This is a genomic window from Actinomadura sp. 1N219 (assembly GCF_044326405.1).
Taxonomy (GTDB): domain Bacteria; phylum Actinomycetota; class Actinomycetes; order Streptosporangiales; family Streptosporangiaceae; genus Spirillospora.
On record NZ_JBIRAY010000020.1, the window covers coordinates 1 to 57671 of the forward strand.

49 protein-coding genes and 1 pseudogene (1 of these 50 running past the window's edge) are annotated in these 57671 nt (G+C 71.9%); 36 read left to right on the plus strand and 14 right to left on the minus strand.

The window, feature by feature from the left end; translation table 11 throughout:
- The first annotated feature begins 303 nt into the window (after positions 1-303).
- From ACH35V_RS38015 to ACH35V_RS38105, 19 genes are all read left to right on the plus strand, one after another.
- Positions 304-1782, plus strand: a complete 1479-nt coding sequence (locus ACH35V_RS38015; protein ID WP_395979725.1) for a cobyrinate a,c-diamide synthase — start codon at positions 304-306, stop codon at positions 1780-1782.
- Complete coding sequence (locus ACH35V_RS38020; protein ID WP_395979726.1) at positions 1779-2438, plus strand: GNAT family N-acetyltransferase; 660 nt, start codon at positions 1779-1781, stop codon at positions 2436-2438. Before ACH35V_RS38015 ends, ACH35V_RS38020 begins: the two co-directional genes overlap by 4 nt.
- Complete coding sequence (locus ACH35V_RS38025) at positions 2435-2983, plus strand: hypothetical protein (RefSeq protein WP_395979727.1); 549 nt, start codon at positions 2435-2437, stop codon at positions 2981-2983. Before ACH35V_RS38020 ends, ACH35V_RS38025 begins: the two co-directional genes overlap by 4 nt.
- A 19-nt stretch (positions 2984-3002) precedes the next feature.
- A complete protein-coding gene (locus tag ACH35V_RS38030; protein WP_395979728.1) occupies positions 3003-4283 on the plus strand; it encodes a precorrin-6Y C5,15-methyltransferase (decarboxylating) subunit CbiT in 1281 nt (426 codons plus the stop codon).
- An 87-nt stretch (positions 4284-4370) separates the two neighbouring features.
- Positions 4371-4637, plus strand: a complete 267-nt coding sequence (locus tag ACH35V_RS38035; protein ID WP_395979729.1) for a precorrin-8X methylmutase — start codon at positions 4371-4373, stop codon at positions 4635-4637.
- Positions 4634-5737, plus strand: coding sequence for an Rv2231c family pyridoxal phosphate-dependent protein CobC (gene cobC, locus ACH35V_RS38040; RefSeq protein ID WP_395979730.1), 1104 nt, complete (start codon positions 4634-4636; stop codon positions 5735-5737). Before ACH35V_RS38035 ends, cobC begins: the two co-directional genes overlap by 4 nt.
- Before the next feature lie 62 nt (positions 5738-5799).
- Positions 5800-6879 carry a nicotinate-nucleotide--dimethylbenzimidazole phosphoribosyltransferase gene (gene cobT / locus ACH35V_RS38045; protein ID WP_395979731.1) on the plus strand — a complete coding sequence of 360 codons (1080 nt, stop codon included), beginning with the start codon at positions 5800-5802 and terminating at the stop codon, positions 6877-6879.
- Positions 6880-7030: 151 nt separating this feature from the next.
- Positions 7031-8269, plus strand: a complete 1239-nt coding sequence (gene cobA, locus ACH35V_RS38050; protein WP_395979732.1) for a uroporphyrinogen-III C-methyltransferase — start codon at positions 7031-7033, stop codon at positions 8267-8269.
- Positions 8266-10686, plus strand: coding sequence for an AAA family ATPase (locus tag ACH35V_RS38055; RefSeq protein WP_395979733.1), 2421 nt, complete (start codon positions 8266-8268; stop codon positions 10684-10686). The genes cobA and ACH35V_RS38055 overlap by 4 nt, the downstream gene beginning before the upstream one ends.
- Positions 10683-12389, plus strand: coding sequence for a GTPase family protein (locus ACH35V_RS38060; protein WP_395979734.1), 1707 nt, complete (start codon positions 10683-10685; stop codon positions 12387-12389). The genes ACH35V_RS38055 and ACH35V_RS38060 overlap by 4 nt, the downstream gene beginning before the upstream one ends.
- An 84-nt stretch (positions 12390-12473) precedes the next feature.
- Positions 12474-12935: a single-stranded DNA-binding protein gene (locus ACH35V_RS38065; RefSeq protein WP_395979735.1), complete on the plus strand. Its 462-nt coding sequence runs from the start codon at positions 12474-12476 to the stop codon at positions 12933-12935.
- 800 nt (positions 12936-13735) lie between these two features.
- Complete coding sequence (locus tag ACH35V_RS38070; protein ID WP_395979736.1) at positions 13736-15025, plus strand: GGDEF domain-containing protein; 1290 nt, start codon at positions 13736-13738, stop codon at positions 15023-15025.
- A gap of 456 nt (positions 15026-15481) precedes the next feature.
- Positions 15482-17146 (plus strand): energy-dependent translational throttle protein EttA, encoded by a 1665-nt coding sequence (gene ettA / locus ACH35V_RS38075; RefSeq protein ID WP_395979737.1) that lies wholly within the window; start codon positions 15482-15484, stop codon positions 17144-17146.
- Positions 17147-17777: 631 nt separating this feature from the next.
- Positions 17778-18350: an RNA polymerase sigma factor gene (locus ACH35V_RS38080; protein ID WP_395979738.1), complete on the plus strand. Its 573-nt coding sequence runs from the start codon at positions 17778-17780 to the stop codon at positions 18348-18350.
- Positions 18347-19039, plus strand: coding sequence for a hypothetical protein (locus tag ACH35V_RS38085; protein WP_395979739.1), 693 nt, complete (start codon positions 18347-18349; stop codon positions 19037-19039). Before ACH35V_RS38080 ends, ACH35V_RS38085 begins: the two co-directional genes overlap by 4 nt.
- A 90-nt stretch (positions 19040-19129) precedes the next feature.
- The gene (locus ACH35V_RS38090) at positions 19130-19567 is read left to right on the plus strand and encodes an acyl-CoA thioesterase (RefSeq protein ID WP_395979740.1); all 438 of its coding nucleotides are present in this window, start codon (positions 19130-19132) and stop codon (positions 19565-19567) included.
- Positions 19564-20160, plus strand: coding sequence for a GNAT family N-acetyltransferase (locus ACH35V_RS38095; RefSeq protein WP_395979741.1), 597 nt, complete (start codon positions 19564-19566; stop codon positions 20158-20160). The genes ACH35V_RS38090 and ACH35V_RS38095 overlap by 4 nt, the downstream gene beginning before the upstream one ends.
- A gap of 116 nt (positions 20161-20276) precedes the next feature.
- Positions 20277-20498 carry a hypothetical protein gene (locus ACH35V_RS38100; RefSeq protein WP_395979742.1) on the plus strand — a complete coding sequence of 74 codons (222 nt, stop codon included), beginning with the start codon at positions 20277-20279 and terminating at the stop codon, positions 20496-20498.
- 162 nt (positions 20499-20660) lie between these two features.
- Positions 20661-22067, plus strand: coding sequence for a S28 family serine protease (locus ACH35V_RS38105; RefSeq protein ID WP_395979743.1), 1407 nt, complete (start codon positions 20661-20663; stop codon positions 22065-22067).
- A gap of 105 nt (positions 22068-22172) precedes the next feature.
- Here ACH35V_RS38105 and ACH35V_RS38110 read toward each other — a convergent pair whose 3' ends face one another.
- The 4 genes and pseudogenes from ACH35V_RS38110 to ACH35V_RS38125 all read right to left on the minus strand — a co-directional run bounded on the left by ACH35V_RS38110 (position 22173) and on the right by ACH35V_RS38125 (position 25833).
- Positions 22173-23732, minus strand: a complete 1560-nt coding sequence (locus tag ACH35V_RS38110) for a glycoside hydrolase family 13 protein (protein WP_395979744.1) — start codon at positions 23730-23732, stop codon at positions 22173-22175.
- A 68-nt stretch (positions 23733-23800) separates the two neighbouring features.
- Positions 23801-24166 (minus strand): annotated as a pseudogene (locus tag ACH35V_RS38115) (globin); the annotation flags it as partial.
- A 76-nt stretch (positions 24167-24242) separates the two neighbouring features.
- A complete protein-coding gene (locus ACH35V_RS38120; protein ID WP_395979745.1) occupies positions 24243-25244 on the minus strand; it encodes a mechanosensitive ion channel family protein in 1002 nt (333 codons plus the stop codon).
- 307 nt (positions 25245-25551) lie between these two features.
- Positions 25552-25833 (minus strand): hypothetical protein, encoded by a 282-nt coding sequence (locus ACH35V_RS38125; protein WP_395979746.1) that lies wholly within the window; start codon positions 25831-25833, stop codon positions 25552-25554.
- Positions 25834-26206: 373 nt separating this feature from the next.
- On the opposite strand from ACH35V_RS38125, the gene ACH35V_RS38130 reads away from it, so the two are divergent.
- Positions 26207-27853, plus strand: a complete 1647-nt coding sequence (locus tag ACH35V_RS38130; RefSeq protein ID WP_395979747.1) for an XRE family transcriptional regulator — start codon at positions 26207-26209, stop codon at positions 27851-27853.
- Between the two features lie 5 nt (positions 27854-27858).
- Positions 27859-28470, plus strand: a complete 612-nt coding sequence (locus tag ACH35V_RS38135; protein WP_395979748.1) for a GNAT family N-acetyltransferase — start codon at positions 27859-27861, stop codon at positions 28468-28470.
- 313 nt (positions 28471-28783) lie between these two features.
- Here ACH35V_RS38135 and ACH35V_RS38140 read toward each other — a convergent pair whose 3' ends face one another.
- Both ACH35V_RS38140 and ACH35V_RS38145 read right to left on the minus strand, forming a co-directional pair.
- A complete protein-coding gene (locus tag ACH35V_RS38140; RefSeq protein WP_395979749.1) occupies positions 28784-29575 on the minus strand; it encodes a class I SAM-dependent methyltransferase in 792 nt (263 codons plus the stop codon).
- A complete protein-coding gene (locus ACH35V_RS38145) occupies positions 29572-31671 on the minus strand; it encodes a prolyl oligopeptidase family protein (protein ID WP_395979750.1) in 2100 nt (699 codons plus the stop codon). Before ACH35V_RS38145 ends, ACH35V_RS38140 begins: the two co-directional genes overlap by 4 nt.
- Before the next feature lie 275 nt (positions 31672-31946).
- Here ACH35V_RS38145 and ACH35V_RS38150 point away from each other — a divergent pair, with 275 nt between their 5' ends.
- Entirely contained in the window at positions 31947-32456 is a 510-nt protein-coding gene (locus tag ACH35V_RS38150; protein ID WP_131967410.1) for an HNH endonuclease, read from the plus strand.
- A gap of 273 nt (positions 32457-32729) precedes the next feature.
- Entirely contained in the window at positions 32730-32948 is a 219-nt protein-coding gene (locus ACH35V_RS38155) for a zinc ribbon domain-containing protein (RefSeq protein ID WP_395979751.1), read from the plus strand.
- Here the strand turns inward: ACH35V_RS38155 and ACH35V_RS38160 are convergent.
- The 3 genes from ACH35V_RS38160 to ACH35V_RS38170 all read right to left on the minus strand — a co-directional run bounded on the left by ACH35V_RS38160 (position 32945) and on the right by ACH35V_RS38170 (position 36357).
- Entirely contained in the window at positions 32945-33295 is a 351-nt protein-coding gene (locus tag ACH35V_RS38160; protein WP_395979752.1) for a DUF1330 domain-containing protein, read from the minus strand. The two genes, ACH35V_RS38155 and ACH35V_RS38160, sit on opposite strands and share 4 nt — an antisense overlap.
- Positions 33296-33377: 82 nt before the next feature.
- Positions 33378-35240, minus strand: coding sequence for a dihydroxy-acid dehydratase (gene ilvD / locus ACH35V_RS38165; protein ID WP_395979753.1), 1863 nt, complete (start codon positions 35238-35240; stop codon positions 33378-33380).
- Between the two features lie 388 nt (positions 35241-35628).
- The gene (locus ACH35V_RS38170) at positions 35629-36357 is read right to left on the minus strand and encodes a nuclease-related domain-containing protein (protein WP_395979754.1); all 729 of its coding nucleotides are present in this window, start codon (positions 36355-36357) and stop codon (positions 35629-35631) included.
- A gap of 362 nt (positions 36358-36719) precedes the next feature.
- On the opposite strand from ACH35V_RS38170, the gene ACH35V_RS38175 reads away from it, so the two are divergent.
- Complete coding sequence (locus ACH35V_RS38175) at positions 36720-38144, plus strand: amidase (RefSeq protein WP_395979755.1); 1425 nt, start codon at positions 36720-36722, stop codon at positions 38142-38144.
- A gap of 28 nt (positions 38145-38172) precedes the next feature.
- Positions 38173-40341, plus strand: coding sequence for a 4-alpha-glucanotransferase (gene malQ / locus ACH35V_RS38180; protein WP_395979756.1), 2169 nt, complete (start codon positions 38173-38175; stop codon positions 40339-40341).
- Here malQ and ACH35V_RS38185 read toward each other — a convergent pair.
- Together ACH35V_RS38185 and pepN are read right to left on the minus strand one after the other, a co-directional pair.
- Entirely contained in the window at positions 40322-41320 is a 999-nt protein-coding gene (locus ACH35V_RS38185; protein WP_395979757.1) for a hypothetical protein, read from the minus strand. The genes malQ and ACH35V_RS38185 overlap by 20 nt on opposite strands.
- A 101-nt stretch (positions 41321-41421) precedes the next feature.
- Positions 41422-44001: an aminopeptidase N gene (pepN, locus tag ACH35V_RS38190; RefSeq protein ID WP_395979758.1), complete on the minus strand. Its 2580-nt coding sequence runs from the start codon at positions 43999-44001 to the stop codon at positions 41422-41424.
- A gap of 169 nt (positions 44002-44170) precedes the next feature.
- Here pepN and ACH35V_RS38195 point away from each other — a divergent pair, with 169 nt between their 5' ends.
- The 8 genes from ACH35V_RS38195 to ACH35V_RS38230 all read left to right on the plus strand — a co-directional run bounded on the left by ACH35V_RS38195 (position 44171) and on the right by ACH35V_RS38230 (position 50360).
- The gene (locus ACH35V_RS38195; RefSeq protein WP_395979759.1) at positions 44171-44785 is read left to right on the plus strand and encodes a DsbA family protein; all 615 of its coding nucleotides are present in this window, start codon (positions 44171-44173) and stop codon (positions 44783-44785) included.
- 96 nt (positions 44786-44881) lie between these two features.
- Entirely contained in the window at positions 44882-45613 is a 732-nt protein-coding gene (locus tag ACH35V_RS38200) for an energy-coupling factor ABC transporter permease (protein ID WP_395979760.1), read from the plus strand.
- A 10-nt stretch (positions 45614-45623) separates the two neighbouring features.
- The gene (locus ACH35V_RS38205; protein WP_395979761.1) at positions 45624-45965 is read left to right on the plus strand and encodes a PDGLE domain-containing protein; all 342 of its coding nucleotides are present in this window, start codon (positions 45624-45626) and stop codon (positions 45963-45965) included.
- The gene (gene cbiQ, locus ACH35V_RS38210; RefSeq protein ID WP_395979762.1) at positions 45965-46741 is read left to right on the plus strand and encodes a cobalt ECF transporter T component CbiQ; all 777 of its coding nucleotides are present in this window, start codon (positions 45965-45967) and stop codon (positions 46739-46741) included. The genes ACH35V_RS38205 and cbiQ overlap by 1 nt, the downstream gene beginning before the upstream one ends.
- The gene (locus ACH35V_RS38215; protein WP_395979763.1) at positions 46738-47508 is read left to right on the plus strand and encodes an energy-coupling factor ABC transporter ATP-binding protein; all 771 of its coding nucleotides are present in this window, start codon (positions 46738-46740) and stop codon (positions 47506-47508) included. The genes cbiQ and ACH35V_RS38215 overlap by 4 nt, the downstream gene beginning before the upstream one ends.
- A gap of 263 nt (positions 47509-47771) precedes the next feature.
- Positions 47772-48743, plus strand: coding sequence for an ATP-binding protein (locus ACH35V_RS38220; protein WP_395979764.1), 972 nt, complete (start codon positions 47772-47774; stop codon positions 48741-48743).
- A gap of 43 nt (positions 48744-48786) precedes the next feature.
- Positions 48787-49845 carry a hypothetical protein gene (locus tag ACH35V_RS38225; RefSeq protein WP_395979765.1) on the plus strand — a complete coding sequence of 353 codons (1059 nt, stop codon included), beginning with the start codon at positions 48787-48789 and terminating at the stop codon, positions 49843-49845.
- Between the two features lie 47 nt (positions 49846-49892).
- Positions 49893-50360 carry a ribose-5-phosphate isomerase gene (locus ACH35V_RS38230; RefSeq protein ID WP_395979766.1) on the plus strand — a complete coding sequence of 156 codons (468 nt, stop codon included), beginning with the start codon at positions 49893-49895 and terminating at the stop codon, positions 50358-50360.
- Between the two features lie 33 nt (positions 50361-50393).
- Here ACH35V_RS38230 and ACH35V_RS38235 read toward each other — a convergent pair whose 3' ends face one another.
- Complete coding sequence (locus ACH35V_RS38235) at positions 50394-50657, minus strand: hypothetical protein (RefSeq protein WP_395979767.1); 264 nt, start codon at positions 50655-50657, stop codon at positions 50394-50396.
- A gap of 122 nt (positions 50658-50779) precedes the next feature.
- Between ACH35V_RS38235 and ACH35V_RS38240 the strand changes: the two genes are divergently transcribed.
- Positions 50780-51898, plus strand: coding sequence for a PP2C family protein-serine/threonine phosphatase (locus ACH35V_RS38240; RefSeq protein WP_395979768.1), 1119 nt, complete (start codon positions 50780-50782; stop codon positions 51896-51898).
- A gap of 25 nt (positions 51899-51923) precedes the next feature.
- Here the strand turns inward: ACH35V_RS38240 and ACH35V_RS38245 are convergent, their stop codons facing one another.
- Entirely contained in the window at positions 51924-53042 is a 1119-nt protein-coding gene (locus ACH35V_RS38245) for a serine/threonine-protein kinase (protein ID WP_395979770.1), read from the minus strand.
- Between the two features lie 466 nt (positions 53043-53508).
- Between ACH35V_RS38245 and ACH35V_RS38250 the strand changes: the two genes are divergently transcribed.
- Complete coding sequence (locus ACH35V_RS38250) at positions 53509-54891, plus strand: sensor histidine kinase (protein ID WP_395979771.1); 1383 nt, start codon at positions 53509-53511, stop codon at positions 54889-54891.
- Between the two features lie 34 nt (positions 54892-54925).
- Here the strand turns inward: ACH35V_RS38250 and ACH35V_RS38255 are convergent, their stop codons facing one another.
- Entirely contained in the window at positions 54926-56341 is a 1416-nt protein-coding gene (locus ACH35V_RS38255; RefSeq protein ID WP_395979772.1) for an amidase, read from the minus strand.
- Positions 56342-56423: 82 nt separating this feature from the next.
- Between ACH35V_RS38255 and ACH35V_RS38260 the strand changes: the two genes are divergently transcribed.
- Positions 56424-57671 carry the 5' portion of a carboxyl transferase domain-containing protein gene (locus ACH35V_RS38260; RefSeq protein WP_395979773.1) on the plus strand. Its footprint extends 228 nt past the window's final position, so only the first 1248 of its 1476 coding nucleotides appear in the window; the start codon lies at positions 56424-56426; its stop codon lies beyond the right edge, outside the window.

Genomic DNA, 57671 nt, shown 5'->3' on the forward strand with positions numbered 1-57671 from the left:
TCGGTCACCGGCAACAACGGTTCAATCGCCGCCCAGGCGGCTTCGGTCAACTCACCACGACGGACCACACACACCATCAAACAAAACACCGCCGCTGTGCGGCGGTGTTTTGTCAGACACGGCCTAGCCCCGCTCCCCTCGCCCGGTCCTTCTCCCCAGGGCCTGCAGCGCGGCCGACGCCGTCAGCCCCTGGACGACCTTGCGGAACAGCTCCCGCTTCGTCCGAAGTAGTAGTGGATCAGCCCGCGCCGGACGCCCGTCTCCCGCGCGATCGCCGCCGTCGACACCGTATGCTCTGCGCACGTGCTCGATGTTCCGCGGCTCGTGGTGGCCGCGCCTTCCACGGGAAGCGGCAAGACGACCGTCGCGACGGGTCTGATGGCCGCGTTCGCGGGCCGCGGCCTGGCGGTCTCCCCGCACAAGGTCGGGCCCGACTACATCGACCCCGGCTACCACGCGCTCGCGACAGGACGCCCCGGACGGAACCTCGACCCTTGGCTGACGTCCGAGGAACTGGTCGTCCCGCTGTTCCTGCATGGCGCGGACGCACTGGACGGAGCGGACGGCGCGGACATCGCCGTCGTCGAAGGCGTCATGGGGTTGTACGACGGCCACGCAGGGTTGGGATCTTCCGATGCGGCCGGCGGCGGTGACTACGCGTCCACCGCGCACGTCGCGACCCTCCTGGACGCGCCCGTCGTCCTGGTGGTGGACGCCTCCGCGGCGGCCGGACGGTCCGTGGCCGCGCTCGTCCACGGCTTCCGTTCCTACGGGACGGTCAGGGTCGGCGGCGTGATCCTCAACCGGCTCGGCTCGGACGGCCACGAACGCATGTGCCGCGACGCCGTCGAAGACCTGGGCCTGCCCGTACTGGGGGCGCTCCGTCACCACGACGAGGCGACGGCGCCGTCCAGGCATCTCGGGCTCGTCCCGGCGGCCGAGCGGCGGGTGGACGCGGTCGGGACCGTGCGGCGGCTCGGCGAGCTGATCGCCGCGTCCTGCGACCTGGACGCGATCCTCGCCCTGGCCCGCGCCGCGTCCCCGCTGACCGCCGCCCCCTGGGACCCGGCCGAGGCGGTCGGGGCGGTGGAAACCGCCCGGAAGCCGGCGCGGCGGCCGCGGATCGCCGTCGCCGGAGGCCCCGCGTTCACCTTCGGGTACGCGGAGAACGAGGAACTGCTGACGGCGGCGGGCGCCGAAGTCGTCCGATTCGATCCGCTGCGGGACGAGAGGCTCCCCGAACGGACGAGCGGCGTCGTCATCGGCGGAGGGTTTCCCGAGATGCACGCAGCGGAGCTTTCGTCCAACGAGCCCTTGCGCGATGAGCTGTCCGCCTTCGGTAAGGCGTCGCGTCCCGTGTACGCCGAATGCGCGGGCCTCCTCTATCTCGCGCAAGAGTTGGACGGCGCCGCCATGTGCGGTGTCTTGGACGAAGTGAAGGCGACCATGGCCTCGCGGCTGACACTGGGCTATCGTGCCGCGGTGGCGGTGGCCGACTCGGTCGTCGCCCGAGCGGGCGAGCGGGTACGCGGCCATGAGTTCCACAGCACGGTCACCGAACCCGTCCACGGGGACACGGCGGCCTGGCAGTGGGCCGCGTCCGGTCCCGTGGGGTTCGTGCAGGGCGGTTGTGTCGCGTCCTACCTTCATGTGCATTGGGCGGGGTCGCCTTGGTTCGCGAGCAGGTTCGTCGACGCCTGCCGGGAAGGCGTCCGCCGGGAAGACGTCCGCCGGGACGACGCCTACCGGGACGACGCCCGTGGGGAAGGGGAGCGCGAGTGAACGGCTTCGAGAAAAGCGTCCGGCTCGAGGGTGAACGCGTCGTCCTGCGGCCGTTCGGCCTCGACGACGCTCCGGGGCTGATCGAGGTGATCCGCGCCGGGGAGGACTTCATGCCGCCCAGCTTCCCTACCGTGCTGGAGGCGGAGCCCATCGCCTGGTTCCTGAGCGAGGGCGTCCACAAGTTCCAGCGCTACGGCCTGGGCATCCACCTCGCGGTCATCGGCCGGGACACCGGCGACCTGCTCGGCACCATCGGGCTGTTCAAGGTGAACTGGGAGCATCTGACCAGCGAGGTCGGGTACGGGGTGCGGCCGGCGGTGCGCGGGCGCGGCTACGCCACCGAGGCCCTCGCGCTCGTCTCCGAATGGGCGCTGCGCGGCTGCGGGCTCTACCGGGTCGAACTGCGCGCCATGGTCACCAACCACGCGTCCATCCGAGTCGCGGAGAAGAGCGGGTACGTGCGCGAGGGCGTCGCGCGGGGCGGGGAACGCGAGGACGGCGCCAACCGGGACATGGTCGTCTTCAGCCGGATCGCGACCGACCCGCCGCCGCCCGGGTCGCGGGTCGAATCCGGGGTCACCGGCGCGCCGCGGCGGCGCTCCGGCGGCGCCTTCGAGAGGCTCGACGCCCAGGACGAGGAGGGACGGCCCGGTTGATCGACGCGGACAGGACGCTCGTGCTCTACGGCGACGGCGCACGCGAGGCGGCCCGCCGGATGCTGCCGGGGCTGCCGGACGCGCGCTTCGTCCCCGCCGGGGCGCCCGGCGAGCCCGGCCCGACGCGGCTGCGCGCGGCGTTCAAGGAGGCGGTCAAGGCGGAGCTCACGCAGGTCGTCCTGGTCGCCGGGATGGACGAGCAGGCCCGCTTCCTCGGCGGCGTGTGGGGCGTCGCGGGCGTGCTGGAGTCGATCACCCGCGACATGGGCGGGGACGCCGCGCTGGCCGCCGCCGTGGCCGAGGCGCCGACGCTGCGGGACGCCTACGACCGGTGGGAGGCCGCGGGCATCCTCGGGCCGTGCGGCCGGGAACTGTGCCGCAGGACCGCCGGTGAACTGGAACGTCTCGCCGCCGAGACCGCCGAGGCCGCTAGCAGCCCGGCCGCCGGCAGCCCGGCCGCCGGCAGCCCGGTCGCCGCGCAGGTGGTCATGGTCGACCCGGAAGGCGAGCGCATGGTCGGCATGTACGGGCGAATGGCCCGGTAGGCAGTTGGCGGGGTAGACGATGCTGACGGTCGTCGGCCGCAACGGATCACCGCTTAGCGAGGCGGCCCGGGCGGCCCTGGAAAGCGCTGCGCTGGTGGTCGGGGAGCCCGGCCGCCTGGAAGATCTGCCCCTGGCGCCCGGGGCCCAGAAGGTCGCGACCGAAGATCTGGCAGAGGCGTTGCGGGGCGTAGATGTCACAGACCAGGACGTCGTGCTCGTCGTGGACGGCGATCCCGGCTACTTCGGAATCCTCCGGATGCTGCTCCAACAGGGGCATGCCCCAGACGTACTGCCGTCCGCGCCCATGGTGGCGCGGGCCTTCGCCCAAGCGGGACTGCCCTGGGAGGACGCACTCGTCGTCTCCGCCCGCGACGGACACCTGAGACAAGCCGTCAACGCCTGCCGAGCCCACCCCAAGGTGGCGGTGCTGACCGGGCCGGGTGCGGGCCCAGCGGAACTGGCGCGCGCGCTGTTCCCCGTGACCCCGCGGTCGTTCGTCGTCTGCGAGGACCTCGACGGGCCTCGGGAGCGGGTCGTGTACGTCCGTCCGGCAGAGGCCACTACTCGTCCATGGAGCGAACCCGATGTGGTGCTCGTCCTGGACAACCGGCACGCGCTAGGCGAGACGACCTGGATTTCAGGGGCCGCGCCAGGGCCCGCCGGATGGGCGCTGCCCGCGGACGCCTTCGGCGGAGAAGGCGGTCCCCGGCCGGACGTCCGCGCCTTCGTCCTGGCCAAGCTCGGCCCGCGGGTCGGCGACATGGTGTGGGACGTGGAGTCCGGCGACGGCTCGGTCGGCATCGAGTGCGCGCGGTTCGGCGCGGCCGTCGTCGCCGTCGACCGCGACTACCCGACCTGCGAGCGGATTCGGGAGAACGTCCGGCTGCACGGGGTGAAGGTCGCGATGGCGTCCGGGGACGTGCGGTCCACGGCCGGTCACCTGCCCGAGCCCGACGCCGTGTTCATCGGACCCGGATTCGCCGGTCCGGCCGGGCTGGAGGCCGTCCGGACGTGCGCCGCGCTCCGGCCGTCCCGGCTCGTCGCCGTCGCGTCCTCCGCGTCGGCGGAGGGCGACGCCGAGGCCGCGGCCGAGATGATGGACACGCTGACCGAGCACGGCTTCACCGCGGAGGCCGTCCAGCTCCGGTCGACCCCATTGGGCGCGGGGCCGGAGGCGTCCGACGCCGCCGTGATCGTCGTGTGGGGTGAACGGGACGTCCAGTCGTGGGGGCGGCGCTCGTCCCAGAGCATCCGCCCGATAGAGACCATCTCCGCCCTGCCCGCCGACCCCGCCGAATAGGACGCCCCAGGCCAGACATCGAGGACGAAACGCCTCGCAAGCCGTGTAACCCTGGTATCCGTCCTGGAAGCGACGCAGGAGGCGCAGTTGACCGTCCGCCAGCCCCATCCGATCGAGATCCGGTCGTACGAGATCCTGCGGTCCCGCGTCGACCTGTCCCCGATGCCGCCGCTGTGGCGGGCCGTCACCGAGCGGATGATCCACGCGACCGCCGACCTGGAGTACGCCGTGGACCTGGTGACCAGCGAGGACTCCCTCGAACGCGGCTGGGACGCGCTGCGCGCCGGGGCGCCGATCGTGGTCGCCGCCGCGGCCGTCAACGCGCTGCTGTACGCCGAGACGGGACGTCCATGATCGGGCCGGCCGACCTCCCGACCGGCCTCCAGCCCGCCCACCGGGACGTCGACCTGCGGCATCACGGGGACGCGGAGGTCGGCGACGGGCTCGCCGACTTCGCCGTCAACGTCCGGACGGGCATGCCCCCGGCGTGGCTGGCCGAGCGGCTCCGCGCGTCCGTCGCGGACCTCGCCGCCTACCCCGACCCGCGTCCGGCCCGCCGCGCGGTCGCGCGCCGGCACGGCAGAGCCGTCGACGAGGTGCTGCTCACGGCCGGTGCGGCGGAGGCGTTCGTCCTGCTGGCGCGGGTCCTCGCGCCGCGCAAGGCGGTCGTCGTGCACCCGCAGTTCACCGAGCCCGAAGCCGCGCTGCGGGCCGCCGGCCACACCGTGGAACGAGTGATCCTCGGCAAGGACTTCACCCTCGACCCCGCGTTCCCGTCTGGGGGGACGACCCCCCAGGCCCCCCGGCAAGGGCCATTGATCCCGGACGACGCCGACCTCGTCGTGATCGGCAACCCGACGAACCCGACGTCCGTGCTGCACCCGTCCGGCGCCATCGCCGCGCTCGCCGCCCCCGGCCGGACGGTCGTCGTCGACGAGGCGTTCATGGACTGCGTCCCCGGCGAGCCCGAGACCCTCGCCAGCAAGCTGCCCGCCGGCGTCGCCGTCATCAGATCCCTCACCAAGACCTGGGGCCTCGCCGGGCTGCGCGCCGGATACGTCCTGGCCGATCCCCACCTGATCGGACGGCTGGCCGAAGCGCAGCCGCTCTGGGCGGTGTCCACGCCCGCGCTCGTCGCCATCGAGGCGTGCTCCGCCCCGGAGGCCGTCGCCGAAGCCGAAGCGTGGGCCGCCGCGCTCGCCGCCGAACGCGACAGGCTGGCCGGGGAACTCACCGCACGCGGGCTCTATGTCGTCCCAGAAGCGCGCGCGTCCTTCCTGTGCCTGCGCGTGCCCGACGCGCTTGGCATCAGAGCATTGCTAAGGCAGCGTGGCTACGCCGTAAGGCGGGGAGACACTTTCCCAGGGCTCGGCACCGACTGGCTGCGTATCGCCGTGCGCGACCGGACGTCCAACGACGCCCTCCTAGACGTGCTCGGCGAACTCGGCATCTAGACGAACCCGGCGTCTAGGCGAACCCGGCGTCTAGGCGACCCCGGCATCTAAGAGAGGACACCGTGAACCTGATCGAGGAGACCGTCGCCGCCATCAGGCCGCTGGACGAGGTCGCCATGCGGGACGCCCGCGACCACCAGGCCCGCCTCACCAAGCCGCCCGGGTCCCTCGGCGTCCTGGAGGAGCTGTCGGTCAAGCTCGCCGGGCTGGCCGGACGGTGCCCGCCGCCGCTGCCCGAGCCCGCCGCCGTCGCCGTGTTCGCCGCCGACCACGGCGTCCACGCGCAGGGCGTCACCCCGTGGCAGCAGGAGGTCACCGCGCAGATGGTGGCCAACTTCCTCGCCGGGGGCGCCGTCGTCAACGCCTTCGCCGCCCAGGTCGGCGCCGAGGTCAGCGTCGTCGACGTCGGCGTGGCCGCCGACCTGGACCCCGCTCCCGGCCTGCTCCAGCGCAAGATCGCGCACGGCACCGCCGACATGACGCTCGGCCCCGCGATGACCATGGACGAGGCCCGCCGCGCCGTCACCGCCGGCATCGACGTCGCCCGCGACCTCGTCACGGGCGGGACGGGCTGCCTGATCACCGGGGACATGGGGATCGCCAACACCACCGCGTCCGCCGCGCTGATCGCCGCGTTCACGGGCCAGCCGCCCGAGCGGGTCACCGGCCGGGGGACCGGCATCGACGACGCCACCCACGCCCGCAAGGTCGAGATCGTCCGGACCGCCCTCGCGCGCCACGGCCTCCCCGACGACGACGCCACGCCGCTGGACGTGCTCGCGGCCGTCGGGGGCTTCGAACATGCCGCGATCGCCGGGTTCGTCCTCGGCGCGGCGGCCCTGCGCGTCCCCGTCGTCCTCGACGGGGTGATCGCCGGAGCCGCCGCCCTCGCGGCCGCCGCCCTCTGCCCCGACGCGGTCGGCGCCTGCGTGGCCGGACACCGCTCGGCCGAGCCGGGCCACGCCGCCGCCATCGACGCGCTGGGCCTGCGCCCCCTCGTCGACCTGGAGCTCAGGCTGGGCGAGGGAACGGGCGCCCTGCTGGCATTGCCGCTGGTCCAGGGCTCGGTGCGGGTCCTGCACGAGGTCGCCACCTTCGACTCCGCCGGCGTCAGCGGCAAGGACGCCGGGACCCGTAACTAAACGATCACGGAATGAGTCACCTTCGGCTATCGACTGGACGGAGGCCCTCTCCATGCACTGCTGAACCCGAGTACCTTTGTTCCACAAAGAGACTTGTCAGTCACCAGGAGTCCGCCAGCTGAACCGCACATCCGATCGAGAGAATCACCACGTGCCCCCGTACCTGCTAGGACTGCGACTCGGCGGCCGGCGCGTCCTCGTCGTCGGCGGGGGCCGGGTCGCCCAGCGCCGCGTGCCCGCGCTGCTGGACGCGGGCGCCGACGTGGTCCTGGTCTCCCCGCAGGTCACCCCCTCCCTGGAGGGCCTCGCGGAGCGCGGGAAGATCACCTGGCATCGGCGGGGCTTCCGGAGCGGCGACTGCGCGGACGCGTGGCTGGTCCAGGCCGTCACCGACGACGCCAAGGTCAACGCGGACGTGGTCGCGGAGGCGGAGGACGCGCGGACCTGGGCCGTCCGGGCCGACGACGCCGAGTCCTCGCCCGCCTGGACGCCCGCGAGCGGCCACGCGGGCGACGCGACCGTCGGCGTCCTGCTCGGCGGCGACCCGCGGCGCGCCGCCGGCATCCGCGACGCCGTGGTGGACGGCCTCCGCGCGGGCGCCCTCGAATCCCGGCACTCCCGGCGCAAGCCCGCCGGCGTCGCCCTCGTCGGCGGCGGTCCCGGCGACCCCGGGCTGATCACCGTCCGCGGCCGGCAGCTCCTCGCGATGGCGGACGTCGTCGTCACCGACCGGCTCGCCCCCGGCGGCCTCCTGGACGAGCTGGCCCCCGACGTCGAGGTGATCGACGCCGCCAAGATCCCCTACGGCCGGACGGTCACGCAGGACCGCATCAACGAGTACCTGGTCGAGCACGCCAAGCAGGGGCGCTTCGTCGTCCGGCTCAAGGGCGGCGACCCGTTCGTGTTCGGCCGCGGCGGCGAGGAGGCGCTCCACTGCGCCCGGCACGGAGTGCCCGTCACGGTCGTGCCCGGCATCACCAGCGCCGTCGCCGTCCCGTCCGCCGCGGGCATCCCGGTCACCCACCGGGGCGTCGCGCAGGAGTTCCACGTCGTCTCCGCGCACGTCCCTCCCGGGCATCCCGACTCGGCCGTCGACTGGGCCGCGCTGGGCCGGGGGAGCGGCACGATCGTCCTGCTCATGGCCGTCGAACGGATGACGCTGATCGCGGCCGCCCTCATGCGCTATGGTCGATCGTCCGACACGCCGGTCGCCGTGATCCAGGACGGCACCCTCCCCGGCCAGCGGTCGCTGACGGCGACCCTGGACACGGTTGCCGAAGCGATGGCCGCCGGCGCGGTCCGGCCCCCGGCGATCGTGGTCGTGGGCGACGTGGTCAACGTGGCACGAGAGATCGACATGATTCGAGCGGACATGGGACGGGATCCGTGACACCCCCGGCAGAGCAGAGCGCGGTCCACGACGAGGAGGCCGGCGCCGGCCCGGGACGCGGGGTCGAGGACTCCGCGGCCCCCGGGAAGGACGCCGCGCCCGCGCCGGACCAGCGCGACGAGCCCGCCCGCCCCGAGGGCCGGGCGGACGGCGAGGACGAGACGGGTCGGCGAACGTCCGGTGAAGATCGTCCTGCCGCGGGAGAGGCCGAAGGCGCCGGAGAGGCCGAGAGCGCCGGGGACGCCGACCACGCGGCGGACGCCGAAACGGCCGAACCCCCGAACGCGCAGCCCCCCAAGGAGACGTCACCTCTCAAGGAGACGTCGCCCCTCAAGGAGACGTCGCCGCCCAGGGATACCAGGCGAGGCCGCTACGCCCGCCGTGGCAAGGACGCCCAAGCGGACGGCGATCCGGGAGCAGAGTCAGGCGAGGAGCCTGCCGAGGACGCGCCGTCCAGCAAACGAGCGCAGGCGGGCAATTCCCGCGCGGGCGCGCGGGCAGCAAGGAGCACGCGCCCAGGCAAGCACGCGAAATCCGACACCGACGCCCCGTCCAACCGGCAAACGGCGCCCGCCAAGGACGACGAGCCCGCCAAACAGCCACAAACGAACAAGGGCGCTGACAAGGACACCGGCAAAGACGCTGACAAGGACGCGCAGCGCGCCAAGGACGACAAGCCCAGGGGCGTCGGACGCCGACGCGCCGCAAGGCCAACCCCCAACACGGTGCGCCAGGGCGAGCTGACCAGAGCCGTCACCGGCCTGCGCGACCAGCTCGGCGCGTTCAACTTCCTGCTGGACGTGCCCGGCGTCCAGGACGCCCGCGAGGCCCGCGACGAACTGCGCGACCAGCTCCAGGACTACGTCCTCCCGCGCATCCAGGCGGCCGGCGCACCCATGCTCGTGGTCCTCGGCGGTTCCACGGGCGCGGGCAAGTCCACGCTGGTCAACACGCTCGTCGGGGCCCGCGTGAGCGCCACCGGCGTGCTGCGCCCGACCACCAGCAGCCCGATCCTCGTCTGCCACCCCGACCACGCGCAGTGGTTCCTGGAGGGCCCGCTGCTGCCGGGCATGGGACGCGTCCGCGGCCCGGCCCCCGACGCCATCGCCGGTGACCAGCTGGTCATCATCACCAGCGACGTCCTCCCGCCCGGCCTCGCCCTCCTCGACAGCCCCGACTTCGACTCCGTCTTCGAGGACCACTACGAGTTCGCCACCAAGCTGATGTCCGCCGCCGACCTCTGGCTGTGCGTCACCACCGCCGCCCGGTACGCCGACGCGCAGGTGTGGCAGATGCTCCAGCGCGCCAAGGAGAACGGCGCCACGATCGGCGTCGTGCTGTCCCGGGTCCCGCAGGGCGCCGGGCCGCAGGGCGCCGAGATCGTCGAGCACTTCGGCGAGATGCTGGACGAGAACGAGGTCGGCGACGCGCGCCGCTTCACCGTCCCCGAGACCCGCGTCGAGGACAGCCGCCTCCCCGAGGAGACCGTCGAGGACCTGCGCGCCTGGCTCACCGGCGTCGCCGAGGACGCCGAGGACCGCGAGATCGTCATCAGCGACACCCTCGCCGCCGTCCTCGACAGCTTCCGCACCCGCGTCCCCGAGCTCGCCCGCCAGGTCGAGGCGCAGGTCGAGCAGCGCACCGAGCTGGCCGCCGAGGTCGGGGCCGGGTACGGCACCGCGCTCGCCGAACTCGACGAGGCCACCCGCAACGGCTCCCTGCTGCGCGGCGAGGTCCTCGCCCGCTGGCAGGACTTCGCCGGCACCGGCGACCTGCTGCGCTCGCTGCACATGCAGCGGTCCCGGCGCGGCCGGTCCGCGCGGCGGCGGGGCCGCAGCCCGGCCCGCGTCCGCGCGCTCAAGGCGGCGCTGCGCAGCGGCCTCGAATCGCTGATCATGGCGTCCGCCGAGCACGGCGCCGAGCAGGTCATCGCCCGCTGGCGCGACCACCCGGCCGGACGGCAGGTCCTCGCCGCGGCGGACGCCGAGCTCGCGCACGTCTCCCCGGAGCTGTCGCGCCGCGTCACCCGGGCCGTCAGCTCCTGGCAGGACCACGTCCAGGAGCTGATCCGCACCGAGGGCGTCACCAAGCGCTCGGTCGCGAAGCTGGTGTCGTTCGACACCGAGGCGGTCTCCCTCGTCCTGATGATCGGCCTGCTCGGGTACGGCACGTCCGACGTGGCCGTCGAGGGCGGCAACAGCGCCGTCCCGCAGCGGCTGCTGAAGGCGCTGTTCGGCGCCGAGTCGCTGCGCGGCATGGGCGCCAAGGCCCGCGCCGACCTGCGCAGCCGCATCGGGATGCTGTTCGACGAGGAGTCCATCCGGTTCGAGCAGGTGCTCGACTCCGCCGGCATCCCGGACGAGACCGTCCCCGTCCAGCTGTACCAGGCCACCTACAACCTCGAGGTCGCCCGATGACCACCTCGGCCATCCCCACGAACTCGCCGCCGGGCGGGCTCCCGCTCCCCGACGCGGCCGCCCCCGGCGCCGCCGCTCCCGCCGGACCGCCCAGCCTGACCGACCGCCTCAACGGCCTCGACCGGCTCGTCCGCGCGGGCGACGGACGGCTCGACCAGCCCGTCCTGACCGAGGCCGGGGCGCTCCTCGACCGGGCCGGGCAGCGGCTCCGGCTGTCCGGCGAGCACACCGTCGTGGCCCTCGCCGGCGGCACGGGCAGCGGCAAGTCGTCCCTGTTCAACGCCATCTGCGGGCTTGAACTCTCGCCGACCGGGATGCGGCGTCCGATGACGTCCCAGGCCCACGCCTGCGTCTGGGGCCTGGACGGCGCCGGCCCCCTCCTCGACTGGCTGGACGTCGACAAGCGCCACCGCTACGCCCGCGCCAGCGCCCTCGACCTGGAACGCGCCGACGCCACGCTGCAGGGGCTCGTCCTGATCGACCTGCCCGACCACGACTCCATCCAGGCGATGCACCGCGCCGAGGTCGACCGGTTCGTCGCCATCGCCGACCTCCTGGTCTGGGTCGTCGACCCGCAGAAGTACGCCGACGCCGCCCTGCACCGCAACTACATCGTCCCGTTCGCGCGGCACGCCGGCGTCACCCTCATCGTCCTCAACCAGGTCGACCGGCTCGCCCCGCACGAGATCGACGACTGCGTCGCCGACCTGCGCCGCCTCCTGGAGGCCGAGGGTCTCGCCGACCCCCGCATCGTGACGACCTCCGCCATCGCCGACGACGGCGTCTACGGCTTCCGGGACATCCTCGTCGACACCGTCGCGGCCCGCCGCGCCCGCACCGAGCGCCTGTCCGCCGACGTCGACCGGGCCGCCGAACGCTTCGTCGGCTACCGCGCCGACACCGAGCCGCCCACCACGGTCGACGACGGCCGCCGCGGCGACCTCGTCCAGGCCCTCACCGACGCCGCGGGCGCGCCCGCCGTCGCCGAGGCCATGGAGAGCGCCTACGAGCTGCGCGCCGCCGACTTCGTCGGCTGGCCCGTCACCGCCATCATCGCCCGCCTCCGCTCAGACCCCCTGCGCCGGATGCGCCTCACCGAACTGCGCGAGGAACTCCGCGGCGCCTTCACCGGCCCGATCGGCGCCCAGCAGGGCGACGTGGACACCGCCCTCCAAGGCGTCACCGAAGGCATCACCCCGGAACTCCCCGCCCACTGGGGACGCTCCGTCCGCGCCGCCGCCCGCTCCCACGCGACCGAGATCCCCGAGGCCCTCGGCGAATCGCTCAAGGACGCCCTGCCCACCTTCAACCAGGTCCCGCGCTGGTGGTGGCTGGTCAAGACGTGGCAGTTCTTCCTGGTGCTGGTCGCCGCCCTCAGCGTCGTGTGGATCGGCCTCCTGGTCGCCTACGGCCTGCTGGACGTCGGCGGCGAAGACCCCGGCGGCCTAGTGGGAGAAGCAGGCCTCATCCCCTACGTCGCCGTCCTGGTCGTATGCACGCTGGGCATGGGCTGGCTCACGTCATCGGCCTGCCGCAACCTGGTCGCCCTCTCGTCCGCCAAACACGGCGACAAGATGGAGCACCACATGCGCCTAGGCATCGAACGCGTCGCGCACGAGAAGGTGATCGTGCCCATCGAGCAGGACCTCCAGCTCTACGCCCGCTTCCGCCAGGACGTGGACATAGCGCTGGGCCGCGGCTGAGTTATCCACAATTCCGCTCCCGCACCTGCTGCCGGCACCCGTTGCGCCACCGTTGACTCATACGCGAGACAACGGAGGACCGCGATGAACGAGGCGCACATCACCATCACCGGCTGGGTCGCAGCAGAGCCCCGCTACGCCGTCACCGCCAACGGCACGCCGTTCCTGTCGCTCAGGGTCGGCTGCACGCCCCGCCGCTACGACCGGCAGACCGGCCAATGGCAGGACATCGAGCCGCTGTTCCTGACCGTCAACTGCTGGCGGAACCTGGCCGACAACGTCAACGCGTCCGAGTTCCAGCGCGGCACCCCGGTACTGGTCACGGGCCGCCTGCGCATCCGCCAGTACGAGCGCGACGGCCAATGGCGCTTCTCCGCCGAGGTCGAGGCCACCACCCTCGGCCCCGACCTGGTCCGCGGCACAGCCGACTTCCGCCCCATCCAGCGCGGCGGCCCCCTCAACGAAGAAGACCTCCAACTGGCCCGCGACACCGCCGACGAATGGGCCCTGACCGCCCCCACAGAAGAAGAACCCAAAGCCGCCTGACCGCGGTGTCTGAGGACGCGCTGTCCAGGAGTGCGGCGTCCAGGGGCGTGGTGTCCCGAGGTGCAGCGCCCGGCGAGGCGATGCCCGGACGCGCGACGTCCGAAATGCGGTGCCCGGAGATGGGCCCAGGATGCGGTGTCCGGGAGGGGCAGTGCTTGGGGATGCGGCGTCCGTTGGTCCGGCGTCTGGCAACGCGCTTCCCCAGGGTGCAGTTTCCAGGAGCGCGGTCCGGTGGGACGCGGTGTCCCTAGGTGCAGCGTCCGGCGAGGCGGTGACCGGACGTGCCTCGTCCAGGATGCGGTGTCCGGAGACGGGCCGGGACGTGGTGACCGGGAGCGCGGTGTCGGGGACGCGCTTTCCAGAGGTTCGGTGTCCAAGGAGTGCAGGTCCTGGGCCGTGGTGTTCCGGGGTAGGGGTGTCGGGGGCCTGGCTTGCGCCTTCGAGGACGCGGTGGTCTGTGCCGCGGCGTCAGCGGCCGGGGGAGCGGGGGCCTCGGGGAGGCTTTCGGGCCTCGGCGGGTGTTCTGGGGGTCCGGGGGGCGGGGGCGTGGGCGACTGATGCAGTCGGCGTCGGTCGGCGCCCCCGCACCCTCGGGTTCCGCGGCCTGGTCAGATCCAGGAAACGCCGCGCATGGTGGTATCCCCCTCAGGATGTGCCTGGGGCCGCGAGTCCGCGGGCCCCGATGCGTGGTGATCCGAACGGTCACCCGCACGTGCGTTCCCGAACGTACCTGTTTCACGCCCCTTCCGCACACGTTGCAACTATCGTGTTACACAACGTGATGCGCGTAAGGGGGAAGGATGACGGCAGTGCAGTCGTCCGCCGAGGACCGTGGTGGGGAGCTGCCTCGCAGGCCCAGGCGCCGAGCGCTACTGGGGCGTCCGTCCCTGCTCGTGATCTATGTGCCGGTGGTGGTGGCCGTCCATCTCGGGCTGACCGCCGCGGGGCTGGCCAGCACGCCGCTCCGAGCCGACGACCTGACGACGTTCGCCGCACTCCTGGCGTGCGGTGCGGTGTGCATCGAGGCGACGCGGCGGCTCGGCATGCCGGCCGGAGTCGCGCGCGACCTGCTGTCGGCGTGGTGGCTGCCGGTCGCGCTGCTACTGCCGCCGGTGTACGTGCTGCTAATCCCGGTCCCGCTGCAGGCGCTGCTGCAGTTCCGGGTGCGCCGGACGCTGATCTACCGGCGGGCACTCGTCGCGGCGGCGCACGGGATCGCCGGGGCGTGCGCGTCCATGGTGTTCCACCTGGTGGTCCCCGAACCGCTGGAGGGGGCGCCGCAATGGCTCGTCGACGCATACCCGGGCATCCCGGCCGCAGTGGGATGCGCGGCGTTGTTCACCGTCGTGAACACGGCGATCGTCGCGGTCGCGGCGCACGCGGCCAACCCCGAGAGCCGCTGGCGGGACGTCTTGTGGACGCGCGAGAGCCTGCTCCTGGACGTGGTGGAACTCTGCGTCGGCATGCTCGTGGCGATCACGAGCGCCCTGTCGCTGGGCCTGCTGATCCTGGCGCTGCCGCCGGTCGTCCTGCTCCAGCGCAGCCTCATGCATCAGCAGCTCCAAGCGGCCGCGCGGACGGACGCCAAGACCGGGCTGCTGAACGCGGCGGCATGGCAGCGGGAGGCCGACACCGAGCTGTCGCGCGCGCAGCGGACCCACGACGCCGTGGCGCTCCTGCTGATCGACATCGACCACTTCAAACGGGTCAACGACACCCACGGGCACCTGATGGGCGACCAGGTACTGGTGGGTGTGGCCAGCACGCTCTGCCACCAGCTGCGCGACTACGACGTCGTGGGCCGCTTCGGCGGTGAGGAATTCGTGGTCTTGTTGCCCGGCGCTGACACCGTCGAAGCGTGCCGCGTCGCCGAACGCCTCCGGGGGCGGGTGCGCCGCCTGGCCGTCCCCGCCGAAGAAGGAACGGTGACGGTCACCGTGTCCGTGGGCGTCGCGCTCTTCCGCACTCACGGCGAGGACCTCCTGGAACTCCTGGCCGCCGCCGACCTGGCCCTGTACCGCGCCAAGTCGTCCGGCCGCGACCGCGTTTGCCTCCCAGCCCTCGAAGGCCCCAGCGCCCCCGCCGCCTAACCCGAACAACCCACCCCCCAATCCCACCAACTCCGCCCACAACCCCGACACGTCCGGCATCCCCGCGCGTTCGGCATCCCCGCGCGTTCGGTACTCCCGGCGTCCGGGACCTCTCACGCGTTCGGTACTCCCGCCGCGGGTACGTCGGTGCGTTCGGCACCCCTCGCGCCCGGCATTCCCGCGCGTCTGGGGCTGACTAGCTCTCGGCGGGCCGGGAGGTTCGTGGCCTAGCGCTCTATGAGCGCTGGGCGTCGGCATGTTGCGGCCGTGCCCTTGTGGAGGTCTGGATGGTTCAAGTGGTGTGGCTTGGGGCTTTGAAGTTCGGGTGTATGTGGTGTGTTCCGCGGGTCTTGGGGCTCTGGCGGGGCGGTGTCCCGTCGGGCCGGTCGGCTGAGGAGACTCGGAGGAGGTGAACACTGCAAGGAACACCTTCCGGGACCCTCTAGGCTTGAGGATATGGCCGAGTACATCTACACGATGCAGCGTGTGCGCAAGGCACATGGCGACAAGGTTGTCCTGGACGACGTCACCCTGCACTTCCTTCCAGGCGCGAAGATCGGTGTCCTGGGACCGAACGGCACCGGTAAGTCGACGCTGCTGCGCATGATGGCCGGTCTGGAACAGCCGTCCAACGGGGACGCGCGCCTCATGCCGGGGTTCACCGTCGGCATGCTGCAGCAGGAGCCGCCGCTGAACGAGGAGAAGACCGTCCTCGGGAACGTGCAGGAGGGCGTCGCCGAGACCAAGGCGATGGTCGACCGGTTCAACGAGATCGCCGAGAAGATGGCGACGGACTACTCCGACGAGCTGATGGAGGAGATGGGCAAGCTCCAGGAGCAGCTCGACCACCGCAACGCGTGGGATCTCGACAGCCAGCTCGAGCAGGCGATGGACGCGCTGCGCTGCCCGCCCGGCGACGCCGAGGTGACGAACCTGTCGGGTGGTGAGCGGCGGCGCGTCGCGCTGTGCAAGCTGCTGCTCGAGGCCCCTGACCTGCTGCTGCTGGACGAGCCCACCAACCATCTCGACGCTGAGAGCGTCCAGTGGCTGGAGCAGTTCCTCGCCAAGTACGAGGGCACCGTCCTGGCCGTCACCCACGACCGGTACTTCCTCGACAACGTCGCCACGTGGATCCTGGAGCTCGACCGGGGCCGCTGCTACCCCTACGAGGGCAACTACTCCGTCTACCTGGAGAAGAAGGCCGATCGGCTGAAGGTCGAGGGCAACAAGGACGCCAAGCGCAAGAAGCGCCTCCAGGACGAGCTGGAGTGGGTCCGGTCGAATCCGAAGGCGCGGCAGACGAAGAGCAAGGCCCGTCTGGAGCGGTACGAGGAGATGGCCGCGGAGGCCGCGAAGACCCGCAAGCTGGACTTCGAGGAGATCCAGATCCCGCCGGGTCCGCGCCTGGGCAACACGGTGATCGTCGCGGACAAGCTGACCAAGGGCTTCGACGACCGGGTCCTGATGGACGACCTGTCGTTCAACCTGCCGCCGAACGGCATCGTCGGCGTCATCGGCCCGAACGGCGTCGGCAAGACCACGCTCTTCCGCATGATCATCGGCGAGGAGCAGCCGGACGGCGGCGAGCTGCGGCTCGGTGAGACCGTCAACGTGTCCTACGTCGACCAGGGGCGCGGCGGCATCGACCCGAAGAAGACGGTGTGGCAGGTCGTCTCGGACGGTCTCGACCACATCAACGTCGGCCAGGTCGAGATGCCGTCCCGCGCCTACGTCGCGGCGTTCGGGTTCAAGGGGCCCGACCAGCAGAAGCCGTCGGGCGTCCTGTCCGGTGGCGAGCGCAACCGCCTGAACCTGGCGCTGACGCTCAAGCTGGGCGGCAACGTCCTGCTCCTGGACGAGCCGACCAACGACCTCGACACCGAGACCCTGTCCAGCCTGGAGAACGCGCTGCTGGAGTTCCCCGGCTGCGCCGTGATCACGTCGCACGACCGGTGGTTCCTGGACCGCATCGCCACGCACATCCTCGCGTGGGAAGAGGGCTCGAACTGGTTCTGGTTCGAGGGCAACTTCGCCGACTACGAGAAGAACAAGATCGAGCGCCTGGGCGCCGACGCCGCCCGCCCGCACCGCGTCACCCACCGCAAGCTCACCCGCGACTGATACCGCGCCGCCTCCCACCCAAGGCCGCCGCTTAACACCCCGAGGCCAGTGAATACTGGCCTTGGGGTGACCTGCGCTATGGGACGCATCCCGCCATGGGGCGCATCCCGCCAGTGGACGCATTCCATCGGTCTGGGCTGCTTCAGGTCGGTGATGCTGAGCGCCGGCCAGCCATGACGCACTGGACTAGAGGGACGGTGCTGCGTAATCGGGCATTTGGGTCGCGCATATAGACCGGTCTTCGGGTTTCTTGAGGTGGTGCGGCCTCGTGATGGCTTTTGGGCGTGCCGGATGGTGGATCATTCTGGTGGGTCCGGAGGTGGAACGAATTTTCCAATTCGGTCGTGTCTCTGACATCGGACATCAATGCAGGTTGGGACGTTCGGAGGCCCGGGTCGGTATGACCTGGCGGTCATTGATGTGCCGATCACGCTCCGATATCGGTGCAGGTGGTGAGGTTATTTGAGATGGATGTCAACGTTTGTGACCTCTGGCGGCAGTTATGTGCGTAACACTGCTGGGGCGGAAGTCGCTCTCAGCATCACGCGGATACCCGAGGAGTCCCCGTGTTCGAGTCGCTGTCGTGGGAGGTCGCCGTGGTCGTCACGTCCACCGGCTGGGGAGCGGCGCGGTGAACGCCGACCCCGCCGACCCCGCTGACCGGGCTGACCGGGCCGACCGCGAGACGCTGTCGTCGTTCCCGGTGTTCTACCGCCACTGGATGCCGCGCATCACCGGCTACCTGCGGTCTCAGACGTCCGACGGCCGCTGGGTCGAGGACATCGCGCAGGAGAGCATGCTCGCCGCGCGGCGCCGATGGGACGAGCTCGTCACCTACGACAAGCCGGGCGCCTGGCTGTTCCGGGTCGCAACGACCATGTTGCGGCGCTGGCAGGCGAAGGCGCGCGAGCAGTGCACGTCCCTCGACGACATGATCACGCGCGGGGGCGCCGGGCCGCCGAGCGCCGGTGCGCGGGGCACGGACGGCCGGCTCGACCTGATGGACGCCGTCCGGAGCCTGCCGCGCCGCCAGCGGGAGGCCGTCGCGCTGCACTGCCTGCTGGAGTTCCCGATGCCGGAGGTCGCCCGGATCCTCGACATCAGCGAGGGCTCGGCGAAGACCCACGTGTACCGGGCGCGCAGGCGGCTGGAGGAGCTGCTGCTCCGCGAGCCGGCGGCGGTCGAGATGGAAGGCCGGAGATGAACCTGGACGCCGTCCTGGACGCCGCCGCGTCCGCCATCGCCCGGATGCCCGAGGCCGAGTTCGCGGTCGGCTTCGCGCGGCTGGAGGAGGAGTTCCGGCGGCAGCGGTTCGACGACATCGCCGGCGCGCGCCACGCGGCGTTCGTCGACTCCCTGGACCTGGACCGGGCCGCCTACGCGCTGGGACGCCGCCACGACGCCGACGGGAACCTGGGCGAGGCGGCCCGCTGGTACCGGGTCGCGGCCCGGAGCGATCACGCGGACGCCGCGCTCCGCCTCGGCCGGACGCTCGACCTGCTCGCCGACCGGTGCGCGGCGACCGGTCCCTACAGCGTCCAGCGGGAGGAGCTGCACCTGATCACCGAGGCCGCGCAGGCGTACGCGGAGGCCTACGCGGCGGGCTACACGGAGGCCGCCGACCGGATCGACGAGATGCTGGCCGCGTTCACGCGCAGGCAGCGGTTCCCGGAGCGCCGGCAGCCGGAGTCCGAGCCCGACGCGGACCGCTGCGCGCGCGTCCGCGACTTCGTCCCGGCGAACGGCGTGCTCACCGACGAGGAGATCCAGGAGCTCAGCCGGCACGCGGCGCAATGCATGTCGTGCCTGGAGGACTTCGTCGACCTGGTCCGCGCGGCGGCGTCCGCGACCCCGTCGGGAGCGCTGGCCGACCCGTTCGCGCCGGTCCAGTGACGGGCGGCCCCTGGGGGAGGGGCCGGGGCCGGGGAACCTACTGCCGGTAACATCGAGCCGGACAGGTTCCCCGTACCCCCAGGCGAGGACATGCAGCAGAACGACCTGCCCGCGGCCGAGTTCCGGCACGTCTACGAGTTCCACATCCGGTTCGGCGACATCGACTCCCAGGGCCATGTGAACAACGTCAAGTTCCTCGGCTACCTGGAGGACGCGCGGCTGGAGATGTTCCACGGCGACCCGGTCCGCAAGGGGGAGAAGCCGGTCCGCGGCATGGTGATCTCGCGGCACGAGATCGACTACCGGCAGCCGCTGCTGCCGACCGTCTACCCGATCCGGGTGGAGACGTGGGTGACCGAGGCCCGCGCCGCGTCGTTCACGCTGGCCTACGAGGTGCGGGACGACGCGAACGTGTACGCCGAGGCCACCTCGACGCTCGTCGCGTTCGACCCGGAGACGCACCGGCTGCGCCGCTTCACAGCGGAGGAACGGGAGTTCATCGGACGCTACACGGCGCCCACGGCATGACTGCCCTCGCCGGCCCCCCGCCCCCGCTGGACGACCGCCTCCAGCCGGGAGTGCGGCTCCGCGTCGTCCAGATGGCGGACGCGGAGGCGCTCGCCGCCCTTTACGAGGCGAACCGCGAATACCTGCGCCCCTGGGAGCCCGCACGCGACGACTCGTACTTCACCGTCGACGGGCAGCGCGACAACCTGCACGCCCTGGTCGAGGCGTACGCGACGGGGGACATGTGGCCGGGCGTCATCCTGCTGGACGGTGCAGTCGCCGGACGGATCACGCTCAACAACGTCCTGCGCGGCCCACTGCAGACCTGCTTCGTGGGGTACTGGGTTGCGCGCGCGCGAGCCGGACGCGGTGTCGCGACCGAGGCGGTCAGGCAGGCGCTGGACGTGGCGTTCGACGGCCTCGGCCTTCATCGCGTCGAGGCGTTCACGAGGGTCGACAACCATGCGTCCCAGCGCGTCCTGGAGCGGAACGGCTTCACGGCAGTGGGGACGGCCCGCCGCCACATCCACGTGGACGGACGCTGGCACGACGAGCGATTCTTCGAGCGCCTGGCCCCCTGGGACGACGGCATCGCCCTGACCCCGCCCACCTGACGCCCGCGTGCACCCCGCGTGCACCCCGTGTGCACCCTGCTTGACGCTGTCTAGCGATCATTCTTACCGGGTATTACCGGAAAGAAGTAGTTCGTCCTCGCCAGAGAAAGCGTCACATGTCCCCCTATCTCGCCGCGTGGATCTTCTGGATCCTGATGTTCTTCGCCATCGAAATGCCCGCCGTGCTCAACCGGCAGCCGGGCGACACGCTCTCCGAGCTCGTCTGGAACGTCTTCGCCATTCGCGGCAAGCCCCTCGGCTGGCAGCTGCGCCGGCTGGCCCTCGTCCTCGGGCTCGGCTGGCTGGTCGCCCACTTCCTCACCGGTGGTGCCATCTGACCGTGTCCTCCCGGACTGACCGGGTGACAACCGAGCCGTCACGGATAGATAACAAGCACTGCAGCAATCCGTTTTCGGCCCACTTCTCGCTCTAGTGTCGCGACGCGAATGTGGAGATCCCACGTGGAAGGGGCACAAATGCGGCGCGTCTCACGAGGAGCGATGGCACTGCTGCTCGCCGCGGGAGTGACCGGAGTCGGCGCCACGACGGCGCAGGCGGTCACGGACCGGGCGGACACTGCCCAGACAGGTACTGCCCAGGCCGGCGACGTCCTTGACCGGCTCAAGGCGATTCCCGGAATGCAGGTGACGGAGAAGACCTCGACGTTGCCCGGCTACCGCTGGTTCTGGCTCGAGTACAAGCAGCCGGTCGACCACCGCAACCCCAGGGGGCAGTGGTTCGAGCAGCGCATCATGCTGCAGCACAAGTCGACGGACCGGCCCATGGTGCTCTACACCAGCGGTTACAACACGCCGGAGGTGATGTTCACGTCCGAGCCGACCGCGCTGGTCGACGGCAACCAGATCTCGCTTGAGTACCGTTACTTCACCCCGTCCCGTCCCGAACCCACGGACTGGACGAAGGACAACATCTGGCAGGCCGCGACCGACGAGCACCGGCTCATCCGTGAACTGAAGAAGATTTACAGCACCAAGTGGATTTCGACGGGCGCGAGCAAGGGCGGCATGACCGCCGTCTACCACAAGCGCTTCTACCCGCATGACGTCGACGGCAGCGTCGTCTACGTGGCCCCCAACGATGTGAACAACGACGACGACCGCGCCTACGACGCGTTCTTCAAGAACGTCGGCGACGACCCCAAGTGCCGCGCTCACATCCAGGCCCTCGCGCGGGAGTTCCTCGAACGCCGTCCCGCCATGCTCAAGCGCTTCAAGGCGGCCGCGGACGAGGGCGGCTGGACGTTCGAGATCCTGCGCACGCAGGACCGCGCGTTCGAGAACTCGGTGATGGACTACGAGTGGGCGTTCTGGCAGTACAGCCTGCAGTCCGACTGCGCCGCGCTGCCTTCGCTGGACGCCTCCGACGACGACCTCTACAAGTCGCTGGACACCATCGCCGGTCTCTCGTTCTACAGCGACCAGGGCCTCGCCCCGTACGTCCCGTACTACTACCAGGCGGGCACCGAGCTCGGCTGGCCCTCGCCGAAGTTCAAGCACCTGCGCCCGCTGCTGCGGTACGAGAGCAGCTACCAGCCGCGCACCTACGTCCCGAGCGACATCCGGATGCGTTTCGACCACGGCCGCGCCATGCGCGACATCGACGGCTGGGTGCAACGGAACGCGAACCACATGCTGTTCCTGTACGGCTCCAACGACCCGTGGGGCTCTGAGCCGTTCCGCCTCGGGCGCGGCAGCCGCGACTCGGCCGTGTACACCGCGCAGGGCCTGAACCACAGCGCACGCCTCATCGACAAGCTGTCCGCCGACGAGAAGGCAAAGTCGATCGCGTTCGTCAAGCGCTGGGCGGGCGTCGAGTCCGGCGTGCAGACGCTCAAGACCGGCCCGTTCGCCGACGACCCCCTCCAGCTCCAGCGCCCGCCGCTGTAGCGAACCTGCTGCAGCGACGCGTTGAAGCGACCCGTTGTAGCGGAACTTGCGGTGTGCCGTGCCGTGCGCTGACCCCTGGCACGGCCGGCACACCGCATCCTGCTTTCAGTCAGTGGTGAGCCAGGCGGCGGCGTTGCCGGGCAGTAGGTCGTCGTCCAGGGGAGCGCTGGTCAGCAGCGGACGGCCAGGCGGGAGGCGCAGCGGGTTCTCGCCGCAGTTGAGCGCGCACGTGAGCGGGCCGCGCCTGAAGAACACGGCCGTGTCGGGGGAGTCGAGCCACTCCATGTCCTCGGGCAGAGCGTCCCGGAGGTGGCGGCGCAGGGCCAGCGCCTCGCGGTAGAACGCCAGCATGGAGGACGGGTCGGACGACTGCGCCTCGGCGGTCATGGACGCCCACCCGTCCGGCATCGGCAGCCATGGACGGACGCCGTCAGGCGAGAACCCGTAAGGCTCCGCAGTGCCCGCCCAGGGGAGCGGGACCCGGCAGCCGTCCCGTCCTACCCGTTGCCCGTTCGTGCGTTTCCAGATCGGATCCTGTCGCGCCTCATCGGGAAGGTGGGTCACCTCTGGCAGGCCCAGTTCCTCGCCCTGGTACAGGTACGCCGACCCGGGGAGCGCCAAGAGCATCAGCAGCGCCGCCCTAGCCCGTGCCTGCCCGATGCCAGGGGCACCCTCTGGCTGCTCGTACCGGGTGACGTGGCGAATGGCGTCATGGCTGGACAGCACCCAGGTCGGTGCGGCTCCAGTAGGGGCGACGGCCTTTATCGCGGCTGTCGCCACGTCGCGGAACGCCGGCGCTGACCACGGGGCGAGTTGCAGGTCGAACTGGAAAACCTGGTGCAGCTCGTCTGGACGCAGGTAGCGCGCGAGGTCTTCGGCTCCGTCCGTCCATACCTCGCCTATGGCCATGCGGTCGCCGTCGTACTCGTCCAGGATCTGCCGCCACTTCCGGTACACGTCGTGGACTTCTGGACGGCCGTACATGGGTCCGTTCAGTACGCGGGTGCCTCGTCCGTTCAGGTCGGGGTAGGAGTCGTCCTTGAACAGGCCGGCGGCCACGTCGATGCGGAAGCCGTCCACGCCGCGGTCGAGCCAGAAGCGCAGGATCTCCTCGAACTCCCGCCGCACCTCGGGGTGGCGCCAGTTGAAGTCCGGCTGCTCACGCGCGTACAGGTGCAGGTACCACTCGCCGTCGTCCACCCGCGTCCAGGCCGGGCCGCCGAACGAGGACGGCCAGTCGTTCGGCGGCCCCTCCTCGCCTGGCCTCCCCGAGCGGAAGATGTAGCGGGCGCGTTCGGGCGACCCGGGCGGCGCGGCGAGCGCCTGCTGGAACCAGGGATGCCGGTCGGACGAGTGGTTCGGGACGATGTCGACGATCAGCCGGAGGCCGTGCGCATGGACGTCCTCCACCAGGGCGTCGAAGTCGCCGAGCGTGCCGAACCGCGGGTCGACGTCGCGGTGGTCGGCGACGTCGTAGCCGCCGTCCGCGAGCGGCGAGGTGTAGAACGGGGTGAGCCACAGCGCGTCCACGCCGAGGTCGCGCAGGTGGCCGAGCCGGGACCGGATCCCCTGGAGGTCGCCCTCACCGTCCCCGTCGGAGTCGGCGAAGCTGCGGACGTAGACCTCGTACACGACGGCGTCGCGCCACCACGGGATTCGCGTCATACAGGGCGATCTACCCGCTCACGCCGGGCCGTTCACCACGCTACGCCGGGCCGTTCACCACGCTACGTCGGGGCGTTCACCATGCTCTGCGCGGCCATCGTGAAGTAGTCCCAGAGCTGCTTCTCCAGATGCTCGGGCAGCTCCAGCTCGTCCACCGCGTCCCGCATGTGCCGCAGCCAGGCGTCCCGCTCGGCGAGGCCGATGACGAACGGAACGTGCCGCATCCGCAGCCTGGGATGCCCGCGCCGCTGACTGTAGGTGGTCGGGCCGCCCCAGTACTGGATCAGGAACAGCCGCAGCCGTTCCTCGGCGGGCCCGAGGTCGTCCTCGGGGTAGAGGGCGCGAAGGTCGGGGTCGTCCGCGACACCCTGGTAGAAGCGGTGCACCAGCCGGTGGAAGGTCTCCTCGCCGCCGACCGCCTCATAGAAGGTCACCTGTTCAGCCATAGCGCCTCCCACCCTATGTGAGAGCCGCCGCGGTCCTCACCTTGATCCCCTACGGGTTGATCCCCTACGGGGCGGGGGTGGCGACCGTGACGCCCGCCTGGTCGAACGACCGCTTGACGCGTTCGCGCAGCTCGCGGGCGATGTCGCCCTGCCTGCCCGGCGCCGTCTTCAGCACGACGCGGATGACGAGGGCGTCGCCCGCGAGCGCCTGCACGCCCCACACGGCCGGGGCCTCCAGGACGATGTCCTTCCACCGCTCGTCCGCGGCCAGCTCGTCGGCGGTGGACTGCAGGATCTCCTTGACCTTCTCGGTGTCCTCGTTGATGTCGACGGGGATGTCCAGGACGGCCCGGCCCCAGTTCTGCGACTCGTTCCCGACCTTCTTGATCTCCCCGTTCGGGACGTACCAGACGACGCCGTCCAGGTCCCGCATCCGGGTGACCCGCAGCGTGACGGCCTCGACCGTCCCCTTGGCGGTGCCGACGTCGATGAAGTCGCCGACGCCGTACTGGTCCTCCAGCAGCATGAACAGCCCGGCGAGGAGGTCCTTGACGATGTTCTGCGCGCCGAAGCCGACCGCGACGCCGATGACGCTCGCGCTGGCCAGGATCGGCGCCAGGTTCAGGCCGAGCGAGCCGAGGATGCTGAACGCCGCCGTCCCCATGATCAGGACGGACGCGATCGACCGCAGCACCGAGCCGAGCGTCTGGGCGCGCTGGGCCCGCCGCTTGTTGAGCAGGGCGGGGCTGCCCTCGAAGACCGTCCGGGACCGTTCCCTGGCCCGTTCGGTCATCGTGCCCTCGGACATCCGCACCGTCACCCTGGTGATCATGCGGTGCGCGATGCTCTTCAGGATCAGCGCGATCACGAACGTGACGACGATCCAGAAGAGGGTGGTGAGGGGCCCGTCGAGCCACGTCGAGAAGAACTTGGTGAACCCGTCGTTGTGCGAGACGTTCCAGACGAGCCGGCACGCGGTGCTGGGCGTCCGGTCCCGGCAGGCGATTTCGGGGGACCCGTCCTGCGCCCAGGGCAGGAGCGACGGCGCGGCGGCGAGAAGTGACATACGGCAGACCCTCCCCGGCCATTGTGCTGCCTGGACGCCTCGCCGTGGACCCGCGGCGGGCTCGGAGCCGATCGTAGGGGACGTTTCCGACCGGTTCGTCCCGAAGTCCGCGAGGTCAGCGAGGTGCCGCGGCACGGCCGGGGAGGGCTGGTCCGGCGAGCGTGTCCCGCGAGGTCCGCGGCTGCCGCGCCGTTCCGGCCACGGCCCCGCGGGACACGCCCGGTCTCGGGGGACGCCGCGAATCAGCAGGCGGCGTCCGCGCTTTCCCGGGAAGTCTGGGGCGGCTCCCCAGGAGTCTGGGCGAGGGTCAGCGACGGAGCGGCTGGAGGACGTGGGCCAGTTTCATCGCGGCGCCGCCCACGTCGTCGACGCGGTGCATGCGCTCGCCCCACGACCACCAGAAGTAGTGGTCCTTGGTCTCCGGGGCCGGCGCGCACGTGACGTCCTCCGCGAGGCTCGCGGCCTCCGGGTTCACGACGCGCAGGAACGCCGGCCCCGAGCGGGTCCTGACGACGCGGGCGACCAGGCCCTGCGTGTCGAGTTCCTGCTCCAGTGCCTCCAGGTAGCCGACGCGTCTGTCGCTGACCACCTTCGCACCCCCTCTGTCGGCGAGTACCGGTCAACTGATCAACTCTGTGAATCCGTTCAGTCACTCGCGGCGAGAATTGCAACTCTCACGGTGCGGGGTCAAGTGACCGTGCGTCCGGCGAAGTACCGGATTACCCCACCTCAGAGGAAGTCCACCCCCCTGCGGAGGAAGAATCTCTACCCACGGGGGGCGGGAGGCACCCCGACCGCCCCCTCTTCGCCGGAATCGCTTGGCGGGCCATGTGACGAGGGTTACGCTGCGTGCGCAAGAGATTATCTGTCGTGGCCAAGACCAGACCGGTCGCCGTGGCCGGGACGATCGCCCTCCCCCGAGGAGACGGCGTCCAGGCCCGACGGTGAGGAGGCCGGAGTCGATGTCGGATCCCCCTCGGAAAGAAACGGACGTGGCTCGCCGGATCCGCGCGCACGCCCTGGCCCGAGGCCGCGGCCCGGTCGAGATCGCGCAGGAGATCCACGAGCAGTGCGGGCCGCTGTTCGGCACCAGCCGCGTCAAGGCGCACAGGCTGGCGCACGGCGTCGCGCTCTCCGACATCGTCGCGCAGGTCAGAGCCCTCTACGAGGTGGACGGCAAACCGCCGCCCCGGCTGGGGGAGACGCTGCTGTCGGCCTACGAGAGCGGCTACAAGAGGCCGGGCCCCGAATACCTGCACTACCTGTGCGCCGTCTACCGGGTGGAGCCCGACGCACTCGACTACCAGAGCCCCTGCATCTGCGGACGCGGTCACGCCGTCCGCCCGGGCGCCGCGAGCGTCCCGAAACCGCGGCCGGCGGAGCGGCACGCGGCATCAGGCCCCGAGGCACTCATCGGGGCGATCGTCACCAGGGCCGAAGAGCGGCCCTGGGCAACTGTCAACGACCTACGGGGCCACAACCGCGCTGACGGCCCCCTGACCATTGATGTGGGAGAGGAGGACATCGTGCTTCGTAGGACCCTTCTGCAACTGCTGGCCGGAGCGGGCGTGGCGCTCGACGGTCAGTTCCTTGGGGCGGTCGACAACCTGCGCCGCAAGATGGACGACACGCTCGTCGGCGCGACCGTCTCGCCGACCATGCTCGACCAGTGGGAGGAGACCACCTACGGCTACGGCCAGCAGTACCAGGCGACCCCGTCCTTGCGGATGCTCTGCGACGTGCTGCTGGACTTCAGCGAGGTGCGGCGCATGTGCGACAAGCGCCAGCCCGTCGAGCTGCAGGAACGGCTCTGCCGGATCGCCGCGCAGCTGTCCGGGCTGTCCGGCCTGATCATGATCAACCTCGGCGACCACCGGCTCGCCCGCTCGTTCTTCCGCACCGCGCGCACCGCCGCCGACGAGACCGGCGACCGGCAGCTGCGCGCCTGGGTGACCGTCCGGGAATCGCTCGTGCCGATGTACTACGGCGACCCCCGCGAAGCGCTGCACCTGGCCCGCAAGGCGCAGGACCTCGCCGGCCGGACCCCCGGCGTCGCCGCCGCGATGGCGCCCGCCGTGGAGGCCCGCGCGCTCGGCATGCTCGCGATGCGCGGACGCGGCGACGCCGCCCCCAGCGCCCGGCGCGCCCTCGTCCGCGGACGCTCGGTGTTCGACCAGCTCTCCAAGACCGACACCAGCGACCTGGTGTACGGGTTCACCGACCGGCAGATGGCGTTCTACGAGGGCGACACGTTCACCAGCCTCGGCGACCACAAGCACGGCGACGAGGTGCTCAGCCACGCCCTGACCCTGTACTCGCCGACCGACCGCGTCGACCTGACCCTCGTGCGCCTCGACCGGGCCATGTGCAAGTTCCACGCCGGCCTCCCGGACGCCGCGCTCGCCGCCGGGCAGGAGGCCATCCTCGACCTGCCGCCCGACCACCGGTCCGACATCCTCGTGCACCGCGCCCGCCAGATCGGCGCGGCCGTCAACGCCAAGCACGGCGAGATCCCCGGGCTGAAGGACTTCACCGAGGCCCTCGCCGGACCCTGGGTGACGAGCCCCACGCAGGGACGCCCGTCCGTACCACCGTCCGAGCAGGTCTGACCCGCATGGGCACCCCTGACAGCACGCCCTGGCAGGAGCACCCCGCCCGCGCCCTCGTCAGGCTCCAGGACGACCCCCCCGCGTGGGGGTTCCGGGAGCTCCGGCTGCGCCGCTACGGCGCCGCGGACCACGCCGCCGTCCTCGCCCTGCACCGCGAAGGCCTCGCCCAGGTCGGTCTGCGCCCCGGCGACGGCGTCTACTACGACCACGACTTCTTCCGCATGGAGGACATCTACCTGCGCAACGACGGCGAGTTCCTCGTCGGCGAACTCGACGGCCGCATCGTCGCCATGGGCGGCCTGCGCCGCGCCGACCTCGTCCCCGGTGGCCGGGCCCGCGCCTACGGCGGCTACGCCCCCGGCGCACCGGCCCTCGACGCCGTCGAAATGGTCCGGCTCCGCGTCAGGCCCGCCGTGCAGCGCCGCGGCTACGGCACCGCCGTCGTCCAGGCCCTCGAACAGCGCGCCGTGGAGTACGGCTACCGCGTCCTGCGCGCCGACACCACCGAACTCCAAGGCCCCGCCCTCGCCCTCTACGCCAAATTCGGCTGGACGGAGACCCGCCGCGAGACCATCGGCGGCATCGTCAACATCTACATCGAGAAACACCTCCGCTGAAGACACCCGAGCCGCGGGCCCGTCCGCCGGTGGCGCGGCCCGGCGGGCACCCGCGGCTCGGGGCTGTGTTTGTTTGTATTTCTCTCCTCCTTCGGGCCCGGGGGCCCTCCATCGTCGAGAAACACGGTGCGATCGCTGGCATCGCTTCGGCTCGCCTGGCGGCTCGCTGCGCGATCAGTTTCTTGCTTCGCTCGAAACTGCCTTCGGACGCGATCGCGGTGGTTTTGGTTGTTGCGGGGTTGCGGCGGCGGCTGGTGTCGCCGCAGTAGTGGGTGCCGGTTGTCGCGCCCGTTGCGGTTGATGCGGCTTCTGGTCAGGGGCGGCTTGCTCCGACCAACTGCATTAGGGGGTAGCGGCGTTGTTTTAGCGACTTGTAGCCGCGGGTGGTTAGGGCCCTTGTGATTTCTTGGTCGCCGAAGACGGTGAAGCCGGTGGTGCGGCGTAGGAGGGTGCTCGCTATTCGGGCTGTGGGGAGCGGGCGGCGGGAGGTGAGGATTATCAGGTGGCCGCCTGGTTTGAGGACGCGGGTCATGCCGTCCAGGGCCGTCCAGGGGTCGTCGAAGAGGTAGAGGGCGCCGAAGCAGCAGACGGCGTCGAACGACTCGTCGTTGAAGGGGAGGTCTACGGCGTCGCCTCGGACGTAGCGGATGACGTCCTGCGTGGTGTCGGCGACGGCGCGGGTGAGCATTGTCTGGGACGCGTCCAGGCCGATGACCAGGCCGTCGTGTCCGACGCCCTCGGCTAGGGCGCGGGTGACGTTGCCGGGGCCGCAGGCCACGTCCAGCACGGTCGCCGGTGGGCGGGCGGCGTAGCCGGGGTGGGAGAGGCCGAGCCAGTCGCGGGCCATGGCGTGCTCGGTCGCGGTGTCCGGGCCGATCGGCCAGCCCTTGGCGAGGTTGAAGCCGATGGGGCGCCACACCCGCTCGTAGATCTGCGGCAGGAACGTCGATTGCATCGCCGACTGCGCGAGCGACGGGGACGGCTTCGCGGACGGGCCGAGCAGGTCGAGGTAGCCCGGTGAGACGTCCGGCTCGGCGGGCGGGTCGCGGAGCAGGTCGAGGACACGGTCCATGCGGGACGGGACGTCCGTCATCGGCGGGATCACCCAGCTATTAGATCACGCGTCAATTCGTCCGGGAGGGTGAGGCCGGTCTGGGCGGCCATGAAGGCGAGCGTGTCCGCCATCAGGGTGATCGAGCGGCTCACCGAACGGCTGCCGTGGCCGACCTCCGGCTCGTCGCGGAGCAGGATCGGCGCCTCGGACGCGGTGGTGTGCTGCAGCGCGGCGCACATCTTGCGGGCGTGCAGCGGGTCCACGCGGGTGTCTCCGGCGAACGTCGTGAACAGGACGGCCGGGTAGGCCGTGCCCGCGTGGACGTGGTGGTACGGGGAATAGCCGATCAGCCAGCCGAACTCCTCGGGGTCGTCGGCCCGGCCATACTCGTCGTTCCAGGTCTCGCCGAGGCCGAACCGCTCGTACCGGGCCATGTCCAGCAGCGGCGCCGAGCACACCACCGCCCGGTACAGCTCGGGACGCTGGGTGAGCGCCGCGCCGACCAGCAGCCCGCCGTTGGAGCCGCCGGAGATCGCCAGCCGGGACGGGGTCGTCAGGCCGTCCGCGATGAGCTTTTCGGCGGCGGCGTGGAAGTCGTCGAACACGTTCTGCTTGCGGTCGCGCATCCCGGCGCGGTGCCACTCCTCGCCCTCCTCGGACCCGCCGCGCAGGTTCGCGACCGCGTACACGCCGCCCGCCTCCACCCAGGCGAGGATGCTCGCCGAATAGGCCGGCGTGAGCGGGACGTTGAAACCGCCGTACCCGTACAGGACGGTGGGGCGCGGGCCGGAGAGGCCGGGCCGGGAGGAGACCAGCATCCTGACCTCGGTCCCGTCCCGGGAGGTGTAGGTGATCTGGCGGGTCTCGATGTCGGGGACCTCGACCGTCCCAGGGGCGGAGGCCCACAGCGTCGTCTCGCCTGTGCGGGCGTCGTAGTGCATGACCGACGACGGCGTGACGTTGTCGGTGTAGCCGAACCACGCCTCGTGGCCGTCCTCGGGGCGCTCGATGATCCCGCCGATCGAGCCCAGGCCGGGGGTGGGGACGGTCCCGAGCCGCGCCCCCGTCTCCAGGTCGTGGACGGTGATCTCGCTGATCGCGTGCCGCATCCACCCGGCGAGGAGGACGGGACGGTCGAGGTCGTCGAGGATCGCGTAGTCGGTGAGGACGGCCTCCGGGTCCTGCGGGACGAGGTCCCGCCAGGTCTCGTAGGACGGGTCGGCGGGGTCGGTGACGCACAGCCGGGAGCGGGGCGCGTCGCGGTCGGTGAAGACGTAGGCGCGGCCGTCGCGTCCGACGCGCAGGCCGGTGGCGGCGTCCACGCCCTCCTGGACGGCGCGCAGCTCCGGCGACCCGGGCGGCGACGCGGACAGGTCGGCGATCCACAGGTCGTTGCGCGGCGCGGTGCCCTGCGACGCGGAGACCGTGAGCCAGCGGCCGTCCCGGCTGACGGAGACCCCGTAGTAGTTGGTCTTGTCCATCCCGTCGCCGAAGATCAGCGTGTCGGTGTCGGGCTCGGTGCCGACGCGGTGCAGGTAGACGCGCCGGTGGTACTGCTCCTCGCCCGCCGGGACGTCCCGCGCGGGCAGCCGCCGCGTGTAGTAGTACGCCTCGCCGTCCGGCAGCCACGCGATCGACGAGTACCGCGCCCGGTCGATCGGGCCCTCCACGCGCTCGCCGGACGCGACGTCCATGACGTACAGGAGCGACTCCTCGTCGCCGCCGGTCGAGATCTTGTACGCCAGGCGGCGGCCCTCCTTGTCGGGCTGCCATCCGTCCAGGGTGGTGGTGCCGTCCGGGTCAAGGGCGATCGGGTCGATGAGGACGCGCTCGGAGCCGTCCGGGCCCGCCGTGTAAAGGACGGGATGCTCCTGGCCGGGCGCGCGGCGCGTGAAGAACCGGCGCTCGCCCCGCCATATCGGCGAGCCGACGCTTCCGGCGCCGAGCAGCTCGCCGAGCCGCCGCCGCAGGGCGTCCCGCGCCGGCAGCGGGTCCATGACCTTGCGGAACAGCTTGTCCTGCGCGGCGAGCCACGCCTTGGTGTCGGCGGCGCCGGGGTCTTCGAGCCAGCGGTACGGGTCCGCGACCCGGTGCCCGTGGAGGTCCTCGACGATGTCCTGGCGCCGCGCGGGCGGATACGGCCTCATACGGTGCACTGTATTGGGCGTTCCGGACTGCCCGTCACGTACACTTCGACCCGCCGCGAACGTCCGTTTGCGTTCGACCGGCCCCCTGAAGGGGGATTATTGGGGTAGCGGACGGCCTCCCTCAGACGCCACACTGATTTGGTCGGTTCGCCCCGGGGAGGTCCTCATGGCGAGTGCGCAGGTACCGGAGACAATAATCGGGCCTCGGTGCGAGGCGCGCCCAGTCGCGCCCGCCGAGGCTACCGAACAGCACAGCCCGGTGGAGGGCGTCTGAGATGAGACAAGTCCTCCTCCTGAACGCGACGTACGAACCACTCACCACGCTCCCGCTCCGGCGGGCGGTCTGCCTCGTGCTTCGGGAGAAGGCGGAGATCGTCCACCATGACACCTCAGGCGCGGTCCTCCACTCGGCGACGATGACGGTCGAGGTCCCCTCCGTCATCCGCCTCCGCCGCTACGTGCGCATCCCGTTCCGGACCCGCGTCCCCCTCACGCGCGCCGCGCTGATGCGCCGCGACAACTTCCGCTGCGTCTACTGCGGCCGCCGCGCCGAGACCATCGACCACGTCCATCCGCGCAGCCGCGGCGGCAAGCACGTCTGGGAGAACTGCGTCGCGTCCTGCATGACCTGCAACCACCGCAAGGCCGACCGCCTCCTCGAAGAACTCGGCTGGACGCTCAGCGTCACCCCCGGCGTCCCCCGCGGCGCCCACTGGCGCCTCATCGGCCTGATCCACGACGGCGACCCCCAATGGGCCGCCTACGTCTCCGAACCCGCTGCCTGACCCCCGGGCCCCGTTGCGACACAACCCGTGACCATGGCTGAGGTCAAGTGACGTCAGGGATCGGATCGAGGGCGCAGCGACACCAGCCACCACCGCAACCCCGCAACGACCAAAACCGTCGCGATCGCGTCCGAAGGCAGTTTCGAGCGAAGCAAGAAACTGATCGCGCAGCGAGCCGCCAGGCGAGACGAAGCGATGCAGCGATCGCACCGCATTTCTCGACGATGGAGGGCCCCCGGGCCCGAAGGAGGAGAGAAATGCTATACAAACAGGGTGCCTCGTTATGACTATCGTTGCCGTGCCTGCGGGTCGACCTTTGAGATCTCCCGTCCGATGATCAACGCGTCCGACCCGGCCCGGTGCCCGGACGGACACGACGACACGGTCAAGCTGCTGTCCACGGTCGCCGTCACGGGCACGTCCCGTGGCACCGCGCCGCCGCCGAAGCCCGCCGGTGGAGGCGGTTGCTGCGGCGGAGGCTGCTGCTCCTAGGCGCTGGCCTGGGCGGTGCGCAGTTTTTCGGCGGTCGCGGCGGCGTCGTAGCCGTCCGGGACGCCGTGTAGCAGGACGGCCGTGCCTTCCATGTGGTCTGTGCGCATGGGCAGGATCGCCTGGTAGGCGTCCGACGCGTACCAGGCGCGGGCGCTGTCGATGTCGGGGAATCCGATCAGCACGAAGCCGCCGTCCACCGGGCCCTCGATGACCTCGGGATTGCTTCCGTGGACGAGGAAGCGGCCCCCGAACGGGTCCATCGTGGCCTGGATGCGGTGCATGTAGGTGAAGACGTCGTCGTGGAGCGGCGGTTGCGGGTGCAGGTGGGCGAGGGCGTAGGCGGTCATCGCGATCTCCTTCGGCGAGTGGTCGGGCATGTCCCACTCTGGTGCCGTGGGGGAATGGAAGCGATTACCTCGGAGGTAGTGCTCAGCCGCTGAGGCCGTCGAGCTGGGAGACGTCGCGGGCCGCGCCGGTGGACGCGGAGGTCGCCATCGCGGCGTAGGCGCGCAGGGCGGCGCTGACGGGGCGGTGGCGGTCGCGGGGACGGTATCCGCCGAGGTCGGCGAGGAGCTTCTCGCGGCGGATCTCGAGTTCGTCGGACGGGACGTCCAGCTCCAGGACCCGGTTCGGGATGTCGATCACGACGCGGTCGCCGTCCTCCACGAGGGCGATGATGCCGCCGCCCGCCGCCTCGGGGGACGCGTGCCCGATGGACAGGCCGGACGTGCCGCCGGAGAACCGGCCGTCGGTGACCAGCGCGCACGCCTTGCCGAGCCCGCGGCCCTTGAGGAAGCTCGTCGGGTACAGCATCTCCTGCATGCCGGGGCCGCCCTTCGGGCCCTCGTAGCGGATCACGACGACGTCGCCGGCCTTGACCTTGCCGCCGAGGATGCCCTCGACGGCGTCGTCCTGCGACTCGAAGACGACGGCGGGGCCGGTGAACGTCCACAGCTCCTCGTCCACCCCGGCGGTCTTGACGATGGCGCCGTCGGGGGCGATGTTGCCGCGCAGGACGGCGAGGCCGCCGTCGGCGGTGTAGGCGTGCTCGACGGAGCGGATGCAGCCGTTCTCGCGGTCGAGGTCGAGCGACTCCCAGCGGGCGCTCTGGCTGAACGCGGACGTGCTCCGGACGCCGCCGGGCGCCGCGTGGAACAGCTCCACGGCCTCCGGCAGGACGTCGGGGGAGCGGACGTCCCATTTGGCGACGAACTCGTCGAGGGACGCGGAGTGGATCGAGTGGGCGGCGCTGTTCAGGAGGCCGCCGCGGTGCAGCTCGCCGAGCAGGGCGGGGATGCCGCCCGCGCGGTGGCAGTCCTCGACGTGGTACTTCCCGGTGGCGGGGGCGAGCTTGCAGACGCAGGGGACGCGGCGGGACAGCTCGTCGATGTCGGTCAGGCCGAAGTCGACGCCGGCCTCGGTCGCGGCGGCGAGCAGGTGCAGGATCGTGTTGGTGGAGCCGCCCATCGCCACGTCCAGGACCATGGCGTTCGCGAACGCGTCGTAGGTGGCGATGTTCAGCGGCAGGACGGACTCGTCGTCGCCGTCGTAGTAGCGGCGCGCGACGTCCACGACGGTGCGGCCCGCGTCCTCGTAGAGGCGGCGGCGGGCGGTGTGGGTGGCGAGGACGGTGCCGTTCCCCGGCAGGGCGAGGCCGATCGCCTCGGTGAGGCAGTTCATCGAGTTCGCGGTGAACATGCCGGAGCAGGACCCGCAGGTCGGGCAGGCGCTCTCCTCCATCTCGAGGAGCTTCTCCTCGGAGAGCGACGCGTCGGCGGACGCGATGATCGGGTCGATCAGGTCGAGCTTGTTGCCGCCCATGACGCCCTCGACCGGCTTGCCCGCCTCCATCGGCCCGCCCGACACGAAGACCGTCGGGATGTTCAGGCGCAGCGCCGCCAGCATCATCCCCGGGGTGATCTTGTCGCAGTTCGAGATGCAGACGAGGGCGTCGGCGCAGTGCGCGTTGACCATGTACTCGATGGCGTCCGCGATCACCTCGCGGGACGGCAGCGAGTACAGCATGCCGTCGTGGCCCATCGCGATGCCGTCGTCCACCGCGATCGTGTTGAACTCGCGGGGCACGCCGCCGGCCTCGCGGACGGCGCCCGCGACGACCTTGCCGACCTCGTCCAGGTGGACGTGGCCGGGCACGAACTGGGTGAAGCTGTTGGCCACCGCGACGATCGGCTTGCCGAAGTCCTCGCGTTCGACGCCGCTGGCCCGCATGAGCGCGCGGGCGCCCGCCATGTTCCTGCCGTGGGTGACAGTGCGTGACCTGAGCGGTGGCATGTGGGTGACCTCTCCAACGTGGGGCGTGCCGTGACGGCGGTCGCCGGCCCCGCGCGTGGTCGGGCGCGGCGGAGGGCGAGTCGCTTCGCTTCGTGCTCGCAGCGGCGGATCGCGGCGCTGCCGCCGGTCCGGCGGAGGTCGTGCGCGGCCGGCCGTGTCCTTCGATGCTACCAACCGCGCGGAGGCATGAAGAAAACGCGGGGGGAGCGTGAAGAAAGCGCGGGAGCATGAAGAAAGCCGGGACGCGTCGTCCCGGCTTCCGTGCGCCGGTGTCCGGCCTTCGCGCCGGTGTGCGGGGCGTACACCGGATCGAGGCCTGTGGTGGGGCGTTGCCCGCCGTGGGGCGTTTGCGAGGCGGCCCGGGGAAGGAGGGCCGCCCGCGATCTGCTCAGTCGGGGTACTTGGGCGGGAGGGCGTCCTCGGCCGCCTGGAAGATCCGCTGGACGTCGCCGTCCGTCAGGATCGTCGGACGGCGGCGCAGGTACGCCCGCGCCCGGTTGCCCGCGTAGACGTCGACGTCCCTGACCCGCATGACCTTCCACGGGATGGACGGCCCGTAGATCGCCACCGAGGGCTGTACCGGCACCTCGAAGCCGACCTTCTCGGCGAGGATGTTGCTCGCCATCTGGGCCTCCCAGCGGGCCTCGTCCAGGCGGTCCTTCTTGTTGAAGGGGCCGTGGAAGAGCTTGAGGTGGGACATGGTGCGCACGGGAAGGCGCTTGTCCCACTTCTCGGAGTCGATGGCGTAGACGCCGCTCGGACCGATCACCAGGTGGTCGATCCGCCCGTCGCTGACGCCGTCGTCGTCGCGCGGCACGGCCCGGGCGTGGAGCACGAGGTATCCGTTGCGCTGCAGGGCCCTCAGCTGCTTCTCGGTGCGCCGTTCCGCGGCCGAGGACTTCTGCCAGGCGGCGACGGTGGAGTCCTTGCGGGACCGGCGGACGACGTCCGCGATCACCGCCAGGACCGCGACGGTGAGGCCGAGACGCCAGCCGAGCAGGACCGAGACGACGACGCCGGCCGCGACGGCGACGCCGACGCGCTGGATCCAGCGGCGCGTCTTCGGGTCGTCGAGCATCGCCGCGGCGGTGCCCTCCTCCTCGGGACGCTCCGTCACCGGAGACTGGTGATGGTGCTCACGCGCTTCCTCCGACACGGTTCCTTCCGACCCCGCTGTTCTCGACCCCGCTGCGTCTGACCGGGCCCGGGGCTGGCCCCTGGCCCCCTGTGTGTTGCCCCGCTCCATGATCGCCATGAGTGACGCTCCGTATTCCTTTCCCATCGGGGGCATGATCCTCCGTGCGCACAGTAATCATCCGTGGGGTTGGCGACTAGTCATGCCGGGTTAATAGTTTTGTCGCCGTCCGTGGGTGATTCACTGACGTGTGGGATGGGTACGTAGGTATTCTTCTCCTTCCGTCGCTGCGGATGTGCTGCCCTCTTTGATGCCCGCGCACACGGCGTCTAGCGTTCCGATTTGTGACACAAACCCATGACCTCAGCGCTACCCGGATGGCAGCGGCCGTCCGCACCGGGGAAGTATCCCCGGTCGAACTCGCAGACCACTACCTGGCCCGCATAGAACGGCTCAACGAGCAGGTCGGCGCCTACGTGACGGTCACCGCGGAGCGCGCCCGCGACGAGGCGCGCCAGGCGGAGAAGGCCGTGCAGGACGCCGCCGACCCCGCGGACCTCCCGCCGCTGCACGGCGTCCCCGTCCCGGTCAAGGACCTCAACATGGTGGACGGCGTTCGGTTCACGATCGGGTCGGGCGTGTACGCGGGCCTGACCGGGTTCGCGGACGACAACGTCGTCACCCTGCTGCGGCGGGCGGGATCCGTGCTCCTCGGCAAGACCGCGGCGCCCGAGTTCGGGCTGCCCTGCTACACGGAGGGCGACCTCGGGCCACCGGCCCGGACGCCCTGGGATCTGTCCAGGTCGGCGGGCGGTTCCAGCGGCGGAGCGGCCGCGGCGGTCGCGTCCGGGCTGGCCCCGGTCGCGCAGGGCAGCGACGGCGGCGGCTCGATCCGGATCCCGAGCAGCGCGTGCGGGCTCTTCGGGATCAAGCCGACCCGCGGCCGGATCTCGCAGGGACCCGTCATCCCTGACCTTTTCGGGCTGTCCACCAACGGGCCCATCGCCCGGACCGTCGGTGACGCCGCGCTCCTGCTGGACGTGATGGCGGGCCGCATGCCCGGCGACCTGTACGCGGCGCCGCCGGTCGAGGGGACGTTCGCGTCCTACGCGGGACGCCCGCCGGGACGGCTGCGGATCGGGCGGAGCCGGGAGCCCGCCGTGCCGGGCGCCGTGGTGCATCCCGACTGCGTCGCCGCCTACGACGCGGCGTCCGAGCTGCTGGTAGAGCTGGGCCACGAGGTCGTGGACATGCCGCCGGTGTTCGGGCCGGACCTCGTCCCGCATTTCGAGACGCTCTGGGCCGTCATGGCGACGATCACCCCTGTCGCGGGCGACAGCGAGCACCTGCTCCAGCCGCTGACCCGCTGGCTCCGGTCCCGCGGCGAGGCGACGACCGCGCCGCAGGTCTTCCAGGCCCACGCGGCGCTGCAGGGCGCGCTGCGGGCGGCGTTCCCGGTGATGGACGAGTTCGACGCGATCCTGCATCCGACGCTGGCCGAGCCGCCCGCCCCCGTCGGGTACTTCCACGACCAGGAGCCCGCCGAGAACTTCGAGCGGCAGAAGCGCTTCACGCCGTTCTGCGCGATGTACAACATCTCCGGCCAGCCTGCCGTGAACGTCCCGCTGCACTGGAACGACGACGGCCTGCCGATCGGGATCATGCTCGCGGGGCGACTTGGCGGCGAGGGCACGCTGATCTCGCTGTCCGCGCAGCTTGAGGAGGCGCGTCCCTGGATCGGCCGCACGCCCGGCATCTGGACGGCGTGACCCCGGCGCGGCGGGGCATGGTGCAGGGGTGGCAGAGGACGAACTGGCCAGGCTGGCGGGCCTGCACGGCGTGGCGACCCGGTACGCCGACTGGCGGGGACGCGAGGTGGAGGTCTCCCGCGACACCTTGATCGCGGTGCTGCGCGCGCTCGCCGTGGACGCGTCGTCCCCGGCCGCCGTGCGGGACGAGCTGGAGCGCCACCAGGAGCGGAGGGGCTCCGGGCTGCCGAACCTGATCGTCCGTCAGTCGGACGGCGGTGTGACCGAGGGGATCTTCGCGGCGCTGCGGAACCACATGCGGCCGGGCGAAAAGTTCGAGGTCGAGATCGAGATCGGCGCGGCGGAGGTCCTCTCGCCGCCGCCGGCCAGTGCCTCCGGGGAGCGGTTCCGGCCGCTGGCGGGGCTCGCGGACGTGCCGTCCGGCTGGCACCGGCTCCGCGTCCAGTCGTTCTCCGAGGGGACGTTCCTGCCGAAAGGAGGGCACGGGGGCCGGGGCCGGATCCGCGTTCGGCAGGGAGGCCGGACGGTGTACACGACGCTGCTGGTGGCCCCGGCGTCGCTGCCGCTGCCGCCTCGGACGTGGGGGTTCACGGCGCAGCTGTACTCGGTGCGGTCCAGCGCGTCCTGGGGGCTGGGCGACCTGCACGACCTGGCTGATCTTGCGGCGTGGAGCGGCCGGGAGCTGGGTGCGGGGTTCGTGCTGGTCAATCCGCTGCATGCGAACGAGCCCGTCCCGCCGGTCGGGCCGTCCCCGTACGCGCCGATGAGCCGCCGCTTCCCGTCGCCGATCTACCTCCGGGTCGAGGACATGCCGGAGTATGCGGCCCTGCCTCCGGAGGATCGGGAGCGCTTCGCCGCCATGGGCGCCGAACTGCGCGCACGCGGAGGGCCGCTCGACCGGGACGCGGTCTGGACGGCGAAGACGGCCGTGTTCGAGGCCATGTACCGGCTGCGCGGCGACCGCCGGGAACCGGAGTTCGACGACTTCCGCAGGCGCGAGGGCGACGGGGCCGTGGCGTTCGCCGTGTGGTGCGCCATCGCTGCGGAGCAGGGCACGGCCGACTGGCGGCGCTGGCCCTCCCACCTGCGGAATCGCGGCAGCCGAGCCGTCGCGGAGGACATGGGGTACCACGTCCGCGCCGGGTTCTACGAATGGCTGCTGTGGCGGCTGGACGGGCAGCTCGCGGCGGCGCAGCGGACCGCCCGGGACGCCGGGATGCCGGTCGGGATCGTCCACGATCTGGCGGTCGGGGCTCCGCACGGCAGCGCGGACGCCTGGGTGTTCGGCGGCGCGCTCGCGCACGGGGTCAGCGTCGGCGCGCCTCCCGACGAGTTCAACCAGCGCGGCCAGGACTGGGGCCTCCAGCCGTGGCGATGGCGCGATTCCAGCGTCGAGGACTACCGGCCGTTCCGCGAGATGGCCGCGTCCGCGCTGCGGCACGGCGGCGGCATCCGCCTCGATCACGCGATGCAGGTGTCGCGCCTCTGGTGGATTCCCGAGGGCGCGTCCCCGGCCGAGGGCACGTACGTCCGCTATGACCGCGACGCGCTGCTCGCCTGCCTGACCTGGGAGGCGGAGCGTTTCGGCGGCGTGGTCGTCGGCGAGGACCTCGGCACGGTGGAGCCCGAGGTCCGGGACGCGCTGGCGGATCGCGGCGTCCTCGGCACGTCCCTCCTCTGGTTCGAGCGCGACGCGGACGGACGTCCCAAGCCCGCGAAGCAGTGGCGCGAACTGTCCCTGGCCACGGTCGGCACGCACGACATGCCGCCGATCACCGGTTTCGTCCATGGCGACCACATCGAGCTCCGCGACCGGCTCGGCCTTCTCACCCGCTCCCGCGCCGACGAGGAGGACGACCACCATCGCCGCCTGTACGGCTGGCTGGCGCTGCTGCACGCCGAGAACCTGCTCGCCACCCCGCCCGAGCAGGTCATGCGGGCCCTGGCCGAAGGCTCCTCCGGCCACGACGAGGAGATCGTGACGGCCCTGCACGACTTCCTGACCTTGACCCCGGCCCGCCTCATCGGCATCTCCCTGGCCGATGCCGCGGGCGAACGCCGGACGCAGAACCAGCCGGGCACCACCGACGAATACCCCAACTGGCGCGTCCCGCTCGCTGATGCCCAAGGAGAGCCCGTCCTCCTGGAGGATCTTCAGGAGGGCGTTCTGCGGCTCTTCAGGCGAGGGTCGATGTGATGCGCTTCGTCACGTCGTGCAGGAGCGTGTCCGGACGCAGGTCGTCGGCCGCGATCGCGGAGAAGAGCGCGGGCAGGCCGGGCAGCGGGTAGGGGTCGTCGTCCGCGCCCGCCAGGGCCGACTTGCCCAGCGGCTGGTGCGCCAGCGACCTGCGGGCGCGGTCCCAGGCCTTCTGCACCTCCTCCGGCGACGGGACGCCGAAGCCGTGCCCGACCGGCGCGGCGTGCCGGAGCTTGACGAGCGCGCCCTCGGTGAAGTCGGCGGCGAGCTTGCAGCGTTCGGTGAGGTCGGCGCGGACGAGGTCGTCCAGGCGGGTCATGACCGTGCACGGGGTGCGGCAGCGGGCCGCGCAGTCGCCGAGCGCGGACGCGACCTGGCTGTGCTGCCGGTCCAGGTAGTTGCGCCAGCCGGGCGGCGGTTCCTTGGACACGCGGAGCGTCCGGTCGCACGCGGAACGTTCCGGACGCGTGTGGTCGCACATCCGGGCCGAACCCGGCTCGACCGGGACCCCGAACCGGCTGCCCTCGCCGTCCACCGACGCCCCGATGAGGGCCGGGTCGCCCGCGTGCCCGAGGACGGGCTCCCAGGCCAGCATGGGCAGGTACTCGCCCGCGATGTGGACGGCCGCGACCAGCGCGGCCATGTCCCGCCGGTGCCACCGGATCGCGATCACTTCCAGCAGCAGGCGGTAGGCGGGACGGAGGCTGGCGAGCGCCCCGCGGGGCTGTTCCCGCGGCTCCTGCGGCATGCGGCTGGCGCGGGCCCGGTCGAGGAGGTCCTGCGGGACCTCGCCGACCGCCTCGGGCATGCCGAAGTCCTCGGCGTCCAGGTCGAGGACGCGCTGCCCGAACGCGCACAGGGCCGCGACGGCGCCGGCGCGGCCGTCCGGGACGAGCGTGCCCTGCGTGATCAGCGCCTCCAGGTCCCCGAACGCGTGCCGCCGGGCCAGTGCCGTGAGGACGTCCTTCGCCGTCTCCACACCGAACCCCCTCCCCGTGACCATGCGATCGTCGCACGGTCACGGGGGTCGTGCACAGGGTCAGACCCGACTGGTCAGACCGGCGGGCAAGGCGTGACGGCTCAGGAGGACGCGGCGTCCTTGGCGCGGGCGCGCAGGGCGCGGGCGACCCCGTCCCGGCCCTCCGACAGGAGCCGCGCCAGCGCGGGCGGCGGCCGCTCGCCGGCCAGGTACGACTCGGTGCGGTCGATCGTCGACTGCTCGATCACCAGGAAGGGATAGGCGCCCTCGGCGAACGTCTGGGACATGTCGCTGGACCACTCCTTCCAGACGCGTCCGACCTCGGCGAAGTACGCGTCGACGTAGGCGCGCAGCAGCTCGGCCTGGTCGGGCTCCACGAAGCCGCCCAGCGTCGCCCGGTAGACGGCGTTGGGCAGGTCGCCGGACACGATCCGCTCCCACGCGGCCGCCTTCGCCTCGGCGGACGGGATCGCGGCCGTGCAGGCGGCGGCGTGCCGCTCGCCCGCGGCCGTCCGGTCGCGCTCGTGCTCGGCGTCGATCTCCGCCTTGCCCGCCTTGCCGGTGACGACGAGCCGGCGCAGCAGCGACCACCGCAGGTCGGTGTCGACGGTGAGGCCGTCGAGGACCTGGGAGCCGTCCAGCAGGCCCCGGACGAACGCCAGGTGATCGTCCGACACGGCGGACGCGGTGAACGCCTGCGTGTAGGCGAGCTGGAGGTCCGAACCGGCGTCGGCGCCGCGGGCCAGCTCCGACAGCGTGTCCGCCAGCAGGGCCAGCCCCTCCTTGCGCCAGGCCGGGTCGGCGTACTGCTGGATGGCCATGCGCGTCTGCCGCAGCAGCGTCTGCGTGACCGAGATGTCCGTGACGCCGCGGATGCCCTTCGCGACGAGCCGGACGTAGTCGCGGGTGGCCATCTCGGCGTCGCGGGTCATGTCCCACGCCGCCGACCAGCACAGCGCCCGCGCCAGGCTCGCCTTGACGTGGCCGATGTGCTCCTGTTCCTTCAGGGGGGCCGACCCCCCTGAACCCCCCGCGGATCCTGTGAGCGTCCGCTGCGAGTGCTCGTCCAGGCGGACCTTGGCGTAGGTGAGGTCGTCGTCGTTGATCAGGACGAGGTCCGGCCGCCGCTGCCCGATGAGCTGCGGCACCTCCGTCCGGGCGCCGACCACGTCCAGCTCGACCCGCTCCCGCCGGACGATCCCCTCGGCGGTCTTGTCGTAGAGGCCGATGGCGAGGCGGTGCGAGCGCAGCGTCGGGTAGTCGGGCTTCGCCTCTTGGAGGACGGCGAACGACGTGAAGTTCCCGTCGCCGTCCACCTGATACTCGGGCCGCATCGTGTTGACGCCCGCGGTCTCCAGCCACTCCTTCGACCACGACGCCAGATCACGCCCGGACGTCTCCTCCAGCGCGCCCAGCAGATCGGCCAGGACGGTGTTGCCCCATGCGTGCCGGTCGAAGTACCGCCGGACGCCCTCCAGGAAGTTGTCGAGCCCGACATAGGCGACGAGCTGCTTCAGGACGGACGCGCCCTTGGCGTACGTGATCCCGTCGAAGTTGACCTCCACCGCGCGGATGTCGGGGATGTCGGCGGAGATCGGGTGCGTGGACGGCAGCTGGTCCTGCCGGTACGCCCACGCCTTCTCCAGGTTCGCGAACGTCGTCCAGGAGCCCGTCCACTTGGTGGCCTCGGCCTGGCACAGGACGCTCATGTACGTGGCGAACGACTCGTTCAGCCACAGGTCGTCCCACCAGCGCATGGTGACGAGGTCGCCGAACCACATGTGCGCCATCTCGTGGAGGATCGTCTCGGCGCGCCGCTCGTAGGCGGCGTCCGTGACCCGGGACCGGAAGACGTAGTCCTCCAGGAACGTGACGGCGCCCGCGTTCTCCATGGCGCCCGCGTTGAACTCGGGGACGAACAGCTGGTCGTACTTGCCGAACGGGTAAGGACGGCCGAAGACCCTCTCGAAGTAGGCGAAGCCTTGGCGGGTCACGTCCACGATCGCGGGCGCGTCGAGGTGCTCGGCCAGCGACGTGCGGCAGTACACGCCCAGCGGGATCACGGTGCCGTCGTCGCGGCCGTACTCGTCCCGGACGACGTGGTACGGCCCGGCGATGAGCGCGGTGATGTAGGTGGAGATCCGCGGCGTCGGCAGGAAACGCCACGTCCCGCCCCCGGCCGACTCGGGGGACTCGTTCGTGATGACCTCCCACTCCTCCGGCGCCCGCACGGTCAGCTCGAAGGTCGCCTTCAGGTCGGGCTGGTCGAAGCACGTGTACATCCGGTGCGCGTCGGCCGTCTCGAACTGCGAGTACAGGTACACGCTGTCGTCGACCGGGTCCACGAACCGGTGCAGGCCCTCACCCGAACGCGAGTAGGCGCAGTCGGCCACGACACGGAGTTCGTTCTCCGCGGCGAGGCCGGGCAGCGGGACGCGCCCCTTCTCGGGGTCGTAGGAGGCCGGGTCGAGCGCCTTCCCGTTCAGCGTCACGTCCCGCACGATGGCGCCGTGCAGGTCGATGAACGTGGACGCGCCGGGCTCGGCACTCCCGAACCGCACCACCGTGGTGGAACCGAACCGCTCCTCACCCGTCGTCAGGTCCAGCTCGACCGCATACGACTCGACGGTGAGGAGCCGGGCCCGTTCCCGCGCCTCGTCGCGCGTGAGGTTGCCTGCCACATGAACTCCTTGGTCGGCTTAATCGCTTGGTGCCCCCATGTCTACCAACCCGGCGCCGAAACGGCCCGTCCGCCACGGCTCGCGAAGCTTTGCGCAGCCGGGAATCAGGGCGTCCAGGGTCGGGTTGTCGCAAAGAGATACCCCTGAATCGCGCTCTTGGGAGGCGACGTTGAGTAAGGACGCTCTCACACCGGTGGACTTCTGGTTCGACCCTCTGTGCCCTTGGGCGTGGATCACCTCGCGCTGGATCCTCGAAGTGGAGAGGCAGCGCCCGATCCAGGTGCGCTGGCACGTGATGAGCCTCAGCGTCCTCAACGAGGACAAGGACGTCCCGGAGGAGTACCGGCGCGGTCTCAAGGACGCCTGGGGCCCCGTGCGCGTCTGCATCGCCGCCGAGCAGAAGTACGGGAGCGAGGTCCTCGGACGCCTCTACACCGAGATGGGCACGCGCCGCCACCACGAGCGGCAGAAGTTCGACCAGGCCTTCTTCGAGGAGTCGCTGTCGGCGGCCGGCCTGGACCCGGCGCTCGCGGACGCCGCCGAGTCCACCGATTTCGACGAGGCCCTCCGCGCGTCCCACCAGGACGGCATCGACCGCGTCGGCCAGGAGGTCGGCACCCCGGTGATCGAGGTCGAGGGCAGCGCGTTCTTCGGCCCCGTCGTCACGCCCATCCCGCGCGGCGAGGCCGCGGTCAAGCTCTGGGACGGCGTCGTCGCGGTCGCGAGCACCGACGGCTTCTTCGAGCTCAAGCGCACCCGCACCCGGGAGCCGATCTTCGACTGAGCCTGCGGGGTTCCGGTTATTGCAAGTATCTTGCAACTGCGATGTCAAGGCTTCAAACTGGCCCTATCGCACAAATCTGCTTAGGGGCGGTGAAGCATGCACGTACCGGACGGGTTCATCGACGCGCCGGTGTCGGTCGCGGCGGGCGTGGTGGCGGTGGCCGGAGTCGGGGTCGCCCTGCGCGGGGCCCGGCGGGAGCTGGACGACCGCACCGCGCCGCTCGCCGGGCTGACGGCCGCCTTCGTGTTCGCCGCGCAGATGTTCAACTTCCCGGTGGCGTCCGGGACGAGCGGGCACCTGCTCGGCGGGGCGCTGGCGGCGATCCTCGTCGGGCCGTACACGGGCGTCCTGTGCGTCTCGGTCGTCCTGCTCATGCAGGCGCTCCTGTTCGCGGACGGCGGCCTCACCGCCCTCGGCGTCAACGTCAGCGTGATGGCGCTCGTCACCGTCCTCGTCGGCTACGGAACGTTCCGTTCGCTGCTGCGGGTGCTGCCGAGGACGAGGGCGTCGGTGGCCGGTTCCTCGTTCGCCGCCGCCGTGATCTCGGTGCCCGCGTCGGCCGCCGCGTTCACGCTCATCTACGCGGTCGGCGGGACGACGGACGTGTCGATCGGGAAGGTCGCCACCGCGATGATCGGCGTCCACGTGCTGATCGGCATCGGCGAGGCGCTGATCACCGCGGTGACCGTGTCCAGCGTGCTCGCCGTCCGGCCGGACCTCGTGCACGGGGCGCGCGGCCTGATCAAGCCGCTGGAACTGCGCACCACGAAGCCGCAGCCCGGAAGCGCGGGCGGCGCGGGCGGCCCGGCCGAGCCGTCGCGGGCCTGAGGAGGACGACATGACCACCAAGCGGTTCTTCATCGGGTTCCTCCTCGTCTCGCTCGTCCTGGCCGGGATCGTGAGCTTCTACGCCAGCGCGAACCCCGACGGCCTGGAGAAGGTCGCCGAGGACAAGGGCATCAGCGCGAAGGAGAAGGACCACTCGCTCAAGGACTCGCCGTTCGGCGACTACGGCGTCAAGGGCATCGACAACTCCCGGCTGTCCAGCGGTCTGTCGGGCGTGATCGGCGTCGGCGCCGTCCTGCTCGTCGGGGGCGGGCTGTTCTGGGGCGTGCGGCGGCGCGGCCCGTCCGCTCCGGCTCCGGAGCGCGAGGAGACCGCGGCGGCTGGTAAGGGCTGATGGGCGCGGGTCATGCCACCGGCGCGGCGCTGCGGCTCTATGTGCCGGGCGCCTCGCCGGTGCATCGGCTGCCGCCGCAGTGCAAGCTCGTCGCCGTCCTGGCGTTCGTGCTGCTGGTCGTCGCCACGCCGCGCGAGCGGATCTGGGCGTTCGGCGTGTACGCGCTGCTGCTCGCGGGCGTCGCGGCGGCCGCCCGGATCCCGTTCCGGACGGTCGCGAAGCGGGTCGTCATCGAGGTCCCGTTCGTCGCGTTCGCGTTCCTCCTGCCGTTCGTCGCGACGGGCGAGGAGACCACCGTCCTCGGGGTCGGGCTGAGCGAGAGCGGGCTGTGGGGCGCCTGGAACATCCTCGCCAAGGGGACGCTCGGCGTGGTCGCCTCGATCCTGCTGGCCGCCACCACCGAGCCGCGGCTGCTGCTCCTCGGCATCGAGCGGCTGCGGATGCCGCAGCTCATCACGCAGATCGCCACGTTCATGCTCCGGTACGGGGACGTCGTCGCGGCCGAGCTGGGCCGGATGAAGGTGGCGCGGGCGTCCCGCGGGTTCGAGGGCCGCGACCTGCGCGCCACGCGCGTCCTCGCCAGGTCGGTCGGGGCGCTGTTCCTGCGCTCGTACGAGCGGGGCGAGCGCGTCCACCTGGCGATGCTGAGCCGCGGCTACGACGGCCGCATGCCCGTCGTGCACGACGTGGGCGCGACGGCCGCGCAGTGGACGGCCGCCGCCGCGCTTCCCCTGGCGGCCGCTCTGGTGACGCTGGCTGCTTGGATGACCCCATGACCGCGGAAGAGCCGTCCCCGGCGTCCTTGGATGTGAAGGGCCTCGCCTACGCCTATCCGGACGGCACGCAGGCCCTCTACGGCGTCGACCTGACGATCGGGCGCGGGGAGCGGGTCGCGCTCCTCGGGCCGAACGGCGCCGGGAAGACCACGCTCGTCCTGCACCTGAACGGGATCCTGCACGGCGGTCTCGGCGAGGTCAGGGTCGGCGGCCTCGCGGTCGACCCGAAGGACAAGAAGGCGCTGCGGGAGATCCGCCGCCGCGTCGGCATCGTGTTCCAGGACCCCGACGACCAGCTGTTCATGCCGACCGTCCGCGAGGACGTCGCGTTCGGTCCCGCCAACCTCGGCCTGCGCGGCCCCGACCTGGACCGCAGGGTGCGGGACGCGCTGTCCCGCGTCGGCATGCTGGACGTGGCCGACCGCCCGCCGCAGCACCTGTCGTTCGGGCAGCGGCGCCGCGTCGCCGTCGCGACCGTCCTGGCGATGGAGCCGGAGATCCTCGTGCTGGACGAGCCGTCGTCCAACCTGGACCCGGCGAGCCGCCGCGAGCTGGCCGAGATCCTGCTGAGCCTGGACGTGACCGTCCTGATGGTCACGCACGACCTGCCGTACGCGGCGGAGCTGTGCCCGAGGTCGGTGATCCTGTCCGGCGGAGTCATCGCCGCCGACGCGCCGACCCGCGACGTGCTGACCGACGGCGCCCTCCTCAAGACCCACCGCCTCGAACTCCCCTTCGGCTTCGACCCCGCCGCCGCGCTCCGCTGACCGCCGCGCTCCGCTGACCGCCGCTCTCCGCTGACCGGGGCCGCTCTCCGCTGGCTGACGGGGGTCCTTCGCTGACAGCCGCCGCGACTCGGGGTTGACAGGTCTTTCACAGGCGTAGGCCCAGGTCGTGGGCGTTCGCGCCGAACGCTCGACGAGGTGAAATTTCGGTTCGGGGTTTCGGCTTGCGCCCGCCGCGCCGCCTTGCCACACTCAGGGCGACCCTCAGTAATGGTAATGGTTATCATCTCCGAAATGGGGCATTCGTGAAGGTTGCGTTCGTTGGCAAGGGCGGCAGCGGCAAGACCACCCTCTCGGCGCTCTTCGTCCGGCACCTGGCCGGGCGCGGGCTCCCGGTGGTGGCCGTCGACGCCGACATCAACCAGCACCTCGGCGTCGCACTCGGACTGGACGAGGGCCGCGCCGCCAAGATCCCCGCGCTGGGCGACAGGCTCCCCGAGATCAAGGACTACCTGCGCGGCGACAACCCCCGGATCGCCTCGGCGTCCGCGATGGTGAAGACCACCCCGCCCGGTGCGGGCTCGCGGCTGCTGCGGTTCCGCGGCGACGATCCCATCCACGAGGCCGGGCAGGAGGTGGGCGTCGGCCTCGGGACGGGCGGCGCCGGCATCACGCTGCTCGCCACCGGCCCGTTCAACGACGAAGACCTCGGCGTGGCCTGCTACCACTCCAAGACCGGCGCGGTCGAGCTCTACCTCAACCACCTCATGGAGGACCCGGGCGAGTACGTCGTCGTCGACATGACCGCCGGGGCCGACACGTTCGCGTCCGGGCTGTTCACCCGGTTCGACCTGATGTTCCTGGTCGCCGAGCCCACCCGCAAGGGCGTCGGCGTCTACCGCCAGTACACCGAGTACGCCCGCAACTACGACGTCGCGATCCGCGTCGTCGGCAACAAGGTCCAGATCGACGAGGACGTCGCGTACCTGCGCGACCACGTCGGCGACGACCTGCTGACCTGGGTCGGCCAGTCCGCCGCCGTCCGGGCGCTGGAGCAGGGCCGGCAGGGCGTCCCGCTGGAGGACGGCAACGTCGCCGCGCTCGACCGCATGCGCGCCGAGGTGGACTCCCGCGCCAAGGACTGGGACAAGTTCCAGCGCCAGGCCGTGGAGTTCCACGTCAAGAACGCCCGGAGCTGGGCGAACAAGGCGACGGGCGAGAACCTGGAGGATCAGGTCGATCCGGGGTTCCGCTTCCCGGCCGCCTACGCGGGGTGACGAACGGCTACCGGCGGCCGGAGATCAGCACTACCCTTCGGGCATGACGATGCGGCGGATGTTCATGATGGCGGCCGGCGCGGTGATCCCGGTCGCCGTGATCGCCCTGCTCTTCGACAACCAGTGGGTCGTCGACGCCATCAGGGAGAGCGACTTCGAGTACGACGAGGGCATCGGACCGCTGGTGTCGCTGTCGCAGGTCCTCGCGTGGCGGTTCACCCCCGCCACCGGGATGGAGTGGAGCTTCGTCCTGGTCAACGACTTCGCCGTGCTGCTGTTCTTCGTCCTGCTGGGGCTGCTCGTGGTGGGCGGAGCCCGGATCATCGACCCGAACCGCGGGCCGCTCGGCGCCGTGATCGTCGGCTGGTGGGCCGCGATCCTCGCGGGGGCGATCTCCGGGCTGGTGTACGGGCCCCTCGCCCACTTGACGCTCGACTTCACGTCCCCGTCGCGGATCATCTTCAGCTCCATCAGCCAGGGCGCGACCGCCGGCGCCGTGTTCGGGTGGCTCGCCGGGCTCGGCGCTTTGGGCGGCTTCGTCATCTCGGGCTCGCGGACGGGAGCCCAGCAGCCCGGAGCCCAGCAGCCCTTCGGGGGCCAGCCGCCGTTCCAGCAGCGGCCGCCTTTCGCTCCGCAGCAGCCGGGAATGCCGATGCAGCAGCAGCCCATGCCCCAGCAGGGGATGCCGCCGCAGCAGCAGATGCAGCAACCGCCGATGCCGCAGCAGATGCAGCCGGGGATGCCGCAGCAGCAGATGCAACCGCATCCGTCGGCGGTTCCGTACGTCCCGCCGCAGAGCCAGCCGCAGCAGCAGCCGCCGTGGGGCGCGGCACCCGTGCCGCAGCAGCCGGGGTCGCCCGTGCCGCAGCAGTTCGGCGCGCCTCCCGTCCCGCCCCAGCAGCCCGCGGCCCCGGCCGCGCCCGCCGCCGGGACGGCCGAGCCCGAGACCGCCGCGGACGACCCCGAACCGGCCGAGCCCGAGGCCGAGTCCCGCGGCGAGTCCGGCGCCGAGCCCGAGCCGCCCGTGGACACGCCCGAGGACGACGACGACCTCGACCTCGCCGACCGGACGATCGTCGACCGCGGCCGCACCGACGACTAGGCGCACCCCTGCGCGGACGACGTGCGGGGCCTGCGAGAATCAGGCCCATGCGCGTGTTTCTTGGGACCGACCATGCCGGCTTCGAGCTGAAGGAGCACCTGGTCTCCTGGCTGAAGGAGAACGGGCACGAGGCCGTGGACTGCGGGGCGTTCGAGTACGACGCCGTGGACGACTACCCGCCGTTCGTCCTGCGGGCCGCCGAGCGGACGGCCGCGGAGCCGGGCACGCTGGGCGTGGTGATCGGCGGTTCCGGCAACGGCGAGGCGATCGCGGCCAACAAGGTCGAGGGCGTGCGGGCCGCGCTGGTCTGGAACGAGGACACCGCCAGGCTCGCCCGCGAGCACAACGACGCGAACGTCATCAGCATCGGCGCCCGGCAGCACGATCTGGCGACCGCGACGCGGTTCCTGGAGCTGTTCATCGAAACCCGGTACTCGGGGGAACAGCGCCACACCCGCCGGATCACGATGCTCGGCGACTACGAGAAGACCGGCGAACTCCCGCCGCTCCCGTAGAACGAACCGGCTGGGCCTGATCGTCCGGCGGGCCTAGATTCCGTTCGGGGGAGGCGGCTTGCGGGCGCCGCCGCGCTTGCCGAGGCGGCGCCGCTCGTTCTTGGCGGCCTTCGTCCGCTTGGCGGGCTCGGCGGATCCGCCGGAACCCGGACCCGAACCCGGCTCCGGGTCGCTCACCTGCCCGTTTCCCGATCCCCTTGCGGTCTTCGGGGGCGGGTCGCCTTCCGGTCTCGGACGGGAGACGTCCCGTGCCCGCATCGCCGCGTCCACCGTGATCCGCATGCCCGGCTGCACCATCGAACCGCCTCCTCGCCCACAAGCCGCGTACCCGGATAATACGGAGGTGGACCGGTGCAACAGGTCACCCGTGGTCCGGATGCCGACCGGCGACGGCGATTGCTCGATACAGTGCCCGAGTCATGCTTCAACGACTGGTGCAGCTGCTACCGCCGCGAGTGCGCGACGTGCTGCGGAGGATTCCGCTGCTCGTGGCGTTCTACCGCTGGCTCAGGCGGGGGAAGCTGACCCGGGAGCGGTACGTCTTCGCGGCGCTGGCGATCCTCGCGATCGCGATCGGGCTCGCCACGTCCAGCGACTCGCGCGGGCTGGCCCCGTCCGGCGCGCTGGTGCTGATCGTGCTCGGCGGCGGGCTGCTGCTGAAGGTGCGGAGCCTGGTCGCGCTGCTCGGCGTCGTGGTGGCGGTCGTGGCCTACCACGCCTGGCAGGACGTCGCCGCGATCGGCCCCGGGATGGTCGCCACGCTGTCGATCACGGCGGTGCTGGCGCTGTCCCTCGCCCGGACGCGGCAGAAGCTCGGCGTGCAGGGGCTGCGCGGCGACTCGATGCTGCTGGAGCTCCGCGACCGGCTGCAGCGCCAGGGCGAGATGCCCGTGCTGCCGGACGGCTGGGGCACGCAGGTCGTGCTGCTGCAGGCCGGCGGGTCGTCGTTCGGCGGCGACTTCGTGGTGTCGTCCTACGAGGGCGACTCGCTGGAGGTGGCGCTGGTCGACGTGTCCGGGAAGGGCACCGACGCCGGAACGCGCGCGCTGATGCTGTCCGGTGCCTTCGGCGGACTTCTTGGATCGGTCCAGCCTGATCGTTTCCTGCCCGCGTGCAACGCCTACCTGCAGCGCCAGCGCTGGGACGAGGGGTTCGTCACGGCCGTGCACGTCGTCGTCGACCTGAAGACGGGGGAGTACACGGTCGAGTCGGCGGGGCATCCGCCGGCCGTGCAGTTCGACGCGGGCAGCGGCGCCTGGCAGGTCAGCTCCGCCAAGGGCGTGGTGCTCGGCGTCGTCCCGGACCTGAAATGCGTCCCCGAGCACGGGACGCTGCGTCCCGGCGACGCGCTGCTCCTCTACACCGACGGGCTGGTCGAGTCGCCGGGCAGCGACCTGGACGCCGGGATCGACCGGCTGCTCGGCGAGGCGGAGCGGCTCGTCCCGCAGGGGTTCGGCAGCGGCGCGCGGGAGCTGGTGGAGACGATGGCCGCGGCCCGTGACGACGACTGCGCCCTCGTCGTGATCTGGCGCATCTGACGCGTCCGGCGGTCCGGTGCCCGTCCTAGTGGCGCTTGTGCCTGGTGGGCAATGAGGGGCGCTGGCTGCTCCTGTCCTGCGTCCGTCCGGCGAGGATGGCCCCGATGACCACGGTGCCCGCGGCCGCGCCGAGGCCCGCCAGCAGGCGCGCCCGCGTGGACGACATCGCGCCCGCCATCCCGATCGGCGTGAACGCCTTGGTGTCGGTCTCCACGCGCCGATCCGGCGGGGACGCGCTGGACGGGTCGGACGTACTGGCCTGCCTGGGCGCGGCGCAGACCGACGTCCGGGCGAGCGCGGGGGCCAGGGTGGACGCGGGCCAGGAGTCGGCGGACGGCTGCTCCACGAGCGCGAGCAGCAGGTCCGACGCGGTCGGACGGTCCACCGGGTTCCGCGCCAGCGCCGCCCGCACCGCCGGGACCAGCGGCGCCGGCAGCCCGGACAGGTCGGGCTCGTCGGACGCCGTCCGGAGGGTGGCCGGGTCGCCGCCGATCGGCATCCGTCCCGTCCCGGCGTGGGCGATGAGGCAGCCCCAGGCGAACACGTCCGCGGCCGGGGTCGCGGGCCCGCCGATGAGGACCTCCGGCGCCATCCAGCCCGGGGTGCCGAGGACCTTGCCGGTCGCGGCAGTCACGCTGATGGAGTCCTGGCTGCGGGCGATGCCGAAGTCGATCACGCGGCAGCCGGACAGGGTGAGCATCACGTTGGCGGGCTTCAGGTCGCGGTGCACGAGGCCCGCCGCGTGGATCGCCGCGAGCGCCGACGCGACGCCGACCGCGACGCCGTGCAGGTCGGCGGCCCGCAGCGGGCCGTCGTCGACGAGCCGGTCGTGCAGCGAGACGCCGCCGACGTACTCGGTCACGAGGTAGGGGCGGCCCTCCTCCTCGCCGTGCGCGAGGACCCGCGCCGTGCAGAACGAGGCGACGCGGCCGGCGAGGTACGCCTCGTCCAGGAAGCGCCGCCGGTAGGACGGGTCGCCCGCGAGATGCGGGTGGATGGTCTTCACCGCGACGCGCCCGCCGGACACCGGGTCGGCGCCGAGGTAGACCGTGCCCATGCCGCCCGAGCCCAGGCGGCCGAGCAGCGTGTGCCCGCCGACCTCGCGCGGATCGGCCGGTTCGAGCGGCCTGATGTCTCCGTCCATGGATCTTCCCGGCCCCCTTGTTCTTCTCGTCACCGTGCATCCCCGTTCGGCGGCGGATTATTGGGCGTCTTCGCAGGAAGTGCCGGAAACGTGAACGTCACGTCGATGTCGTGCCCCGTGCACCTGGGCCGGGCAGAGTGGGCGGTGGTTCGGCGGCACGGCCCGGTCCGCGGGGTTCCTCCTCGGCGCGCGGGTGGCGGGCGGCGCCGGATCTGGTGCCCGCACGGGCGGCTCCCCAGGGGTGGGAGGCGCCGTCCGCGCGGGCATCCGCCGTGCTCGAGCGGGGTCATGCGCCGTGCTCAGGCGGGGTCGTCCGGCCTGCTCGGACGAGGTCTTCCGGCTGCTCAGGCGATGTTTCGCAGGGCAATGACCAGGTAACATCCAGTTCTGCGTTCTCCCCCCAGGCGTTGGAACGCGGCGCGGCCCCCGGTGCCGCGTGCGAGCCGAAAGGGGGAGGGGCGCCGGGGTGCGGATATCCGCGGGCAGGCTGTCGCCGTCGTGCTGGTCGGTGCGGACCCGCGTGACGGCCGCCGCCACCTTCATCGTCCTGATCCTGCTGGTGGCCGGCGTCGTGCTCTTCTACCAGGCCGTCCGCGGCACCCTGTACGGGGACCTGCGCGAGCGCGGGAACTTCGTCGTCACCGATCTGACCACGCTCGTGCAGAACACCGACCCGCACGGCACGCTGCCCGTCCAGGACCCGGACTTCACGCTCCTCCAGGTCGTGAACACGGAGGGCGGCCTGGTCGCGTCGAGCGAGTCGCTGCTCGGGCGCGGCCCGCTGGACGCGCCCGCGCCGCGCGCGCCGGGGCGTCCCGAGCACCGCACCGTCGACGTCCCGGGCAAGGGCGCGGTCTACCTGGTCACCGAGAGCGTGCGGACATCGCACGGCTGGAAGATCGTGCACGTCGGCGCGCCCATCAGCGACTTCACCCAGTACAAGGGCCTGTTCATCGGTCTGCTCGCGGCCTCGGTGCTGCTCGCCACCACGGCGGTCGGCTGGATCGTGTCGCTGTCGGTGCGGCGGGCGCTGCGTCCGGTCCGGGTGATGAGCGCCGAGCTCGCCGAGATCACCGGCCGGGGGATGGGACGGCGCGTCACCGTCCCCGGGCCGAACGACGAGGTGTCCGAGCTGGGCGAGTCGGTGAACGTGACGCTGAGCCGGCTGGAGGCCGTCATGGCCCGGCAGCGGGGCTTCGTCGCGGACGTCTCGCACGAGCTGCGCAGCCCGCTCACCGGCCTGCGCGCCCAGCTGGAGGTCGCGCTGGAGCGGCCGGACGACGAGGACTGGCCCGCCGTCGCCCGCGCCGCGCTCGCCGACGCCGACCGGCTGCAGAGCATCGTCAGCGACCTGCTGATCCTCGCCAAGCTGGGCGCGGGCGTGCACGTCGCGCGGGAGCGGGTCGACCTCGGGGAGCTGGTCCGGGTGGAGACGGGGCGGCGTCCCCGGCGGGTCCCGGTCGAGGTGGACGCGCCCGAGGGGATCATGGTGCGGGCCACGGCGCACCACATCGTCCGGCTGCTGACGAACCTGCTCGACAACGCCGAGCGGCACGCCGCGTCGCGGGTGTGGGTCTCGGTGTCCGCGGACGGCGACGACGCCGTGCTGCAGGTCCTGGACGACGGCGCCGGGATCCCGCCCGAGGACCGCGAACGGATCTTCTGGCGCTTCCAGCGGCTCTCCGAGGGGCGCGAGCGCGACCGCGGCGGCACCGGCCTCGGCCTGACGATCTCCCGCGACATCGCCCGCGCGCACGGCGGGACGCTCGTCGCCGCCGACAGCGACAAGGGCGCGCGGCTCGTCCTGCGCATCCCGCTCGACAGGCCGTCGACGTTCCCGGCCTCCTGACCGCGTCCGCAGGCCCTGACCGCCTCGTCCGGCTTCAGGCGATGGCGGGACGGTGCGTGCCGTGGCGGGTGGCCTGCTCGAAGGCGTGCCCGAGCCGCAGGACGGCGAGGTCCGCGCGGTGCGGCCCGACGATCTGCAGGCCGACGGGCAGCCCGTCCTGGGTGAACCCGGCGGGGACCGACAGCGCCGGGCAGCCGGTCGCCGAGACGAGGAAGCAGGACCGCATCCACTCCAGGTAGTCGGGCATGGGGTGCCCGGCGATCTCGCCCGGGTACTCGATCGCGGCGTCGAACGGCGGCACCTGGCTGACCGGGAGCAGCAGCGCGTCGTACCGTCCGAAGAACTCCCTGACCTGGTGGAACAGCGCCGTGTGCAGCGTCTCGGCGCGTCCGACATCGGTGCCGGTCAGGGTGCGGCCCGCGTCGATGTTGCCGGCGAGCGACGGCTTGAAGTCGGCGCGGCGCTCGTCGAGGAGCGGGCCGAGGGCGAGGTCCCAGTGCCAGGCGCGCAGCGTCCGGAAGACCTCGTCCGCGCCGGACAGGTCGGGGCACGCCTCCTCCACCGAGCAGCCGAGGTCCTCGAACGCCTTCACCGCCGGTTCGAGGACGCCGGTGACCGCCGGGTCGACGGGCGCCCGCCCGCCGAGGTCTGGCGACCAGGCGAGCCGCAGCCCGGCGACGTCCCGGTCCAGCGGGACCGCGAACGCCGATCCCGGCGTCTCCAGCGCGATGGGGCTGCGCGGGTCGGGGCCGGCGAGGACCGACAGCAGCAGCGCCGCGTCCGCCACCTCGCGGGCCATCGGCCCCTGGACGCCCATCGTCGACCAGCCCGCCGGCACCGGCCACGACGGCACCCGGCCCGGCGACGGGCGGAACCCGACGACGTTGCAGAACGACGCGGGGTTGCGCAGCGAGCCGCCCATGTCGCTGCCGTCCGCGACCGGATGCATCCCGCACGCCAGCGCGGCCGCCGCGCCTCCGCTGCTGCCGCCCGCCGACCGCGACAGGTCGTAGGGGTTGCGGGTGAGGCCGAAGACCGGGTTGAACGTGTGCGACCCGGCGGCGAACTCGGGCACATTCGTCTTGCCGATCGTGATGGCCCCGGCGGCGCGCATCCGCTCGATGACGAGCTCGTCGGCGTCCGGGACGAGGTCGGCGAAGATCGGCGAGCCGGAGGTCGTGCGGATGCCCTTGGTGGCGTGCGTGTCCTTGTGCGCGACCGGCAGCCCGTGGAGCGGCCCGACGTCCGCGCCTGCGGCGAGACGGTCGTCGGCGTCCCGCGCCTGCTCCAGTGCCCGCTCCGCGACCAGCGTCACGATGGCGTTGACCTGCGGGTTCGTCCGCTCGATCTGGTCGAGGTGCGCCCGCACGACCTCGCGGGCCGACAGCTCCCGCGCCCGGATCCGGTGGACGATCTCGCGCGCGGACGCGAAGTGGATCTCCTCTGACACTGCGGTCCCCTTCTCCCGGCTGCGCTCCCAGTCTCCACCCCCGGCACCCCGGCTGACCTGCCCGTGCGGTCATGATGGGTCCGTGACGGAACGAGTGGGGGCGCGCGAGCTGCTGCGCCGCGTCCTGGACGCGGACGGCTGGACGTCCTGGGACGTTCCGCCCGCCGCGCATCCCGACCCGTCCACGCCCTACGGCAGGGCCCTGGCCGCCGCCCGCGAGCGCAGCGGCTGCGACGAGGCCGTCCTTACCGGCGAGGGACGCCTGCGCGGCCGCCGCGTCGCGTTCGTCGTGTCGGAATTCCGCTTCCTCGCCGGATCGATCGGCCTCGCCACCGCCGACCGGATCGTCGCGGCCGTGGAGCGCGCCACCGCCGAACGCCTCCCGCTGCTCGCCGCGCCCGCGTCCGGCGGCACCCGCATGCAGGAGGGGACGGCCGCGTTCGTCCAGATGGCCCGCATCACCGCCGCCGTCATGGCGCACCGCGCCGCCGGGCTGCCGTACCTCGTCTACCTGCGGCATCCGACCACCGGCGGCGTCTTCGCCTCCTGGGGTTCGCTCGGCCATGTGACGGCCGCGGAGCCCGGCGCGCTCATCGGGTTCCTGGGCCCGCGCGTGTACGAGGGCCTGCACGGCGAACCGTTCCCGCCCGGCGTCCAGGTCGCGGAGAACCTCGCGGCCAAGGGACTTCTGGACGCCGTAGTCGCCATAGACGATCTCGCCGAGATCGCTTCTCGCGCGCTGAACGTCCTCTGCGAGAGACCGCCTGCGACCCTTTGGCCGCGGCCTCCGTCCGGCGTCGCGGAGGAGGCGACGGCGTGGGAGTCGATCGAACGGTCACGGCGTCCTGGCCGTCCGGGCGTCCGGGATCTGCTCCGGCACGGCGCGTCCGACGTCACCCCGCTCTCCGGCACCGGCGAGGGCGAGGCGGGCCGGGGCCTCCTCCTCGTGCTCGCCCGCTTCGGCGCGGCCCCCTGCGTCCTGATCGGCCAGGACAGGCAGAGCCAGCGCACCGGCGACCCGCTCGGCCCGGCCGGCCTCCGCGTCGCGCGGCGCGGCATGCGGCTGGCCGCCGAGCTGGGGCTCCCGCTGGTCACGGTCGTCGACACGCCCGGCGCCGCGCTGTCCGCCGAGGCGGAGGAGGGCGGCCTAGCGGGCGAGATCGCCCGCTGCCTCGCCGACCTGATCACCCTGCCCGCGCCGACGCTCTGCCTCCTCCTCGGCGAGGGCACGGGCGGCGCGGCGCTCGCCCTCCTCCCCGCGGACCGCGTGCTGGTGGCCCGGCACGCCTGGCTCTCCCCGCTCCCGCCGGAAGGCGCCTCGGTGATCGTC

Excerpts from the sequence above, each read along its gene's own strand:
- ACH35V_RS38085 (WP_395979739.1), top strand. The coding sequence starts at position 18,347 with ATGAACCTGGACGCCGTCCTGGACGCCGCCGCGTCCGCCATCGCCCGG.
- ACH35V_RS38095 (WP_395979741.1), top strand. The coding sequence starts at position 19,564 with ATGACTGCCCTCGCCGGCCCCCCGCCCCCGCTGGACGACCGCCTCCAG.
- ACH35V_RS38130 (WP_395979747.1), top strand. The coding sequence starts at position 26,207 with ATGTCGGATCCCCCTCGGAAAGAAACGGACGTGGCTCGCCGGATCCGC.
- ACH35V_RS38135 (WP_395979748.1), top strand. The coding sequence starts at position 27,859 with ATGGGCACCCCTGACAGCACGCCCTGGCAGGAGCACCCCGCCCGCGCC.
- ACH35V_RS38160 (WP_395979752.1), bottom strand. The coding sequence starts at position 33,295 with ATGACCGCCTACGCCCTCGCCCACCTGCACCCGCAACCGCCGCTCCAC.
- ACH35V_RS38030 (WP_395979728.1), top strand. The coding sequence starts at position 3,003 with ATGCTGACGGTCGTCGGCCGCAACGGATCACCGCTTAGCGAGGCGGCC.
- ACH35V_RS38215 (WP_395979763.1), top strand. The coding sequence starts at position 46,738 with ATGACCGCGGAAGAGCCGTCCCCGGCGTCCTTGGATGTGAAGGGCCTC.
- ettA (WP_395979737.1), top strand. The coding sequence starts at position 15,482 with ATGGCCGAGTACATCTACACGATGCAGCGTGTGCGCAAGGCACATGGC.
- ACH35V_RS38110 (WP_395979744.1), bottom strand. The coding sequence starts at position 23,732 with ATGACGCGAATCCCGTGGTGGCGCGACGCCGTCGTGTACGAGGTCTAC.
- ilvD (WP_395979753.1), bottom strand. The coding sequence starts at position 35,240 with ATGCCACCGCTCAGGTCACGCACTGTCACCCACGGCAGGAACATGGCG.
- ACH35V_RS38205 (WP_395979761.1), top strand. The coding sequence starts at position 45,624 with ATGACCACCAAGCGGTTCTTCATCGGGTTCCTCCTCGTCTCGCTCGTC.
- cbiQ (WP_395979762.1), top strand. The coding sequence starts at position 45,965 with ATGGGCGCGGGTCATGCCACCGGCGCGGCGCTGCGGCTCTATGTGCCG.
- ACH35V_RS38145 (WP_395979750.1), bottom strand. The coding sequence starts at position 31,671 with ATGAGGCCGTATCCGCCCGCGCGGCGCCAGGACATCGTCGAGGACCTC.
- ACH35V_RS38060 (WP_395979734.1), top strand. The coding sequence starts at position 10,683 with ATGACCACCTCGGCCATCCCCACGAACTCGCCGCCGGGCGGGCTCCCG.
- ACH35V_RS38245 (WP_395979770.1), bottom strand. The coding sequence starts at position 53,042 with ATGGACGGAGACATCAGGCCGCTCGAACCGGCCGATCCGCGCGAGGTC.
- ACH35V_RS38100 (WP_395979742.1), top strand. The coding sequence starts at position 20,277 with ATGTCCCCCTATCTCGCCGCGTGGATCTTCTGGATCCTGATGTTCTTC.
- ACH35V_RS38150 (WP_131967410.1), top strand. The coding sequence starts at position 31,947 with ATGAGACAAGTCCTCCTCCTGAACGCGACGTACGAACCACTCACCACG.
- cobC (WP_395979730.1), top strand. The coding sequence starts at position 4,634 with ATGATCGGGCCGGCCGACCTCCCGACCGGCCTCCAGCCCGCCCACCGG.
- ACH35V_RS38225 (WP_395979765.1), top strand. The coding sequence starts at position 48,787 with ATGACGATGCGGCGGATGTTCATGATGGCGGCCGGCGCGGTGATCCCG.
- ACH35V_RS38235 (WP_395979767.1), bottom strand. The coding sequence starts at position 50,657 with ATGGTGCAGCCGGGCATGCGGATCACGGTGGACGCGGCGATGCGGGCA.
- ACH35V_RS38070 (WP_395979736.1), top strand. The coding sequence starts at position 13,736 with ATGACGGCAGTGCAGTCGTCCGCCGAGGACCGTGGTGGGGAGCTGCCT.
- ACH35V_RS38090 (WP_395979740.1), top strand. The coding sequence starts at position 19,130 with ATGCAGCAGAACGACCTGCCCGCGGCCGAGTTCCGGCACGTCTACGAG.
- ACH35V_RS38065 (WP_395979735.1), top strand. The coding sequence starts at position 12,474 with ATGAACGAGGCGCACATCACCATCACCGGCTGGGTCGCAGCAGAGCCC.
- ACH35V_RS38240 (WP_395979768.1), top strand. The coding sequence starts at position 50,780 with ATGCTTCAACGACTGGTGCAGCTGCTACCGCCGCGAGTGCGCGACGTG.
- ACH35V_RS38200 (WP_395979760.1), top strand. The coding sequence starts at position 44,882 with ATGCACGTACCGGACGGGTTCATCGACGCGCCGGTGTCGGTCGCGGCG.
- ACH35V_RS38230 (WP_395979766.1), top strand. The coding sequence starts at position 49,893 with ATGCGCGTGTTTCTTGGGACCGACCATGCCGGCTTCGAGCTGAAGGAG.
- ACH35V_RS38120 (WP_395979745.1), bottom strand. The coding sequence starts at position 25,244 with ATGTCACTTCTCGCCGCCGCGCCGTCGCTCCTGCCCTGGGCGCAGGAC.
- ACH35V_RS38105 (WP_395979743.1), top strand. The coding sequence starts at position 20,661 with ATGGCACTGCTGCTCGCCGCGGGAGTGACCGGAGTCGGCGCCACGACG.